This is a genomic window from Rhizobium sp. Root491, from assembly GCF_001427205.1.
Lineage (GTDB): Bacteria > Pseudomonadota > Alphaproteobacteria > Rhizobiales > Rhizobiaceae > Agrobacterium > Agrobacterium tumefaciens.
In genome coordinates this window covers 115,344-172,580 of sequence record NZ_LMFF01000003.1, presented here as the reverse complement: position 1 = coordinate 172,580, position 57,237 = coordinate 115,344, and the positions used below count along the sequence as shown (strand labels likewise).

Below are 57,237 nucleotides of genomic sequence, written 5' to 3'. Positions count from 1 at the left end.
CGCCTGCCCCGCGGCAGCGCTGATCCTTTGTTTTTCCGCAGCCGTCAGATCGTCCGAAATCACGTTGTTGGTGTTGGCCGGATCGACAAACCGCGCATTCGCAAATGTGTCGCGCAGATAGGTGAGGCACGCGACGATCCGATCGCTCAAAGTCGGGTAATTCGTATTGCTCAGCGCCACGATGACGGCCAGCTCAACGTAGAAGGACGGAAAATCCAGCCCTTTCTGGTCTCGCCACAGCTTGATGAGGCGCGACTCCTGCTGCCGGGCGCCCGCCCAGACAGTCGTGATATGCGTCTGGACGTTGGTTTTGGTCCAGGTGCTGGCCTTGCGCCGATAAAGGCTGTGATCGTTCGACAAGGCGTTCTGCCGCTTGGCCGGGACCAGGTCCACGTCGTAGCCGCCGACCCTGATGTTTATGGAAACGTTCTGTCGTTTCGGCGCGTGTCCCGCCCCTGCGAGCTTGGCGAACAGCTTGTCGTATATCTCCTGGAGCGTATCAGGCGTGTTCTCCGACAGCGAGATGAACAGGTCGATATCAGTGCCGCTGTGGTTGGCTGTTCCCTTGGAAAATGATCCACTCGGGCTAATCGAAATCAGGTTGCCGTTCGCCCACTCGCCAACCAGCGGCGCCAGAATCCCCTGAACACCCCGCACCGGCGAATATGGCCCGATATCGACGGCCTCGCGGGCCAATATTCCCTGCAAATAAGCGTCGCTCATGCGTGTGGGTCAGTTCCTTCAAGATGGGCGAGTGTAACGTCACATTTTACACACCATCTCGCAAGAAGCCTGTTCGCGGCCGGTTATAGATCAAGACAGTTGGACGATTCGAACCGACGCCCCAAAAGCCCGTCTGCGATCGATGAGTGCGCCGAATACATCCGCCCAGTGTTGCCGAATAAATTCTTCTGCCGCTGATATTACTGATGGTATGCAGGCCCACGATTCAGCTTCGTCCGTGACGCCAGGGCGGAGCTTTTCACGATTCCGGCGCTAGCCCGTCCAGATCGGCGTTGGTGCGGGCGAGCTAAAACTTTGCTAGAATAAACCGCATGAGTCATAATGAATATTTGGACGTTTTTATAGGCGACCCAATCGCGCACCGCTCAGAAGTAGAGCTTCTCCGAGCTTTGAGTAAATTCTCCGACGAACACAAACAGCCACTTCTGGTGTTCGCCAATTTTGAGCTTTCCGGGCGGCAGTTCGACTTCGTAGTCATCACAGCTACCCGCGTTGTCGTCGCCGAGGTCAAGTCAAGTTCCTTTCCTGTGCGCGGCTGTATCGAGGGCATGTGGGAGTACGCGACGGCCGATGGCGGTTGGACAACCGTCGCCAATGGCTACAAGCAGGCTCTCCGGCAGAAGAACATCCTTCGCGACGCCATGGGGCGCTTGCCGAAGGAATTTCATCCCGAGGCACACGTTGTTTTCAGCGAGGATATTCCTGAAGGCTCCAATCTCACGCCTGGAAACTTCAAGGTGCATGTTGGCGGTTTGGCGGACTTTCTTACAGCCCTTTCTCGGGAGGATGGTAACCCTTGGTCTCTTGAGGAGTGGAGGCAATGGGCTGAACGTCAGCGCCTCAGGCGAGTGCCAATGATCGAGGCATTCGACAATGCGCCGGCCGAGCTCATGGGGCGGTATCGTGAAGCTCTTGTTAGGGACTATCAGCCGCAGGCAGATGGCTGGATCGCCGCCAGCGATGAGCAACGTGATGCCATTGGGTTCGCGCTGGTTGGGGGAAATGCGGGAGCATTCGTGACAGGCCCTTCGGGATGCGGAAAAACCCTGATGGCGAAGGCCGCGTCTGTACATCTCTCGCGGGATGGTGCGGTAGTCTTGTTTGTGCAGGCGAAAGACATTTCGGAATCGCTTGCCGATGCCCTGAAAACCGAAATTGCACTCGTTGCCGATATCCCTCTGGCCTCGTTGCTGAAAGCTGTCCGGCAGACGTCCGCGCGTGCGTGCATCTTTCTTGACGGCTTAAACGAGCTGCCCGGTACCGTCGTTGAAAAGACGCTTCGCGGATTGAAAATCCTTGCCAGGAGATACGGAGCACAGTTGGTCGTCACCAGCCAGGGCAAAAGACCGACCATTCTCGAAGGATTGGCACTCATCGCGGTGAGTGAACCGGATGATGCCCTGAAAAATAGAATTGCGACATCCGCAGCGGCATCCTCTCTCTCTGCTGAGGCGAAGAAGGTTCTCACAGGGGTGCGAAGCGGCCTCGAGGCGAGAATGGTGGCCGAACTTCAAGGAGAGCTTGGTCTTGATGCGACAAGAAGCACTCTTGTTGATCAGATCATCCGCAAACGCTTGGGAGAGAAAGCGAGAACCTGCTACGCCGGTCTGAGATCCTTTGCCCTTCAGCTCTTTGGGCAGTTCTCTTATTCGATGACCGAGACGGCATTCGACGACATTATGATCGCGAATGGTCTTGGCGATGAACAGTGCGAGACAATGCTCTCATCTGGCCTGCTTGAACGCCGCGCCGGCCGCATCTCTTTCTTTCACGAGATGTTCCTGTTTGGCTGCGCTGCGCAGGCCTACGCTCAGCTTGCCCGTTCGGGAACAGGTGCAGTGTCCCAAGCGCTAAACACCGCCTTTGCCGAAGCCCTTGCACCGGATGTTTTGGCGGCAGTCGACGACGAGACAACAGCCTGTGAAATCCTGGGCTCCCTGACGAGCGCTGATATTTTAGCGAAATGCGCTATGGGCGAGTCCGGCCCAGTCGCCAGGTCGGCATCCCAAAAAATTCTAGCCCAAGCGGCATCCCAGATACTTTTCGATATCGAAAACCTGCGATTGGCGCTTCGTGTGACCGAGGACAAGGTCAGTGTCGAGTGGGAGCAACTGCCGGACTACAGCAAAGAAGAGATCGCCCAGTTTTGCGGTTTGGGCGTTGCCGCAAAGTTCGGCGTTATGGTCGAGGAGTACCTGAGGCTATGCCGAGCAATGGACGCTCGGCTCCTGTGGGATCGAAAGCGGTTAGATGATGATGCCCGGCGGTACAATGTCGGGCTTCGAAGTGTCAGCTTTGGGCTTGCGTATCTCGGCCTGTATTCCGGCTGGAAATCGAGTTTCCGGCTCATGGTTGGAGCGGCGCAATCGTTTTGGGAGGACGTTGGACCAAGCGATGTGATGCGCTCCAAACATTTGATGGATTTGACATCAGGCGAACTGCATTTCGTCGTTGAACATAGGCAGTCTTTGTATGCCGGACATGAATCGTCGTTCTGCGAGGAACTCGCAGAGGTGATTACGGCGAGGTTTCGGCGCGAGCCGTATCATGTACAGCTTGCCATCCTGCATGCCGCCGGTTTTGTGCGCCGCGCTTCAGACGAGGCGCTTGCCACTCTCACCGAAGCGATACAGCAACTTGAGCCGAATGATTTTCACATCTTTATCAGCACCGGCATTATCGAGGCATTGAAGCTTCTGGGTGCTCTCGATGAGGAAGCGGAAGAGGCACGAGAAGGGATAAAAGACCAGCTACGCGCGGCGCTGGACGGCGAGGATGAAGAAGATATCTTTGAGCAGGCACTGTCGGTCTACATCGCCCAGTTCGATCATCCGTTCGACGGCATTTATTGCGAAGAGATCAACGGCCTTTCGGATATCGAGAAGAAGCGACTGGTAACCCGCGCTTTTCAGGCCGATAGCGTTCGCCGCTCCATGTCGTTGAAATGGCTTGCGACCGCAGTGGCAGATGAAGATGACCCTTCGAGTGCGCCACTTTTCATTCGCTATGCGCGCTATCCGGAAATTAATCCGCACTGGCAGGACGAAATCGCGGTTTTTGTTCTAGCGACGAGGTTCCTGGCGAGACATGGAGTCGAATTGCCTGAAACGCCCACGGATGACGATCGCCAGCGATGTTTCGTACGCCTCCGTGACATCGTAAGGTATGTTGAAATTCGTTCGGAGGCTGCCTTATCTGGTGCAGCTGCTGCCTGGGAAGCGTTGCTGCTTATACCTGCTCCGATCGTTATTAGTTGTCTACATGACGTCATTCTGGAGGGGCTTGAGCAGCGCTCGCCGATGTCTGAGTCAAGAAGCTATGGTTCGGTCGAAATTTCTCGACTTTTTCAGCCGGAATTGCTGAAAATTGCACGGCAGTTCCTGCCTCAGGGCACACCTGCTTTAGACAGCCACGGCGGCAAAGATGAGCGCGCCACAGCATGGGCAGTCAGCCTCGTCGGGCAGCTGGGCGACAGGAGCGATTTGGGAATGCTGCGAATTCTCCTTACTCAACCGGACTTCGCGCGATCGGCGACTGCTGCTATTCGCCAGATCGAAATGCGCTGCTAGACTTCTGGCCTTACCACTCGGTGCATTACGCTGTCCGTGACACGCGCGACGCGTGCAACAACACTATGGGCGGTTCCTTCCGCAAGTTAAGGCGCCACTTGGCTGCGCGCACTTTCGACCAAATCAGGAAGGGGTGTGAAAGCCGTTCAGGCCTAGAAGATCCCCCACGCCCGAAACCTCCCCCTCCCCGTCATCTCCCGCAGGCCCAGCTCCAAAACAATCCGCCGCGCCGCCTGCGGCGTGACCTCGAGCGTCGTTGCGACCATCTTAGCCGACACCAATGGCTTCGCCATCACCAGCTCGATCAGTTCCGGCAATTTTGAAGACGTCCGCCGCCCCTCCAGTTTACGGTCCATCATCGTTTTCGCGAGCGTCAATCGGTCATGTTCCTTCAGCCCGATCTCGGCGGCCGCCAAAAGCCCGTGCGCTATCGCGAGCAGTCGGGTCTCCCGTTCGCGATGCCGGCGCCGATCGACGGGAATGGTTTTGAGGCCGAGATTGATCGCCGCCAGATGCGCCCCGCTGGTGATGCCGGCCTGGCGCAGGATCGACGCGGCCAGCAGCCGGCCGAGCCAGGGCGCGTGCTGCAGCACCGACAATTCGTTCCAGGCATCGAGGGCGACGATCGCCTGCAGCACCGCCGGCAGACTTTCGATCTGGCGCAACACAGCGCGCCATTCGTCGAGCCGGGCATCCTCGTCCCAGTCGAGATCATAGACCAGCGGATCGGCCGGAGCCCGGCCGGGCTTTCTTGCCTGCTCGATGGCCGCCTCCGAACGGGCGAGCAGCGCATCAATGGCGGCATAGTCGACGCCGGGAAGCCCTTCAGCTTCATTGATGTCTTTCCCCTCACCTTCTAAATCGTCCCTGACCGCGGGCCGAACGACGACGGCCGGCTCCACTGCATCAGGGTCGACCGGATTGATGTCCGACGTCTGTCGCAGCGTCCGAATACCGTCGGCCGACAGCGCCCAGTCCGGTGACTGGGCAGCGACGCGTCGGCGGGTCCGCAGGACGTCGCGAGCGATTGTCAGCTCATGGGTCGGTGTGCGAATATCCCGGGTGGCGTCATGGAGGACCAGGTCTTCGAGATGGACGAGTTCGCCGTCGATCCACAGCGAGGCGCAGGCATCGGTAAATTGGGTGCGTTCGAGGAAGCCCTGGCCGACCGGCGAACGGGCGATACGCTCGTCGAGACGGGTGAGCGCGATTGCCGCGTCGAAAGCCGGTCGCATCAGAGCTGTCATGCTGATTTTCGCGAGATCGTAAGCCATTGAAATCATGGTAAATGATTTGTTAAAGGAACTCTATAATAATATTACAGTTCCTCACACGGTATAATTGATAGTTGGTGCTCTAACCATCGATAAGTACCTCTTATCGATGGTAGTTGATTTCGCGGCGCAAATCGAGGAAAATCGGGGCAAATCACGGTGCCAGCGGCTGCCGAAACCCGCGATTCTGGAGCCTATCGTGCCTAAAGCGAAGACATCACACACGTCCGTCGAGCGCCGCGCCGAGGAGCTCGATACCATCGCGTCCGTTTTGCCGCTCGAACGCCGCGACGAGCTTGCCGAGCTGTTGACCGATGATGACATCGAGACGCTGCGGCATCTTGTTAATCAGGGAATGGGCGACAATACGCTGAGGGCCCTGACGTCTGATCTTGCCTACCTGCAGGCCTGGGGTCTCGCTGCCACCGGACAGTCCCTGCCCTGGCCGGCGCCCGAGGCGTTGCTGCTCAAATTCGTAGCCCATCATCTGTGGGATCCAGAAAAGCGCGCAAGTGACCCCAACCACGGCATGCCCGATGATGTCGACAAAAATCTAAGGCGTCAGGGTTTCCTGAAATCCGTCGGCCCGCACGCGCCTGACACGGTGCGGCGCCGGCTGGCCAGCTGGTCGACATTGAGTAAGTGGCGCGGCCTTTCGGGTGCCTTCGCCTCCCCTGCTCTTAAGTCAGCCATTCGTCTGGCAGTGCGCGCCGTTCCGCGAACCCGTGCGCGCAAGAGCGCAAAGGCCGTCACTGGCGACGTTCTGGCAAAGCTGCTGGCGACGTGCGAGTCAGACAGCCTGCGCGATCTACGCGACAAAGCAATCCTGATGGTCGCCTTTGCTTCCGGCGGCCGTCGACGCAGCGAGATCGCCAGGCTACGCGTCGAGCAGCTGACAGTCGAGCCACCGATCGAGGTGAACGACGGTCCTCCCCTCCCCTCACTTGCCATCCATCTTGGTCGAACCAAAACGACGACAGGCGAGCAGGACGATGTCGTCTATCTCACAGGCCGACCTATCGAGGCGCTGAACGCCTGGCTGGCGGCCGCAAAGATCGAAAAGGGCAGCGTGTTTCGGGGAATTGGGCGATGGGGCACCGTTTCACGGCGTGCGCTCGATCCGCAGTCGGTCAATGCGATCCTGAAGCAGCGGGCACAGATGGCCGGGCTAGACAGTGGGGAGTTTTCGGCGCACGGGTTACGATCGGGATATTTGACGGAGGCCGCCAATCGCGGAATTCCCCTTCTCGAGGCGATGGAGCAGTCCAGACACCGGTCGATGCAGCAGGCTTCCAGCTACTATAACAACGCCACACGGCGAAGCGGACGTGCGGCATGCATTCTGTAATGGCGCTCATGTGTAGCATCAGACGCCCCGGCTTTTGGGAACTGGTTGCACAGTCAATCGGTCTCGTTGACGACATAGGCAGGGTCGGAAAACCTGCTTCTCTGACGTTCTCCAAAGGCTGGCATGGCCTCCTCTGCCTCAGTCGATGATCGATACGTGCAGAAGCAAGGCAGCCTTCACCAGAGACGATCAAAGAGAGTGCGCCCAGTTGGCGCCTCAGACGATTACCCGCAAGGGAAAACCGAGCTTGGTTGTTGTTTCTGCAGAAGAGCGGCTGACGAAAACTACTCACAGGGGATCGCTTGAGGAATTTCTGTCGGCATCACCCCTATGCGGCGCCGACTTGGATACCGAGAGACAAGACGACGAGCCCCGTGACCTGTCCTTGAGAGACTTCTGCTCGATACGAATGTTCTGTCGGAAGTTACAGAGCCTCGCCCTGATGAAGGGTGTCTGAAGCGCCTTCAGAGGCTGGACGTGGATCGAACCTTAATCAGCATCGTCTCTATTGCTGAAATTCGCCGCGGTGTCGCGCTGATGGATAACGGGAGGCGCCTTGGACGAATGGCTCACGAATAATCTGCCTCAACGCTTAAGAAAACAGGATTATTCCGGTGGCAGGTCATGTCGCCTTCGCCTGGGGCGATCTGATGACGCTCGCCAAGCGAAATGGTCGCGATGGCTTGATCGCTGCTACAGCCTTCGCTCACCCATTGACCCTTGCGACGCGAAACATCAAGGATTTAGAAGGCTTCGGAATACAAATCAGTGATCAGTGGGTGGACTGATCTGGCCGTTGCTTTTCGATTGAAAGGGCTGGACTGAATGCTCTCCTACAAAATGCTCAGGAATCACGCCGTAATTGCTGACCACACGCCCCTTATCTGGCTGTATGAAGTCATCCATCACGTGAATGAGCACTCGCGAATTGTGAAAGGCAAGCAAGGCTCGTTCCTTGGGTTGGCCCACGATGTATGCCGAGCATAAGAGCGGCAGCGTGAAATTATTCAGCCGCCTAAACATTTTTGAAGAAATCGGCGTCCGATATGGCGTTCGGATCCTCTGGCCTGTCCTTTGGCTGCAGCATAGGCTGTTGGGGCGATCTCTCGCGTTTCTCGACGATAGAGCTAAGAGCCAAACTATCACTTATGCGTTGGATGCCGTCATCGATGATGCGTTGCGCGAGGATCTTGGTACGCAGGCAGGTATATCATCGATCTCCGACAGCACCTTAGTCCAGCACAGCCTGCAGTATTTGAGATGATCGACCCAAGGGGATATTTTCTTCGTGGACGAAAGGGCAACGGAAGGCCGGCTTTGCGCTGCTCATTTCGAGTTTCGATCAGATCTGTGACCGCTTCTACCCAATTCCATTTAAGAACAGCGAAAAGAACCTGCTATCTTCAGGAAAATTTGCAGTCTGGAAAAAATCAGGAGCGGGATCCGACAAACGGTCTCTACCCTCGTGACCGCCCTCCTCTGCCGACAGGCAGAAATCTCTCTGCTGTCCCTCCAGATAAGCACGCTTTCTGAAGTTCTCCCCATTCCAATTTTAGTAGGTATTTCCGCTGCAGATGCCCCGCTACCAAGGGGAATATTTCGAGAGCAAATAATGGGCGCAGCGAGGATTCGATCGTTCTGGTGGTTCTGGTAGTCAAATTCCTCACTTGCCATGTGCTTGGGATATTCTGATGAGCTCCCTTGGCTGGCCAATAAGTCTTTCAAACGGCACAGATCGTCGAAGCGCGGCGTCCTTTTTCGGTCCATCGGCAATCCGATCGATACGTTCGCTAAACAAGTCTGTTTTTTGACCGTTCTTTTGCGCCGTCGTGTAGTTGGCGCCAAAGCTGATTATTGAGCGCACGCAAGTCGCTTTCTTGGCGGCAAAGGCTGCATCAACCTGACAAAAATGCAGCCTTTTCAAGAGAAGCGCCAGGAGCCAATCAACGCGGTGTAGACGGCTCCGGAAAAGGCTAGACTTCGTCGGACGTTTTCCTCGGCTAAACCCCGGTGCCCGGCCTCTAACAATTTTGCCCGGGTCAAAACTGGTTTAATACCATGCTAGGCTCGCTCCCTGGGGCCGGGACGGGCGACAAAGGCTTTCATGCGCCCTGAACCGCAAAGCCGGCTCGAAGCCGCAGCCAGCAGGACTGATCCGACAAGAGGCGACTTTTTGTCCGCTGATATCTGTGAACGGGCAGAATTGATCCGTACGGTACAAGCAGCGAAGGCGTGAGCGCATCATCGATGGTTTAGCGAGAGTTGACGTCCCAGGACCAATCGGAAAACCTTGTCAGCTGACAAGGTTTTTAAGACGCGGCTCTGGAAACTGATCGGCTCATCTCTTGAGGAAGCCCAGATACCAGATCATCAGTTGCCGCGACCGCTAAAGTTCGCCCAGCTACCAGCGTCAGCGGTTTACGACGCTCGCTATCGAAAACCTTGTCAGCTGACAAGGTTTGCAGTCCTGCATCAACTTCAAAGGTCAACAGTCATACCGACACCGGGGCAGGGGGCAGGGGGCAGGGGGCAGGGGGCAGGGGGCAGGGGGCNACAAGGTTTGCAGTCCTGCAGCAACTTCAAAGGTCAACAGTCATACCGACACCGGGGCAGGGGGCAGGGGGCAGGGGGCGGGGGGCAGGGGGCAGGGGGCAGGTTGATCTCATGCAAAACCGTCACCGCAACCCCGACGACCTACACCAAGCGACAATATCCACTTGAGCAGGGTAGGGACGTGGACAACCGGCATTCCTGATGCATTTACATCCGAGCCCGTAAGCTGCTGCAACAGACGGATTGGACTATGCTGTAACAGAATGTGCACTTCAGTGTGAGGATAACTTCTGCTGCTCGATCCCTCGACCCAAGGCCACCAACAGCGCGCGTGGGGGCGGAAACTATGAAATCTGACCGCCGAGGTAAAATGGACATGAATACGGGGAGGGGGCGAGGGGGCGAACAGGCTGCGACCACCATATTCTTCTAGGCCACTAACCTGATTTCGTAATTCGTTTAGCCTCCCGCCTAATGGCCGCCAAGTTCGATTGCCCAAACCCTGAACCAAAGCAAGGACTGGTGAACTGTCGTGGCGATCGGACGGCGAGCCATAGGGCGCCGCTGAGCGGGGCAGGGGGAGCCCGACAAAGGCTTCTTTAAAACTGTTCGGCTACCCGCTGAAGAATTTTCCGGGACTTCATATTGAGCGTTGTCAGATGAACCAGCGGATCGATGTCGCCAACCAATGGAACCTCTACCGATATCGTGGCATGGCCAGCAACTTTGTTTAGCAATTGGCTCAACCCCAATATGCCATCACCTGGCGCCAACCGTCCTGCCCGGGCCTCGGTCATCATGTTTTCTGGACGCTTGGGTGCCGGCCCCACTACGTCACAGAGTTGCACGTGCCGTACGATATCGGTTTTGATCTCGTCAATGTTTCCGCCATTTCGAAAAAAGTGAATGGCGTCGACCAAGACACCTGCATTGTCTTGGCCGGACGCCGTGACCAGCGCACCAGCCTTGCTGTAGGTGTTGATAGTGCGCCAACCCATGTTCTCAACGTCGACAGCCAGCCCATATCGTGCGGCAAGCTGGCAGAACTCCGTCAAATTGCCGATTAGCCGTTGCAGGTCGCCATCGTCGCCGCATGCGGACAGGCGCTTGGCTCCAATATCCGCGGCGGCGGCAACGATGTGTTCGACGAGGGCAGCGCTGAAATCCGGGCCAATAATGAAAAACTCGATATCAAAAACGTTAATGCCTTCGCTGTCGAGTAGAGTCGAAACTCCATTGCATCCCTGCTGCCCTGCGGTAGCTTGTAATAGGGTGCCCCAGGGAAAGCGGGATGCAGCCGAAGTCCTACGGAATTGAAGCCTGCGACTGCAGCATGCCTGACGAACTGCTGGGGCGGCAGTTGGATCGCAGAGAAATGGGCGATGCCGACGGGCGACTCTTTCACCGCATCGGTCATCGCACAACTCCGGTACGAGCCAAATGATCAAGCAGGTTAGCGCCGGTGCGATGGATGTGCTGACGAAGCTTGTCAGTCGCGTAATCGCTGTCTCTCGCCACAGCGCCCTGAGCGATTTCACTATGCTCCTGGCTGACATTTCGATCGCCTGAAGTCTGGGTCAGGAATTTTCTGCGATATCGATCATTTAGATTGAGTAGGGTCCTGCAGAACTGCAGGAGAAGCGGCTTTCCGCAGCCCGAAATAAGGGTTAGATGGAAGTCGCGATGCGCCATCTCCCAATATTCGAGAGTTTCCGGCTTGTTCGCATCGCGGTCGGCACGGTTGAGCTTGTGAAGCGCGCGCATGACATTGCTTTCCCACTCCGCGTCACCGAGCCTAATCGACTCTTTCAACGCGAAAACCTCCAACTCCTCGCGAAGGCTCGTAATCTCTTCCAGATTTGCCAGTGATACTGGCGCGACCCGGTAGCCGCGATTGTCTTCAAACTCTACCAGCCCGTCGGAAATCAAGCGCGCAAGCCCTTCGCGCAAGGGGCTGAGGCTCACATTGAATGACTGTCGCGCCTTGTCGAGATTGATCTTGCTGCCAGCCTCCAGCCCTCCCGAAATAATTGCTTCCCGCAGCCGGAATGCCAGTTGGCTTCCAATCGTATTCTTGCCGTCATCGGCAAAGTCACCATTTCCAGCTTGCTCGCTGGGTGCGTCGGGTGAGGCACTTTGTCGCTTCATAAAACCTCCCACGCGAATGTCGCGCTTGGTTGATGGGCGATATTATAAACGATTATTATTGTCAATGAATTTGGAGTTCTCCACCATAGTTTGACAGGACAATTCAGCATATAAGCGTCGATATCAGCTATTTATCTCACAATCTTGAAATTACAAAGAATCCTGACGCTGGGGGCGTTGATGAGCGCTTGACAGATAATCGATTATTTACGTATCACTCGAGCGTTGGGAGGTAACGATGGTGATTAAATCTGAAAGAGACTTAACGCCCGCCGTGATTGCGGCCATGGGCCAGACCTCTGATCCAAGGATGCGGGACATCCTGATGGCGCTGGTGAAACATCTCCATGCTTTCGTTCGCGAAGTGCGGCTGACCGAGGTGGAATTCCGTGAAGCGACTGCTATTCTCAACGAGATCGGCCAAATGCAAACCGACAGTCATAACGAATTTGTCCTCATGTCCGGCTCACTTGGCGTTTCGTCCCTTGTCTGCCTGCTCAATAACGGTGACAAGGGGCAAACAGAGACTTCACAGTCGCTTCTTGGACCATTTTGGCGCCTGAATTCTCCGAGAGTTGAAAACGGCGGCACGATCATCCGGTCCTACACGCCTGGTACCCCGCTTTTCGTCCATGCTCGTGTAATCGATCGCGAAGGCAATCCGATATCAGGTGCCGAAGTCGACGTCTGGCACGCATCCCCTGTCGGTCTTTATGAGAACCAGGATCCGGATCAGACGGAGATGAACTTGCGCGGCAAATTCACGACGGACGGGGAGGGACGTTTCTGGTTCCAGACAGTCAAGATGGTTGGTTATCCCATCCCCGTCGATGGAGTCGTCGGACGCATGCTCAAGGCTCAGGGCCGTCATCCTTATCGACCAGCACATTTGCACGCGCTGATCTTCAAGCGGGGTTACAAGACGCTGATTTCGCAGGTTTTCGATCCGAGCGATCCGAATATCGAATCCGACACTCAGTTTGGCGTGACTGCGGCACTCACCGGCGATTTCATTCGCCACGACGAACCGCATCCAACCAACCGAGACATTCAGGCGCCGTGGTTCTCGCTCGACTACACTTATGTCATGGAAGCAGGCGAGGCTCTTTTGCCGCGCCCGCCAATCAAGTAACGTTATTTGGAGCCGGATAATGATTACCGAGGAACAACGCCAGTCGGCAGCCAGGGCCATCCTGGAGGCCGAAACCACGCGGACTCCCATTGTCCAACCCAGCAAAACTTATCCCGAGCTCGAAATTGAGGATGCGTATCGCATTCAGGCGCTTTGGGCCGAGTTGCGTGTGTCGCGCGGCGCGCGGATTGTCGGCCACAAAATAGGTCTAACGTCTCGCGCCATGCAAATGGCATCCAAGATGACCGAGCCGGATTATGGGGTGATTCTGGATGATGCGCTCTACAATGATGGCGCGCAAATTAATGCGGATTTGTTCATCAAGCCACGCCTGGAAGTCGAGTTGGCGTTCGTAATGGGTGAAGACCTGGAAGGAGCGGGCACCCGTATCTATGACGTCATGCGCGCGACAGAGTTCATTCTGCCTGCGCTCGAGATCATCGATTACAGAACCGAAGTTCCGCGTGCGATTACCGACACAATCGCCGACAATGCAGCCTTCGGAGCAATCGTCGTGGGTGGGCGGGTGATCCGCCCGTTTGATATCGACATACGCTGGGTCGGAGCAACTCTGTCGAAAAACGGCATTATCGAAGAGTCCGGGGTTTCAGCCGCGATCATGGGTCATCCGGCCGCCGGCGTTGCATGGCTGGTCAACAAACTTCATGCCGTCGGCGGCGGCTTGAAAAAAGGTCAGATCGTCCTTGCGGGCTCATTTACGAGACCGGTCGACATCATAAAGGGCGATGTCATTCAGGCTGATTATGGGCCAGTTGGCTCAATCGGCGTCTCTTTTACGTGAGGTTGAGATGGATCTTCCAGTCAATAAATTTAAATCAAAACTGCAGGCCGGGCAAAGCCAGATAGGACTTTGGTGCGGGCTTCCAGGGAGCTACGCTGCCGAAATCGTGGCGCCAGCCGGGTTCGATTGGCTGTTGTTTGATACCGAACATTCCCCCAGCGACGTGCTGACCGTGCTGCCACAATTGCAGGCGATCGCCGCTTACGATGTCGCCCCGGTGGTGCGCCCAGCTGTCAACGATCCAGTGCTGATCAAGCGATTCCTAGATATTGGTGTACAATCTCTTCTAATCCCCTTTGTTCAAAATGCAGACGAAGCGAAATCCGCGGTGGAAGCAACCCGCTATCCACCGAAAGGAATTCGAGGCGTTTCGGCCCTTACGCGTGCCACACGTTTCGGCAGGGTAAAGAATTATGCCCAGCAGGCGGAGGGGGAGATTTGTGTTCTCGTTCAAGTCGAAACGCGGGAAGCTATTACTCATATCGAGGCCATGGCATCGGTCGAAGGGGTGGACGGGATATTTATCGGCCCGGCGGATCTCGCAGCCAGTTTCGGCTATCCGGGACAACCAGGCCACCCGGAAGTGGTCGAGGCGATTGAAAATACGATCGCATTACTCAAACGGCTCGGAAAGCCGGCAGGAATACTCACGCCTGACGAGAAATTCGCGGCACGTTGCATGGAATTGGGAACGCTGTTCACTGCCGTCGGTGTCGATGTCGCATTGCTGGCGCGCGGATCAGAAGCACTGGCGGCCAGGTTCTCGAAAAAGTTGTAGACATGCGAGCTTCCGGGCACGTCGTCACCGAACTTGCGCCTATGGGCGTGAACCGATTGGCATGTGAGAGCGATGCGGCCATCCGATCCAAACGCGTGCCAACTCGCATTCGAGGCCGAGACCGGTCCGACCGTATCGGTGTCAACAGTCTTTCCATCCGGCCTGATAGCCAGCATGCACCTGCGCGCGGCGGCGTGTCGCTCCTGATTGAGGAGCCCTGTATCACGTTAGCAGCCGGCACAAAGGAGGCGAGGCTGCGTCAAAAAGACCATGCCTGTCGATCTTGTAATTGAGTTGTTAAAGGAGCATTTCGGGTGTGTCCTATGCAAAAGCATAGACAATTCCAAGCAACAGACTGGAAGTACTCGAAATGGCTGACCTGGAATGGGTAGACTTTTTCCCAATAGTTTTCTTGCCGTTCAAAATTATCGTACTGGGCATTGGCATGTACTACGCCATCAAGTGGCATCACGATCAGGCTAAGAAAGATAACGAGGCCAAAGGAAACTGAGCGCCGACAGGTGTCAACTTGCTTCAATCCACATTGGTTTGGAAGCAGAATGGACTTTCTTCAAACCCGCCTCGACGAAACGTAAGGGGCGATTTGCGTAGCAGGAGATCGAGCATAGACCTCGCCTCACGCACCTGGCCCAATAGATTATCCGCAAGCCCTTATCAATGCATTTGTTTGACCAGCCCCGCCCGTAACAAGGTGGGGCTGAACTAATTTCTCTCGACCGGGCATCTCTGACGGTAAAGTCGAGGCACAGTTTGAGAAACGTAGCGGGTAAGCGCGGCTTAAAGCAGTGGCACGCAAGTCGTGAAGCTTACTTGCTCAGCGACTGCGCGATAAGATCGAGACGCCATCTTCGCACTTATTGAATCGGATAATCCGTCAGCTGCCATCATGGCCGACGAACGGATCGTTTTTGCAGCTCTTCGCTTGAGCGCCCGTTAACAAAATATGTTTAGGGAAAGTGGTTAGCTGTCGATCGCTGCCTCTTGTATGGAGAGCTGCAGATTGTGGTGCTGAGCGATAGACGGGCTTGCAATAGCTCATTTATGGCAATAATTATGAGTTATAGAGAGGGATTCTATAACTCATGGAATGGAACTGGCAAAACACTGATTGGCCAAACTTCAGGTGCAACACCGCAAGCCTGGTACCGCTGGAGCAGAAATTCCTGCAATCAGCCGGAGAGGTTATCGGTGCTGTCCGGCATTTCAACGAGGACGACAGCAACCAACTTCGCATTGAGTTGCTGAGCGACGAAGCGGTCAAGACCTCAGAGATTGAGGGGGAATTTCTGGACCGCGTGAGTGTCCAGTCGTCACTCCGCCGACAGTTCGGGCTAAACACTGATGATAGACAGATCCGCCCCCAAGAGCGGGGGATCGCCGAGATGATGGCAGATGTCTATCGAAGTTGGCATGGGCCGCTGCGTCATGAGGGACTGTTCCACTGGCATTCAATGCTGATGGCGGGAAACCAATATATTGAAACGGTTGGGGCTTACCGCACGCATGAAGACGCCATGCAGATCGTGTCAGGTCGATTGGACAAGCCCACCATCCACTACTTCGAGGCTCCCCCGTCGCGCCGAGTTGCCGCTGAGATGGAGACCTTCATCACATGGTTCAATCAATCAGGGCCAAATGGCCAATGCTCGCTTCAAGCTTTGACGCGTGCCGCAGTAGGCCATCTTTACTTTGAAAGCATACATCCGTTTGAGGATGGCAACGGCCGAATTGGACGCGCGCTCGCCGAGAAATCCCTGGCGCAAAACATAGGGCAGCCAAGCCTCATTTCACTCGCCTTCACAATCGAGAAACACCGGAAGGCCTATTACTCAGAGCTTGAGCGGCATCAGCGCACGCTCGATATCACCGACTGGGTCATTTTCTTTTCAGAAACTATCCTGGATGCTCAACGGGCGACGCTTGAGCGCATAGATTTCTTCATTCAGAAAGCAAAGTTCTATGATCGTTTTCGGGGCCAGCTAAACGATCGGCAGGAAAAAGTAGTCGCGCGCATCTTCAAGGAAGGCACGGCAGGCTTCAAGGGGGGGCTAAGTGCCGAAAACTACATTTCGATCACAGACACCTCCCGCGCTACAGCAACACGCGACCTTCAGCAGCTCGTGGAGATTGGCGCACTGACGCGTACGGGTGAACGCAGGCATACCCGGTACTCGCTGTCATTGCAGAAATAAATTGCCGCTAGTCCAGTGAACTCAACCAAAGTCATTATCTAGGTAACCGATTGTTCGATTCCGCTCTCATCAGGTTTTTCGGAAGGACGCCGGCCGGTAATATCCTTCTCACCGGAGATGCGCGGGGCGATCACATTCTCAACGGCCTCGAAAAGAGCGGTGCTGTCGCGACAGGTGCCGCCCACCACCTTCGCCTTCTCAAGGTCCAGCACTACGGCAGCGATAGAAACGTCACGAAAAACTACTTCGAACGCCTGCCTGCTGACATCTATCTGCTCTCGGCGAACGGCAAACATGGGAATCCGGACCAAGAGGTCCTGGCGGTGATCGTTGATGTCGCAAAGGCTGATCAACGCGAACCGCTCATAGTGGTCACTAACGAGGCGCCTTCGCTCGAATGGCTACGCGAGAATCGCTCTCCTTCGCAATTCGGTTATGAATTGGTCGTTCGAAAGCCAGCCAACCACGCTGTCGTGATCGATCTAGTTGCAGGTAGCGTAGCCTGACGTGCCGCCTTAGAAATGGTCAGCGGCGACTGCCAGATATCGGTCATGGCTCATAATCGGGCTCAGATGCAGAGAATAGCAAGCGTAATCTCCGCATCGCTACCGCACACTCATATTGACCGATAACGCGAGTTACATTTGATGTTTCGTTCCCGTGCCTAGAAATTTTGTGGCGATGAGAAAATAAAAACAAAGGCGTCCATGGTTCCTATCCTTTCAAGAGCTGCGGGAAGTGAGCATCATCTGGCGTCGCCGCTCCAGTGCTCCGCCAAGTCGTTAGCCGTCATACCCAGAGAGGCGTCAGGCGGCAGAGTAATGGTTCCTCCACCGCCCGGTCCACTGCCTAAAGGTCAGATAATACCCGCAGCGCGTGCCAATTCGACTGCATCTGGACCGGCAGGGAAGCGAAGCTGACCAGCGGTGTCCGCGACCGCGGCCCAGACCGCCTCGGCGACGTCGGTTTCCTTCGTTGTCAGTGCGGGCTTTGCGAAGGAGGCAAAGATTGGAGCTGCAAAATCGGCATAGGCTGGCGGGATCATGTCCTCGATGCGCACCGACGTGTTTTCGGTAAACCGCGTTGTGGGAGCGTAGCCTGGCTCGACCAGCTTGGTGCGAATACCAAAATAGCCGAGCTCGTGTGCCAACGATCCGGTGAATCCTTCAATCGCCTGCTTGCTGGCCTTGTAGGCAGCTGCAAGAGGCATGTCAGCCAAGGTGACGCTGGACGTCACGTTAATGATCGCGCCGGAACGGCGTTCGCGCATCTGCGGGATCACCGCTTGGGTCATGGCCATCAGGCCGAAGGTGTTGGTATCGAAGATCTTGCGAATATGCGACATGGACGTTGCTTCGAAAGCGCCGACAACGCCAATTCCGGCATTGTTGACCAGAACGTCGATCGGGCCGGCGGTCGCAACCGCGGCTGCGATGCTGTCAACGCTCGTGACATCCAGTGGCAGGATGCGAAGCGACGTCGAGCGCGGTAGGACATCCTCATGCGGCGTACGCATCGTGGCGATGACGTTCCAACCGTTTGCGAGGAAGTGACGAGCAGTCTCCAGGCCGTAGCCAGAGGAGCAGCCCGTAATTAGAATGGTTTTCATTGGAACCTCCAATTTGTTTTTAGGATGGTTCCTTTTAAATCTGAAAACCAAGACGAACCATAATCGATCGTCCTTTATGCGTTTTGTATCGTCCTAATCGCGCTGTTTGTTGGCTCTTCATTTCTTCTCTGAATTGGCGATGACCAAATTGATCTAGGTCGCACCTGCCATCCGCGCAAATTCGCTCGGTGGACACCCGACCCTCTGACTGAACGCAGTGCTGAAGGCGCTGGCAGATTGGTAGCCCACCTTTTCGGCGACTTCCTCTAACGATCTCCGGCTATGTCGCAATGTGTCCTTGGCGATGGCCATCCGCCATCTGAGAAGGTACTCAACGGGTGCGAGGCCAACAGCCGCAGAGAATTTCCGGGCAAAGGCCGAACGCGACATTCCGGCTCGTTGTGCTAGCTCGGCGATCGTCCAGCCGCGGCGGACGTCTGAATGAATGTCGCTGATGGCCCGAGCAAGCTGGGGATCGGAAAGGCCACGCAACATTCCGGGGTTTGGAAGTGTCGAGGCTTCGCGCCGCAACGTTTCGATAAGCAGGACCTCCAAAAGCCGCGACAAAATGAGGTCACTTCCAGCCCGGGAGTTGGCCGCTTCATCACGTATGTAAGCGATGAGGTTGCCGAGACGGGCTCCGATTCCCTCTTCAGCGCGGACATGGACAAGCGTGGGCAGCAGCTCTGATAACAAGTCGGCATTCGTCGGATCGCAGAGTATGCACCCGCCAATAATACGCGTCGGAGTTTCCGACCCAACCTGGCCGACCCTAATTTCTCCGTCGACCGTGTTGAGCGCCTTGAACTCTTCATCGGAGAATACGATCTCTTGGTCAGGCCGGCTGAAGAATGTGTCGGCTGTGGGATTTCCCGACAGGATAAAATCGCCAGTCTCCAACGACGTCGTTTCGCCATGGCTGGCGCTAAACTGCGCCGAGCCTTCCATAATAAAATATAACATTGGACCAGATTGCGGCGGAACCTGAACTCCCCAATCTCCATATGCCACCATGCTGCCCATGAGGACTGTCTTAGGTCTTAGCAGTTGCACTACGTCGGTCAAAGCATCCATTCTGTACGATCCATAATGTAGAATACGATTTCATTATCAAATGGACTTTCTTGGTTGTCCATGGCCTAAGACAGCGGTGTTGTTAGAATGCCAGAAATCACCCACCATGGTGACGCGGTTTTCGACGGCAGTGCCAGTCCGAATAAGGCGGTACGGCGGAGGCATAGATTTCAAATGCGGGCCCGCTAGCCCCGGGCTGTCGGTCTCGGTTTCCGGCTTTGCTGTCGCCATGCTCAAACCTTCTGCGTCAACCCTTTTTACCGGTCTTGCGGGAGGCGAACGGCTTTCGCGCTGCTCGGTACAGCTGGTATGCCCATCTCCTGTTTGGGCGCTTGTAACAACCAAAATCAGGCAGATCTTGAAGCGGTTCTGGATGAAAGGTCGGCGAAGGCTGGCTGCTTCGGTATTGAAACTGCGGGGACGAGCGCAGTCGGCTCCGCAGTTGGTTCTGCCCTTCGACTATGTAAAGCTGACGCCTTGCTGCTTCCGGGACCGATCTAGCGGATCGTTTTCGCAAGCTCATCGTTTAGGCGATCGGCAGCCATCGGCACACAATAAACCGGCCTGCCGCGCTCGAACCGCCATCCCTCGGCAAGAAGGCCTGCATCCACTGCATCGAAGCCGAACTGGTCATAGAGCCTTGCGACGACCGCCTTGTCGGTAGAATTGTCGCCAGCCAGAGGGAGACCTCGACGTCCCGACGATCCAGCCGGCTGTCCATCCTTTTCAAGATCGTCCATGATGATGGCATTGAATGCCTTGACGATCCGCGATCGCGGCAGGTGGCGCGCGAGAATTTCGCTTGTCGTCGTCTCGCCTGAGTCCAGTTCTGGAATGTGGCCGTCTCGTTCGAAGTAGTAATTGTTCGTGTCGATCACCAGTTTGCCCTCAAGTGGCTCAACTGGAATAGACCGATAAGCTGCAAGTGGAATCGCGATGACGACGAGTTCGCCAAAAGCGGCGGCCTCCTCGACCGTTCCTACTTGGCACCCAATGCTCCGGCTCAAGCTGAACAGGGTCTGAGGGCCGCGAGAGTTGCTCAGCATGACGGAATGGCCCAAAGCAACAGCGAGCTTGCCGATGGCACGGCCAACCATGCCTGCCCCAATAATTCCAATTTTCATGATGTCTCTCCGATTAATTTCACAAACATGGGTTTAATTGAGTGCCACATTGAGATAAATCGCCAATTCAAGCAGACATTCCCAACTGTAGGGGGGTAATCTTGGACAAACTTTCGAGCATGGCTGTTTTTGTCAAAGCCTCCGACCTGGGCTCTTTTGCCGCCACAGCTAAGGCCATGGGAATGTCACCCCAAATGGTCGCCAAACATGTTGTGTTCCTGGAGGACCGACTTGGGACGGCGTTGCTTCACCGTACGACGCGGCGACAAAGTCTGACCGACGTGGGAAGGGTCTTCTATGACCGCTGCAAGCAGCTGCTTTCAGACGTCGAGGCGGCTGAATCCGTTGCACTTGATATGCGTTCCCAGCCAAAAGGCGTGCTGCGGGTCAATGCTCCGGTGACCTTCGGTGCCTTTAGTCTGGCGCCGTTCGTGACGCGCTATCTCGATCGCTATCCGGACATGCGAATAGACCTTACTCTCAACGACCGTTTCGTTGATCCGTTGGAGGAGGGGTTCGAGGTGATGGTAAGGATCGGCGAGGTCGAAGACCCGTCGCTGATCGCGCTTCCTCTCGCTCCCTATCGGCTGATTGCATGTGCGTCTCCGGACTATCTTATCCGGCGCGGCACCCCTCGAATTCCACTGGATCTGGAGCAGCATGATTGCCTTGCCTATGGCGACGGGCCGTCCTCGACTCCCTGCCGCTGGCAGTTCACTCGCAGCGGCAAAAGCGAGGAGGTGCGCATCAGCGGTAGAATCCGTAGCAACGACTGGAAGGCCTTGTTGCATGCCTCGATCGCAGGCTATGGCATCACGTTGGGGCCGGAAAGTGTGCTGAACGCAGAAATCACTGCCGGGCGACTCGTGCAGGTGCTGCCCGACCACGAGGGTCCGTCTCGTCCAATGCACGTGATTTACCCCGTCGGGCGCCGGCCTACCGCCAAGGTACGAAGCTTCGTCGAAGCGCTGATCGATGAATTTGGGACGGACGTGCCCAAATAGGCGACGCAGGAGTTCTAACCAAGCGGAGAGAGTTCCGCGGAGGAAGCGTGAAAGACTCGCGGCGATCGAAGCCGATCAGCGCCGCATCGACGAGATCTCGGAAGGCCAGTGCGTTACAGGCTCACCGGATTTCGACACGATCGATGATCCATCGGGCTCACGCGACAGAATGATCAGCGCATCATTCGGAAGCGGACGGACAAGATGTTTTACCTCGTCCCACGGCGCCCGCATCCAGATGTCCGTGTCCTCTTTCTTCAGCAACAGAACCGGCATGGCTTTCTCATGGATCGGTTTCACGAGATCGTTGGGATCTGTGGTCAGAAAACCATAGAGATCGTCGGTCGTGAGGCCGTCCCTGACCTTCCGCACACTTTGCCACCGCGGCACATGGATTCCCGCAAAAAACATCAGCGATTTCTCGTCATCGCGGGCAAACCAGGCATTGGGCACATTGCCGCCTTCCTGTTTGCTGGCCGGATCCGGCTCGGCAAAACTGGTGACAGGGACGAGGCAACGCTGCTTCATAGACGCCTTCGAGTTAAAGAAGGTCGGCGCGATTGACACCTGCCGCCATAACCTTCACCTGAAGGTCGTTGGGACGCACTTCAGGCATGGGTGCTTCGGCACGCCGTAGAACATCCGAGCTTCCGAATTCATCAAAGACGATCGCTTTCATCGCATGTTCCTCCCTTACTTCGAAAGCGCGCGCCGGGCGATGCTGGCAGCGAACAGTGGCGTTTCGCGGCTGTTGTGGTCACCACCTGCAGCCTGACGGGCGGCTGCAGCATCTTCGTAAGCGACCCCATGGTCTTCGATGAACTTCATGAACGAATCGGTTGGATGCGCTGTGACCTTGTTGGTGTAGCGCGTCCTGCCGTCATCGATTTTCTCAGCGATCAGTTCCCAGACGACATTGACCTGAGTTCTGCCACTGGCGGTGAAGACATCCGAGATCGAGTTCATCCGGCAATAGGTTGGTTCGGCGGCTTCGGCCACATAGTGCTGTACCACTAGGCCTGAGCCGATCTGCTCGACATTGATCGACATCCGACGGCCGTCGTCAGTCCAGGTGACGCCTGCGGCAATATGGTCAGGCGGGCAACAGCGAAGATATTCCGCTTCGGGTAGGTTGAAGAGCCAATCGGCAATGTCGATCCTTTCGAGCGGAATGTCGATCTCTGCGGAATAGGCGGATTGTGAGAGAATTGTATCAAGGATCTTGACCATAGGTGTGTTCCTTCTGTTTGGTGAGCAAAATTGCCCGTTGACGAGAAGGAATGTGCTCCTGATGACCTTGGATGATAACCAACTGAATGGTCGGAACGGTTTTGCGTCGTAGGCAAAGATGAGGGATCCACGCTTCGCTGAACATCTGGCGGTATACGTTGACGTCGTCCGCGCCGGCAGCTTTTCAGCTGCGTCCAGGCGTCGGGCTGTCACTCCCTCGGCTGTTGTGCGGCAGATCGATGCGCTCGAGCAGGATCTGGGGGTGCCTCTCCTTGTCCGCTCAACACGGGCACTGTCATTAACGGACGCGGGCCGTCACCTCTTCGAGCGTGCGCAGCGCCTGCTCGACGATCTGGCCGATACGCATGCCGAGGTGACGGCATTCGATAGTGAGGTCAGTGGCACTTTGCGTATCGCCTGCTTCCCGACCTTCGGAAAGCGGTATGTCATTCCTGTCTTGGCATCGCTTGCATGGCAATATCCAGGCTTGCATGTTGAGCTGGACTTGACCGAACGACTGGCCGACCCGGTCGCGGAGCGACTTGATCTGGTGGTGAGAATGGGGGAACTGCCCGACAGCACGTTGATCGCAACCAAACTGGCACCCCTCGATCGGATACTCGTGGCAAGCCCGGCCTATGTTGAGCATCACGGCGTGCCGGAAAGCGAAGACGAGCTTCGCAATCATCGCCTTCTCGACAAGCTCCATGGCAACGATCTTCTTGAGTGGTCTAGCATTCTTGGCGCGCCGACCGGGGAAGCGTGTGAGCGCGTTGTATTCCGGTCCGATGATTTTGAAGCGCTGAACGGGGCTGCACTAGCGGGGATGGGTGTGGCGTTCCTGCCGAGCTGGGTATCGGGACCTTCGGTGAAGGTGGGTGATCTTGTACGCCTACCGTTATCGGGCGAAAGATGGAATGAAGCGGCCACCGGAATTTATCTTCTACGCGCGCTTCAGGTGCCATCTGCCAAGGTCAAGGCATTCACACTAGCGCTGAAAGATCACATTGGGACGCCACCGCGCTGGAGCTGAGAGGCGTACAGGCGAGAAACGCTAATTCGCAGAGGTTTTTAGCCGACGCCGCGACCAATAACGGCAAGTCGTTGCGTGCAAATCTGCTCAAGGCGATGGGAGGCCCGAAAGCGGCCTCCCATCGGAAGAAGTTTAACCAGACGAGCGTCGTCATTAGTCAACGGCGAAGTCGGTCGAGACCGAGACGGCGCGCCATTCGGAAAGGATGACGTTGTCCTGTGCATGCTTCTTTTCGATCGCTGCGACGGTATCACTACCGAGCGGGAGGCGGACCGGCGGATTGGGGGCGTCAGCGAAGGAGATCAGGACCTCTGCCAGCTTTTGGGGGTCGCCGGGTTGGTTATGGCTGAGACCGGCTGCTATCGTGCGCACCTTGCCGACAGTTTCTGCGTAATCGCCGATGATATTGCCGCTGACCGACAAGGACGAGCTGTCGAGGAAGTCGGTCCGGAAATAACCCGGCTCGATGACGGTGACATGGATGCCAAGCGGCGCCAGTTCGTCATGCAGGGCTTCGCTCAGCCCCTCGACGGCAAATTTCGTCGAGGAGTAGACCCCGAAACCTGCTGCGCCGCGANGGATGCCAAGCGGCGCCAGTTCGTCATGCAGGGCTTCGCTCAGCCCCTCGACGGCAAATTTCGTCGAGGAGTAGACCCCGAAACCTGCTGCGCCGCGATAGCCGCCGATCGACGAGATATTCAGGATGCGGCCGGAACGRGCCCGGCGCATRAAGGGCAGGACGGCGCGGGTCACGTTGAGGAGACCAAAGACGTTGGTGCGGTATACAGCCTCGACCTCAGCCACGGTTGCTTCTTCGACGGCACCCATCAATCCGAACCCAGCATTGTTGAGCAGGATATCGATGCGGCCGAAGCGCTCGATCGCTGCCTTCACGGCTGCGCTCGCCTGTTTGTCGTCGGTCACGTCGAGGACGACCGGAAGCAGGTTGGGGTGTTCGCCGAACCGCTCGGTGATCGCCTTCGGATTACGGGCGGTGGCGACGACGGCGTCGCCCTGTGCAAGAGCGCGTGTGGTGACGAGGGCGCCAAAGCCGCGCGAGGCGCCAGTGATGAACCAGATTTTCATGAGGGTGTTCCTTGATGCTGGATTGATGGGGAAAGCTTCCATSTCGCGGGCCAGCAGSTCCGGAAAGCGCGCCATGACGGCTTTGGTGTAGGGCTGCTCAAAATGCGCATCGAGATCAGCGCGCGATCGCCAGTTCTCATAGAGAATCCAGAYGCTGGGATCATGGTTGTCGCGGTGCAGGTGATAGTCGATCGATCCCCCCTCGGCGCGGGTCGGTAAGACCAGAGCCTGCAACGCTTCGCCAAGCGTCGCGGCACAGYCCGGCTTGGCCGTCAGCCTGGCAATCAAAGTCAAYGTTTCGGTCATGTCAGTCTCCCTTGAAGGCGTCTGCGGGGTAAACGGCTTCCCACCCTGCGGTCGGGTCCGTCGCCAGCGTCCAGATTGTGTCGGCTGCCTCTCTCGCCTCTGTCGATCCGGGGCCGACGAGTGTGGCGATTGTCGCCACCGCGATGCGGATGCCGCGTTCGGCGAGAGGGCCGGCCAGACCTTCGACGACATTTCTAAGGGCCGCCTTGCCAAGGCCGAGACTGGCATAGCCGGCATGGGGTGAGACGGCGAGGCCGCCACCTGTAACCAGAATCGTACCGCCGCGGGCACCGAACAACTCAACGGATGCCCGGATCGTGTGAAGGCCGGCAGCGACATTGGTGGCGAGGTCGTCCGTGACCTCATCGTCGCGCATGCTGAACAGATCCTGTTCACGCACGAACGCGGCATTGAAAAGGACCGCCGTCAGCCCGCCGGACATGCGGTCGCCCTCGGCGACCGCCTTGCGCAGTGCGATCGGGTCGGTCGCATCAGCTTGCAAAGTCGAGACGTGGAGACCTTGCCCGGAAAGGGTTCTGGACAGACCGGTGAGACGATCGGCATTGCGAGCGGTGAGCACGACATGCCAGCCTTCCCGCCCGAATTTCTCCGCAACAGCCTGCCCGATGCCGGGGCCGGCGCCGATAATCATGATGGAGTTCGTCATGGGATATTCTCCTGATGTGCTGGCCATCGCGATGCCGTGACGGCCAGCCGGGTGAGAAAGGGTCACGGCAGGACTTCCGCCAGCTCGATCAGATTGCCGAAGGGATCGCAGAAGAAGGCGAGGCGGCGGCTGATTGCCAAAAGCTCGAACGGCTCGGTCACGATGGTGACGCCGCGCGCCCGCAATTCCTCGACAGTGGCGTCGACGCTTGCGACATTCAGGCAGAAATGGTGGTAGCCGGCATATTTGAGGCTATCGCCGAGATCGGTATAAGGGCGGACCTCCGCCGGCGCCGGATCGCCGCCACCCAGGATTTCCACATAGAAATGGTCGTCAGTCGCGGGTGCGAGATAGGCCAATTGTTCGTCGGCGTAGTCCCATTCGGCAACGACACGGAAGTCGAGTTTCTCGACATACCAGCGCTTTGCGGTTTCGAGGTCCGGCGTGCGGACGGCAACGTGATGACCGCGCATGTCGGCAAAGGGTGATGCAGTGTTGTGGGCGGGAGGAATGAAGTCGGCCATTGTCCTATCTCCTGTGTGGTCCGGCACAAGCGCCGGTTTGCGAGGAGAAATCTGGACCTTTTCAACGATCAGGATTAGAGAGATAATCTTCCTCTCAATGATGAGTGAGATTTGACAATGCGCAGTACGGATCTCTCTGAACTCGCGGCCTTCGATGCGGTCGCCCGTCACCGCAACTTTCGCCGTGCCGGTGAAGAGCGCGGGGTGACGGCCTCGGCGATCAGCCATGCGGTNCTCTGAACTCGCGGCCTTCGATGCGGTCGCCCGTCACCGCAACTTTCGCCGTGCCGGTGAAGAGCGCGGGGTGACGGCCTCGGCGATCAGCCATGCGGTGGGTAATCTCGAGGCACGCGTCGGCATTCGTCTGCTCAATCGAACGACCCGCAGCGTGTCGCTGACTGATGCCGGGGCAATGTTGCTTGCGCAACTGTCGCCCGCCTTCGGCGAGATCGGCTCGGCGCTCGATGCCCTCAACCAGTTTCGCGATACGCCTTTTGGCAAGGTTCGCATCAATGCGCCCAATTCGGTCGCACCGTTCGTATTCCGGTCAGTCATCGGTCCTCTGATTGCAGAAAATCCCGGGCTTCAGCTGGAAATCGTCGCTACCGACCGGCTTGTCGACATTGTGGAGGAGGGGTTCGATGCCGGCATCCGTCTTGGAGAAAGTCTGCGCGATGGCATGACGGCTGTGAAGATCAAACCGCGGCTTCGGTTTGCCGTCGTGGGCTCAACAAGCTATTTCGAACGTTATCCGCTTCCTAAAACCCCGGATGATCTGCGTGGCCATGTCTGCATCCGCAATATTTATCCAAGCGGCAAACCCTACCCTTGGGAGTTCAGCCGCGCTGGCAAGATCATCGAATTCGAGCCGACCGGATCTCTGTCGCTCGATGACCATGAACTGATGGTCGAGGCGGCACTTTCGGGCGTGGGGCTGGCTTACGTCTGGGAAGAGCGCGCGCGTTCCTATGTCCAGAGCGGCAGCCTGGTCGAATGCCTGGCATCCTGGAGTGCGCCCGAGGACTGGCTCTATCTCTATTACCCGACGCGGAAATACCTGTCGGCCGGCCTGCGCGCCGTCATTGATGCGCTGCGTGTGTGAAGGGACTGCAGCCCGACGGTTCGATTTCTATGAAGGCGCTAAACCTCGTCGAGCGAACTAAGGCGAGATTGGTGGCCACTCGTGAAGTGGGGAATGTTAATTCGGCACTTCTGAGGAAGCTTCGCTCGACATTGACAGGTTTTTCGCTGATGGCACGCTTGCGATCAAGACGGGTACCAGCGTTCATGAGGGACAAGGTTTCTTGGGTGCCCAATGGCTTTACGTGATGCAAGAGCAACGCGAGAAAGTCATGCAGGAAACTGGCATCTGTGTTTAAGGTTGGGGTAGCTGCGAGGCTTTCAGTTGGCTGCCACACAGATGACCGGACAGGTGATGACATGACAGAGCTGATGCTTAGGTTTGGCGTCGCTATCGCCATAGGGCTGCTGGTCGGGTTGGAACGGGGCTGGCGTGAACGCGACGAACTGGAAGGCAAGCGTGTTGCCGGCATAAGAACGTTCTCAATCACGGGACTGCTCGGCGCTGTGATCGCAGCTCTCTCCCAACTGTCTGGGGCTCCCTGGATGCTTGTTATTGGATTTTCAGTGTTGGGTGCATTAGTCGGCTGGTTCCAGTTTTGGAAGGCGAGTCAGGACGAAGATTTCAGCGTCACGGTCGTAATTGCGGCGCTGTGTGTCTTCGCATTGGGTGCACTCGCTGTTGTCGGTGATTACAAAGTGGCCGCCGCTGGTGGAGCAGCTTTGGCAGGGCTTCTGGCCAGCAGGGAAATCCTCCATTCTCTGCTGAAGCGGTTGACATGGCCTGAAGTCAGGTCGGCGGTCCTCCTGGCTGGGATGACCACAATCGTACTGCCGCTGCTGCCGAACCGGACCATTGATCCGTGGGGTGGATTAAATCCACACGAGGTTTGGCTGTTCACCGTCCTGACGGCCGCACTGTCCTATCTCGGCTACATTGCTGTCCGCATGCTTGGACCGACGAAGGGTACCCTTATCACTGGACTGTCGGGCGGCATTATCTCATCGACATCGGTCACCGTCGCCTTGGCGAAAAGCGCACATGGTGTAATGAATGCCTTTCCACTGGCGGGCGGGGCTTCGCTTGCAGCAATGGTCTCGATTATCCGTGTCTGCATCGTAGTCGCTCTGCTGAAACCTGATTTGCTAAAGATAATTGCGCCATCGGCGATTGCTGCAGCGTTGGCATTTGGCCTGTGCGGTTTGCTATTGCTTTCGTTCGGGCACGCGCAGAAGGCCGACGAGAGCTCGCTCCCCCGCAATCCTTTTGACCTTATGCAGTTGCTGATATTTGCTGCAGGTTTCGCGGTTGTTTCAACGCTCAGCGCGGCCTTGGTCGAGCGATTTGGGTCAGTCAGTGTTCTTGCGAGTTCTGCTCTGTCTGGCGTGTTCGATGTCGATGTTGCCGTGCTGAGTGCAATCCGCCTCGATGGTGCTATCATTTCGACAGGTCAGGTAGGAGAGGCTATCCTCATGGCAATAGTCGCAAACGGGGCTGGACGCCTTTCACTGGCAATGGTCGCCGGACCCAGTCGATTTTGGCTTCCCCTTTCCGGAGCGACGTTGCTTGCAGCGGGAATTGGCGCGGCCGTCTTCTTTGTCACCGATTTCTCGTGATCCTGCAAACTAGGGATGTTGAGTCAGTCATAGGAAGGGACACTGATTCATTGCCGGGTGTTAGAAAGATGACTGGTCCTGGATAGTCCAAGCCTGTGCTTGAGGAGATTTGTGGAAGCCTCCGGGTGCACAAGAGAATTCTTCTGATATGACTTCTGAGTTTGGTGCGGACATGTGTTCCGCTTCTTTCGCGGCAGAACATAACCGCCAGCCAGTATGGAATACGTAGGCTCGGTCTACTTCACGCTTGTGTGCTCATGACCGAAGCCCGTTAAACGCATTCTCACCGATATTTGGTCGGTAAGTTAAACCGCTTGCGCCACCATCCTCATATTACTGTCCATTCCTGACAACGTGGCCTGTCAGGATTGGATCGTTGAACAGCTTATGAAGCTCCCGCTCAAGCTGATCCTGCGTATAAGGCTTGCCGAGCCGGGAAACGTCAAGATCAACTCCAGGCGGCAGTTCTGCATAGCCCGAGGCGATGAGTATCGGAAGCTTTGGGACAATATGGCGCACTGCAATTGCCAGATCTCCGCCGGTCATACCAGGCATTGAATAGTCGGTGATCAGGAGGTCAAAGCCGGTTCCGTCTCCCAGCTGTTCCAGTGCCTCTTTCCCCGAATGCGCTTCAACGACATCGTGACCGAGGTCCATCAGCATATCGGCTGAGCTCATCGCTATGAGAGGGTCGTCATCCACCAGCAGTATTCGTTTCGGTCCTGATGCGCTCGCGGTCGGGCCAGCCGAGACCTCAATCGCTGCGGAGTCATTTGTGATTTCGGATGTCGAGATTGGGATCCACAGTTCCGCCCTTGTGCCCTTACCCAGTTCGCTTGTCAGCTTGAGGTCGCCTTTCAACTGGGACGCCAGGCCATGGATCATGGAAAGACCAAGTCCGGTGCCTTTTCCAAGTTCCTTGGTCGAAAAAAACGGCTCGATAGCCTTTTGCAGTGTGTCACGATCCATTCCGTGGCCCTGGTCGACGACCGAGAGGGCGACGTAATTGCCTGCCGCAAGCTCACCGGCCTGGACGTTCTGATGGACATGGTCCAGCCCGATAACGATCTCGCCTCCGTCAGGCATGGCATCACGGGCATTGACAACGAGATTGAGGAGCGCGAGCTCGACCTGGTTGGCGTCGGCCGAGACCAGAGGAAGGTGATCTGGCACGTCAGTTTTGATCACCACGGTCGAGCCGACGGACCTTTTCAGAAGGTCTTCCATTCCGGTAACCAGCGCTCGCATATCGACCGGGTCAATGCGTAGGTCCTGCCTGCGCGAGAAAGCGAGAAGCCGTTGGGTGAGGGAAGCGCCACGTTTTGCGCCCTGTTGGGCACCCTCGATGAGGCGGATTGCCCTTGCGTCATTGCCAACGCACTTTCGCAGCAACTCAAGATTACCGAGGACGGCCATCAGGAGGTTGTTGAAATCGTGCGCCACGCCGCCGGTGAGTTGGCCGATCGCTTCCATCTTCTGGGACTGGCGCAACTGTTGCTCAGCTCGTTCTCGTTGGCTTACCTCTTCCATGACAGTAGCATATGCTTCTTCCAGTTCACGCGTTCGCTCCGCGACGCGCTCTTCCAGAACCTCATTCAACTGCCGTTGATGCTCTTCCGCTTTCAGACGTGAGGTTATGTCGGCCGATACGCCAACAAGCTTGATGGCCTTGCCAGTGCGGTCCCTGTAGAGCTGGGCACGGATCTCCACCCAGTGGGTAGACCCGTCATTCCAGACCGTTCGGTATTCTATCGCGTAGTCGGCACCCGTTTCGATCGTTGCACGAACAGCCAACTGCATGCGCTCGAAGTCATCAGGATGGACCGATGCTAAGAGGTCCGCATAGGAAAACTCTTCGTCGGGACCGCGGCCAAAAATTAATCGACATGTTGCCGAAGTGGTCAGTTCATTGGTTGCAAGATCGAGCTCCCACGCGCCAAGTCGGCCCGCGGCAAGGGCCGTCTGGAGGCGACGCTCGCCTTCATCGAGTGCTTCCATTCTGGCCCGGGCATCGAACTGCCGCCGGCGACCGCGCATGGCCGACCGGGCAACACTTATGAAAGTCGTCGCATGAAAAGGTCGCTCGACAAAGCTCACATTTCCCAGAACCTCAGAGAGCCTCGCCGCAGTCGGGTTGCGTTCAGGTCCTCCGCCGCGGTTTGTCAGGACAATGAATGGCAAATCAGACCAACTGGGCTGCGCAGCGATCCAAGCAAAAATCCCTTTCAGGTCCGCTGAACGAAATGCCTCCTCGGTCACCACAGCAAAGGCGATGTCGTCCCCCAGACCTGCGACAAACGACGCAATATCAGCCACGGCGATGGAAGATACACCAGCTTCCTTCAGGAGTGACGCTGCAATTTGCGCATCGCGGCCGATCGGAGCATAGACAAGTGCGCGTGTGTCGCCGTTAGGAATTCTTGCTACCCTCCCCGTTGAGAGGAAGAAGCGGGTGTTGATCGCCGACAAAGTTTGGAACGCCGCGAAGGATGCCCTGGAAGTCGGAAAGTGGTTCTCCGAGGGTCAGTCCGTTGCCGGATATTCTGAACTCACGGATCGTGTCTTCGTGAGGGCCTGTGCGCTTCTTGATCACTGATACGGCGCGACGCACTTTTCCGAGCGCCTCGAAATATCTCAGAAGGATGACGCTATCTGCCAGATAAGTGACATCGACGGGCGATTTCATGTCCCCGACGAGGCCATGCTGGGCGACCGTCAGGAATGTGTTGGCTCCCTGCCTGTTGAGGTACTGTAGCAGTTCGTGCATGTGCAAGATGAGAGCATTCTCTTCCGGCATGGAAGCCTGGTAGCCATTGATGCTGTCGATCACCACTGTCTTGGCATCGAAAGTTGATACCCGGTCGCGCACACGCTGTGCAAATTCCCCCGGTGATAGTTCGGCGGCATCGAGTTGCTCGATGTGGACGTGCCCATCTGCCTGCAGCTTCTCCAAGTCGATACCCATTGATCTGGTGCGTGCGTAAAGGAGACCAAGTTCCTCATCGAAAATGAAGACCGCAGCCTTTTCCCCACGCTCGACTGCGGCGTTGACGAACTGCAGAGCAAACAGGCTCTTTCCGGTTCCAGCAGGGCCGATGAGGAGAGTGCTTGATCCACGCTCCACGCCCCCACCGAGAAGGCCGTCGAATTGGGAAAGACCGCTCGACAGGGTCGTTCGTTCGAATTCGGTTCTGTGCTCAATCGCGCGAAGGCGCGGAAAAACTGCAACGCCACCAGTCTTGATAGTGAAATCATGATAGCCGCCGCGAAACGACTGACCGCGATACTTGATCACTCTCAACCGCCGCCGCTCGGAGCCGTAATCGGGAGCAAGCTGTTCGAGATGAATGACACCGTGGACTACGCTATGGACCGTCTTGTCAAAATTTTCCGACGTCATGTCATCAAGCAGCAGCACCGTTGCATCGGAGCGAGCGAAGAAGTGTTTCAATGCGAGGATTTGTCTGCGGTATCGCAACGAACTCTGCGCTAGAAGGCGAATTTCAGAGAGGCTATCAATTACGACGCGCTGGGGTTTGATCCGCTCAAAGGCTTGGAAAATCAGTTTTGTCGTTTCACCCAACTCGAGATCTGAGGAGTAGAGCAGGCTTTGCTGTTGCTCGGCGTCGAGAAGGCTTTCCGGGGGGACGAGTTCAAATATCTCGATCCCGCTACCAATCTCCATGCCATGCGATCTGGCGCAATCGCGCAATTCTTCGTCCGTTTCCGACAGGCTGATGTAAAGGCAGCGCTCGCCGCGTATTTCTCCTTCAATAAGGAACTGCAAAGCAATCGTTGTTTTGCCCGTCCCTGGAGAGCCCTCAAGTAAAAAGACATGCCTGCGCGTAAAGCCACCGGAAAGAACATCATCCAGTCCCTTGACGCCAGTTTCTGCTTTTTGACTTAAAACCTGATGCATGTTTCCTCCGGACTTTCTAAAACATCTAGGGCGCGACCTCAGGAGAATCAAGGGCGTAGCGGCGGGAGTGTCTGAGCCCGGACTGCCGATGGCGCCCGCCTCAGCGCCGCAGCGCGCAGCGTTTGGCGACGGTTGGCACCGTAATTTGCACAGGCCGGAAGCTGACTTCGCCGGGTACGCGTGGCTCTTTCGGGAGTAATCTGCGGAGGTCAGGTCACAAACAGCATGATCTCGATTGCGTCCCCGGGGAAGAAGGTTCTTCTTCCGAAGACTGGATCAACCTTAAGCACTGAAGCAAACCCTCCTCAGTTGCGTGTTTTCAATGGCACGCGCTTTGTGTCCACTCGGACGCCACGGTCTTCGTGATCCGCACCAGCGATCGCTATGAAGATTGGGATGGTAGCGACGATTAGCCAGAACTGCTCTTCCGTTCATCGAGGGTGGCCACGGAAGGCGCTGGCGATGGTGCCGACCTAGTGGTGCCCTTTGCTATGCATAAAAACACCATCGGTGGGTGACACCGAAACGTTGGAAGAGACTTGGCGCGAGAAAGCCCCTGGTTCACGTTTGCGCCGCTCGAAGAACGACTTCAGCGGCCCCGTTTCTGGTTGCCGCTGAACATGCCGCCACGATATACCTGGACGTCAGTATCGAACGAGAACAAGACGATATCGGTCTCGGTCAATGCCGTTGGATGTTGTTCGAACGAGGTCACGAACACGCTCTCTCCGTCGGAGACCGTCTCGTTTCCAAATCGAATTTTCCCCTTGAAGACAAAGAGCAGGCAAGCCAACCCGGAGTTATCAGGGGTTGGCAATCTCAGCGTCGTGCCTGCGCTGAGGCGCACGTCAAAGACCCAGACATCGGATCTTACCGTCAATGGCGCTTTTCGTGGCCCTGCAATCAGTCTCCAGCTATCGTCACTGAATTCATCGACGAAATCATGAAACTGCACCATTGGCTCAAGATTTTGAGCGTTAGGACGCAGGAAAATCTGTAGGGCCCGGACGGGTGTTTCCCCAAGCATAAGCTCTTCATGCTGGAAGTGATGGCCGGCGTTCATCATCATGAAACGTGTCTTGTCGAGCTTTTTCTCGTTTCCGACGGTGTCTCGGTGCAGCATCTCGCCGCCGCGCATGTAGGTCAGTATTTTCGTCGTCCTTGTGCGGATGCATGCCTATGAGATGACCCGGCTGAACCTGGGCGCGGTCAATCCTGCCGATGGGACCGATCCCGCTGTCGTCGGTTGTCAGTGACAGCCCCGGATACATGATCTCGACGCCGAAGCCCTGGCCTATATTGCCGCGCATACGTCCTGCAGGGATTTTGGTGATGGTCATTGGACTGTTTCCTTCGATCTCGGGCGCGGGCGACAATCGCCCGCGCCGAACGCAGCGACTTGCGCTGTCAGTGGTAGTTCAGGATACCGACGAGCTTCTGGCCGAGCGGGCTCGTCCAGTCGACGGCGAGTTCCGAGATGATCTGGTCGACAGTGGTGATAATTGCGCCTGCCTTTTCCATGCGCCTCAGGGCGATATCGTCGCCGTATTTGGTGTAAGAGGCGGATGCGTCCGCCGAGACCTGCACCTCGTAACCTTCGTCAAGCATCTGGAGGACCGGAAAGGTGACGCAGATTTCCGTGGTCACGCCTGCGACGAACAGCTTGTTGCGGCCGATCGCCTTGACGGCCTGGTTGAAGCCGTCGTGGTGCATGGCGTTGACGATACCCGGGCGCTTGATGCGGGCTTCGAACGCCTCGGGCAGGATTTCCTTGAGTTCCGGAATCAGCGGCCCCTGGATTTGTTCTTCCATGCTGGACGTCAGGATGGTCGGGATGTTGGCGGCTTTGGCGATCCGGGCGAGCTTGAGTGCGTTCTGCTTGACTAGGTTGATGTCGTGGGAGTGGGTCCAGGCCATCGTGCCGATCTGATGGTCGATCAGCAGCATGGCGGAATTCTCGGGAGTAAAGACGTCCTTATGCATTGTCGTATTCCTTTTTGCGTTGTCGGCGGCTGTCGGGTTGGATTTAGGTCCGCTCGATGAGTGGAATTTAGCGTTGCGATAGACGGCACGGTAGCTCTAGGATGAGCCACTCTGTGGAACGGAAAATGGAACGCAATAATGGTCAGCTTCGAAGATATGCAGACTTTCGTTGAGGTCGCCGATGGCGGCGGGATCACGGTTGCGGCGCGACGTCTCGGATTGCCGAAATCCATCGTCAGCCGTCGCCTCGTTCGTCTAGAGAGCGAGCTGGGCGTCCAGCTCCTCGCCCGGACCACACGAGGTGCATCGCTGACGGAGGCTGGAGCGTCGTTTCGCGAGCATGCCGCGCGCATGTGCCTGGAAATGGAGGTTGCGCGCGAGGAGATTGCGCCGACCGGGGAGCTTCGGGGACGGCTGCGCGTCGCCGTTCCGTCATCCTTCGGTCCGCGGCATTTTGCGCCAGCGCTCGCCGAACTGGCCCGCCAGCATCCGCTCTTGCAGCTCCATGCGCACTACAGCGACCGTTACGTCGATCTGGTGGCGGAAGGCTTTGATTGCGGGATACGTGTCGGTTATCTGCAGGACTCGAACCTGACGGCGAGGAAGATCGGTGCATTCGCGGCTGGATTGTTTGCCAACCCCGAATACCTCCGGAAGCATGGCGTCCCGCGAAAGCCTTCCGATCTGCTTGACCATCAGGCGATCCTGCAGGGCACCGAGAGCTGGAAGGTGTCCGATGGCAGCCGAACCATCGTCATCAATGCGCAGGGAAGGTTCAAGGCGGATAGTGCCCTTGGCATTGCCGAAGGGACGGCAGCCGGACTGGGCATCGCTGCACTGCCGGTTGTGATCGCGGAAAGCTATGTTGCCGCAGGGACCCTTGTGCCGATTATGTCGGACTACGGCCTGCCGGAGATCGGCGTTTACATCGTGCGTCCGCCAGGATCGCACGTGTCCCGGAAGGTCAGAGTGCTAATCGACTTCTTCGTGCAGCGCTTCGCGGCAAAGCCCGGTCCCTGACGCGGACGACCGGTCATGCCTTCGTGGATTGACAGCGACCTTGGAAGGAAACTCCCCAGTCGCGCATCGCCATCAGCACGGGGGCCAGCGTTTTTCCGAATTCGGTGAGGGAATATTCGACGCGCGGAGGGACCTCGGCGAAGACCTCGCGGCTCACGATCCCGTCGGCCTCGAGTTCGCGGAGCTGCATCGTGAGCGAGCGCTGGCTCGGATCGCCGACCAGGCGGCGCAGCTCTCCAAACCGGTACGGACCGTCGAGTAGACGATAGATGATCATCGGCTTCCACTTGCCGCCCGTGACATCGACGGTAACTTCTACCGGGCATTTTGGGCCAACAGCCATTCAGTTCTCCATTAGTGTACTTTTTATTCCTATAGGCAAAACTGTTGCCTACTTGCAAGTTTGCCTGTGTCACGCCCAGATGGAAGCCACATTTAGGAGAGGTGTGTTATGCGAGCTGCGTTCTACGAACGGCAAGGAACTGCGAGAGAAGTATTGACCGTTGGAGAGCTTCCCGATCCCCAGCCCGGGGCGGGGGAAGTCCGGGTCAGGATCGTGGTCTCGGGCATCAATCCTTCGGACATCAAGACGCGTGTCGGCTTCGGCGGTAAGGCCATGCCATTTCCCAGAATCGTTCCGCATCAGGACGGGTCGGGCGTCATCGACAGTGTCGGCCCCGGCGTGTCGCAGGAACGTATAGGCGAGCGGGTGTGGGTCTACATGGCCCAGACGGGGAGGGCGTTCGGGACGGCTGCGGAATTCGTCGTGGTGCCGTCGAGGCAGGCAGTCAGGCTGGCCGACAACGTCCCCTTCGGGGTCGGTGCGTCGTTCGGCGTCCCCGCGATGACGGCGCATCGATGCCTGTTTGCCGATACAAACCTGCGAGGTAAGCGGGTTCTCGTGCACGGTGGCGCCGGTGCGGTCGGTAACGCCGCCATTCTTCTTGCAAAGTGGGCAGGGGCGTGGGTGGCGGCAACGGTGAGCCGCGACGAACAGGCAGACGTTGCCCGCGCAGCCGGAGCCGATCTCGTCGTCAACAGGCATGCCGGTGATGTTGCTGTGAAAATAAGGTCGGCGACCGATGGTCACGGCGTCGACCGTATTGTCGACGTGGACATCTCCGCCAACATCGACACGGCAATCGCCTGCCTTGCGCGTGACGGGGGCGTGTCGGCTTACTCCACGGGATCGCCGCAAGCCAGGCTCTCGATCCCGTTCTTTCCGGCGCTCGTTGGTGGCTTTTCTTTCCGTTTCGTCTACGTCTATACGATGCCGGAAACAGCGATGCGCGATGCTGTCGAGGAAGTCTCGGCCTGCGCGGCTTCGGGAGCCTACGTTCCCAAGATCGCCGTAACGCTCGGGCTTGATCAGATTGCCGAGGCCCATGAACTGCAGGAAAGCGGCAAGGCCATTGGCAAGATTCTGATTGGTTTTTGATCTGCCCGCTGCGCCCGGATCAGTTCAGGAGACGGTTCTCACGCAGGCGGGCAACTGCCATGTCAACGAAAGCCCGCACCTTTGCGGGTGCATTCCGACCCTCTGGATGCATGATGTGGATAGGCAGGGGCGGCTCTTCAAACTCGCTGAGCACGATCTGAAGGTCGCCCGCCATAAGGTCAGGGCCTATCTGGTAGTTCAGCACGCGCGTCAGTCCCCAGCCCTCGCGTGCGGAGGTTATGGCCGCTTCGTTGGTGTTGCACTGAAGAGCAGCGTCTATCGTCACGCGGAAATCGTCGGAAAAGCGCCATTCAGGGGAGGCCCAGGCGCTGGTGGACGCCGCGATGCGATGATCCCTGAGGTCGGATGGCGTTGTCGGAATGCCATGTCGGTCAAAGTATGCCGGTGAACCACACACGACACGCCTGACGCTCCCGACCTTTATGGCGGAGAGGCCGGAGTCGGGGAGGTGACCAATGCGGACAGCGACATCGATGCCTTCATCGACAATATTGACAGGCCGGTCGATAAACAGGGTTCGCGCCTTCATGGTTGGAAATGCGTCCAGAAAGCCCGTCACGACGGGCAGCACATACATCTGCCCGAACATGACCGAAGCAGTTACGGACAGGGTGCCTGTCGGTGTAGCGTAGGAGCCTCCCGCTGCCGCCTCTGCTTCAGCAATGTCTGACAAAATCTTGCGGCAGTCCTCGAAATACCGGGCACCCGCCTCGGTCATTTTTACCGAACGGGTCGTTCGCACGAACAGGCGTGCTCCGATGATATCTTCCAGGGCTGCAACAGACCGTGTGACGGCAGGAGCACTCATGTGCATCTGGCGGGCGGTATCTGCGAAACTTTCGGTCTCCGCTACTTTCACGAAAATCCGCATTGCCTGCCAACGATCCATCCGGTCCCCCATGCCCTCGATACGGTGTCCATAGTAGAATCCTGGACGACAAGACCGCAAGCCGTCCGCGGCATGGATTAGCTGCCAGCGACCTGTCGGTTGGCAGCAGCAAGGTGCTCGATTTCGACGCAGCTTCGCTCACAAAGGCCAGCGGCGCTTGCACGTGCACGTGTGTGCTCATTGACCGCGAGCGCAAACGCTATGGCCCGCGCTATTTTCAGATCGAAGCTCAGGCCACGGCGTGCCAGATCGATTTCCGCACCCGTCAGCCCAAGCGCACGGCTATCGTCTTCCTGCTTGCGCTTCCGCGACAGGTCGCCGCTCGATGCGGTAAGAGCGAGTTCAACGGACACTCGAACTCGCTCGTTGAGTTTGAACGACGGCATTGACGAGGCCAACGGACCGACGCCCGGCTCAAAAGCCGAAGTCGCTGAGACCGGGATGGTCGTCAGGCCTTCGGCCGAGCGGCCAGTGAAACCTGCGGTCGGCTTCAGCGATCGGGTGTTCGTTGATGCTGGCGTGACGCGCCCGCATCAGGCCGTCTTCGGCAAACTCCCAATTCTCGTTCCCGTAGGCCCGGAACCACTGGCCGCTGTCATCATGATATTCGTAGGCGTAGCGCACCGCGATCCTGTTGCCCGTGAATGCCCAGAGTTCCTTGATCAGGCGGTAGTCGAGTTCCCTGTTCCACTTGCGGCCCAGAAAGGCCTCGGCTTCATCGCGGCTCGTTACGAATTCGGCACGGTTGCGCCAGCGAGTATCCACCGTGTAGGCGAGCGCTACCCTGGCAGGATCGCGGCTGTTCCAGCCATCTTCCGCAAGGCGGACCTTTTCGATGGCGCTCTGTTCAGTGAAAGGGGGAAGCGGGGGACGGGACATTGTGATGGCTCCAGGTTTCGTAAGGGGGAGGGAAGGATGACGGCTCTCGTGTCACCCCGTCCTGAATGTCATGCCGCAAGACGATCGATACGCGGGAAATCGATCTCGGTATCGAGGGCTTCGTTGACGTAGTTTGTAAAGGTATTGAGCGCGACATGCGCAATGATCTCGACGATTTCCGCGTCGCTGTAGCCGGCGTCCCGAACTTTTACGATTTCCCCTGGTGCCACCGAGCCACGCGCGGTCGTCAGGGCGCGGGCGAATTCGACGGCTGCCGCAGCCTTGGCGTCGTTCGATGTTCCGCGGCGGTTCGAAGCGATCTCCGCTTCATCGAGCTTGGCGAACTTCGCTCCGGTGAAGGTGTGCGCCGAAAGGCAGTAGTCACAACCGTTGGCTTCGGCCATAGCCAGGGCGATCCTTTCCCGAGTGGCGGGTGCAAGCTTGCCCTTGCCGAGCGCACCCTGCAACGAGGCGAGGCCGCTGAGGGCCGCTGGGCTGTTGGAGACGAGGCGGAAGATATTCGGCACCGAGCCGATCTGCTTCTGGATCGTCTCCAGGATCGGCCGTGAGGCTTCGGGCGCCTCCTCAATCGTGGCGGGGGTAGGAATGCGTGACATGGTATTCTCCTTTAATGGTTTTGAGAGACGTCGCTCTCTGATCCTCAAGATGATTGGTAACCGGTTGTTGTTGAACGTCGAAAAGCAGGAAGGGACTGTTGCGTCAGGCGTAGAAATGTTGGTTTAGACGGCGATCTGGATGCCGCCTTCCTGGCTCGCTGGAACGGCACAGCAAAGGAGGATCTCGTCATCGTCAACCTTCGCTGTCGGCTCCTTCAGGTACGTCACAGCGCCTTTGACGAGTTTTGTTTTGCACGTACCGCAATTGCCTTCACGGCAACTGAACTCGGGCTGAAGACCGCGTGCTTCTGCAAGTTCCAGCAGCGTTCCGGAGCCGGGTGCCCAGCGGGCCTCCTTCAGCGAGTTCGTGAATATGACAGGCACCGGCTTGTCGGACGGCAGCGCACGCAAAGGGGTGGCCCTGGCATCTTTGGCGTCTACAGACCGAACCAGCGACGAGGGCCCGAACGCTTCCGCGTGGATACGATCGTCTGCAATGTTGTAGCCGCGTAAACCGTCATAGAGCGCCTGCGTAAACTGCGGCGGACCACACAGATAGAAGTCGTAGTCGTTGAACGGCAGATGCTTGGTGAGCATAGCCATGTCGATACGGCCGGCAGTATCGTAGTCGGAGCCCTCTGTGGCATCGCCGATGTCGCTGAGAACTCGCACTAACCGGACCACGCCCTTGGCCGCAGCCACGAGTTCGGCAATCTCCTTGTCGAAAGGTCGCTCGGCTTTCGTGCGGGCAGCGTGGAACAACGTGATCGGCCGGATTCGCTGTTTGCGAATTCCCTCGTAGACGACATGACGGAGCATGGCGAGCAGCGGCGTGATGCCGACACCACCGGCAAGGAGCACTGCAGGGCGCGTGGCACGGGCGTCAACACCGAACTCCCCTGCGGGGGGCCGCGCCTCAATCACGTCGCCAACGGAGATGCTGTCGTGCAGAAACTGCGACACGAGCCCATCGCGTTTGACACTGATGCGGTAGATGCCATCGGACGGTGCGACAGACAGGGTGTAGGTCCTGACAACAGGCCGCTCGCTTCCCGGCAGCACCAGCCGGATCGGGAGGTGCTGCCCGGCAGCATGCGGCAGCAACCCCGCGCCGTCGCTTGGCTGGAGATGGATCGAGCGGATCGTCGTGCTTTCCTCGACGATCCTGGTGACCGTCATCGACCGCCATGTGTCTGAAAGTCCGGTGGCACGCATCCGGTCTGCTGCCTGCGCCCAGTTCCCGGTCATCAGAGAATTCGGCGACCATCCATCCTTCTGGAATGCCCAGCGGAGTGCGAGTGCATTCGGTCTCCGGACGATCCGGGTTGGCCTGAACGTCCAGAGCCGTTCCGCGCCCTGGAAGGCCGCAATCTCGGGTGATTCCAGGATGACGTCGGCTTCGCCTGTCATCTGCAGCACATCGCCCGTCGCGAAGTCTACGAAGAGCAGACCTGCTTTCTTGTTCAGCAGAATATTCCCCAGTGTCGAGAAGAAAAGGTTTCCGTCGAAATCGGGAATTGTGAGAACGTCATCATCGCCAAGGCGGACGAAGCCGGCATTCCCGCCGCGATGCGAAACGTCAACCTGGCGCCTGTCTTCGCGGTCGACATAGGAGGCAACGAAGAACGCGTCCGCAGTCTTGATCGTGGAGCGAGCAAGGTCGTCAAGCTCGGACGGGTCTTCACGCTGGTTCTGGCTTGGTTGGCCGGGTGCCCTCTCGAATTGGAAATCCCGCAATTGTATGTAGCGCGGGCAGTTGCCGAAGCTCTGATCCACATCGATCCGATAACCGTTCGCTGCGGTGGAGACAAAGCCGTTCATGCGATTGCGGCGACGCGTGTGCATCTCGATGCCGAGCAGGCCGATCGGTTTGCCGTCCGCCATTCCTTCGCTGGCGGGGTCGCTTGGCTCCAAGGTAGAGCGGATATCGAGCGTGGTCGGCGTAGGAGAGGACATGAAGCCGGGTCGGCCCTCGACAAAAGTGGCCCATGCGTCATCGTGGCCATCCACACTGCCAAGGACGATGAACGGGAGCTGGGCATAGAAGTCCCGATGCTGATCCGGCATGAAATCGCGAACGACCCGCTGGCCGACGACCTCCATACGCTCGGCGACACCGACTTTTTCCTGGATGAACTTCTCGCCTTCGTGCCATGTCGGCAGTTTTGTCAAAGTGTCGGTCATGTCAGCTCTCCTAAGAAGGGATCGGGCACGCTTCGGCGCGCACCCGAATGCGGATCAGGCGGCAAGGCCAACCGGAGTCCCGATAAAGTCCACGAAGCCCGGAAGCGCTTCGATACGACGAAGCAGCCTGTTGACCGCAGGATAAGTGGAGAGATCCACGTTGCCTTCAGGGGCGCGGGCCACGTAGCTGTAGATTGCGACGTCAGCGATCGTCGGGCGTTCGCCAACCAGCCATTCTCGGTCGGAAAGCTGAGTTTCGAGTTTTCCAAGGACCGCATGGGCGCGACCAATGACTTCGTCCGGATTGAACTTGGCACCAAAGACGGTGACCAGGCGGGCCGCCGCCGGACCATAAGCGATCTCGCCGGCAGCTACCGACAGCCAGCGTTGGACCGCTGCGGCGCTCTTCAGGTCATCGGGCAGCCAGTCCGTGCGTCCGGCTTTCTTGGCAAGGTAGACCAGGATCGCGTTAGAATCCGATACGTATTCGCCGTCGTCGTCGAGAACCGGAACCTGGCCAAACGGGTTCATCTTGAGGAAATCGGGCGTCTTGTGCGCGCCGGACATGAGGTCCACCTCAACCAGCTCATGCGGCAGGTTGATCAGTGAAAGGAACAGACGGGCCCGATGCGAGTGGCCCGACAAAGGATGATGATAGAGTTTCATTGTGCGCTCCTGCGAGTATCGTTCGGGTCAATTCCCGATCCGCACCTGCAGATTGCTATTATTACGTTCTGATGAGAACGATCGCGCTTCACACTTCATCATTACGCCAGGTGCAACAATGGCCGCCCAACAGGGTTCGCTCGACGGTATGTGGCATCAGGCCACGCAGCTAAAAAGTTGCGTGGCCTTTAAATGTCACGACAGTACGGCACGGGGTTCGAGAAAGGCCTCGAGCCCAAAGACGCCGAATTCCCGCCCGAAGCCGGATTGCTTGAATCCGCCGAATGGTACCATTGGGTCATGCGGCGCATCGTTGATGAACACGCGGCCTGCCTCGATCTGGTTTGCGACGCGTTTTGCCCGCGCGACGTCGGAAGAAAAGACGTGCGCCTGCAGGCCGTAATCGGTGTCGTTCGCGATCGTGATGGCGTCTTCCTCGTCGCGGTAGGAGATCAGCGATAGCACGGGGCCGAATATCTCCTCGCGCGCGATGCGCATGTCGTTGCGGACGCCGGTAAAGATGGTGGGCTTGACGAACCAGCCGCGCTGCAGCCCTTCCGGACGACCTTCGCCGCCTGCCAGCAGTCTGGCGCCTTCCTCCTGTCCCAGGCGAATATAGCTTTGCACGCGATCCCACTGCTTCTGGCTGACCATCGGACCAACCTGAACCTGTTCGTCGGCCGGTTCTCCCGACCTGAAGTCTTTGATGGTGTGGCTGAGCCGTTCCTCGATTTCACCGAACCTGCTTTCTGGAGCAAGAATGCGGGTTCCGGCAATGCAGGCCTGACCGCTGTTGCGGAACCCTGCCACCAGCACCTGCGGGATGGCGACCTCAAGATCGGCATCGTCCAGAATGATGCTGGGGCTTTTGCCGCCAAGTTCCATTGTGACGCGCTTCATAGTGGCCGCGGCCGCCTGAACAATGCCGCGACCTGTGGCAGTGGAACCGGTGAAGGTGATCTTGGACACGTCGCGGTGAGCCGTCAGTGCCGCACCAACGACGCCTCCATACCCGGTGACGATATTGAAAATGCCATCGGGAAGACCGGCCGCGTGCAGACATTCAGTGATCACCTGCGTCTGCAGGGCGCTCATCTCCGAAGGTTTGATCACCATCGTTGCTCCGGCTGCAATGGCGGCGGAGAGCTTGCCGCAGATAAAACTGTAATTGCTGTTCCAGGGCGTGATCGCCACGGCAACACCCGACGGTCGCATCTCGACATCGGCGCTGCCCATGCGGCGTTGGAACTCGTAGTCCTTCAGCGTTCTTGCCATGTCGAGAAAGACGCTACCTGCGCGTGACGCTGAAAAGCCGATGAAGCCCGATGGCGCACCGTATTCTTCACGCATGGCGGACGCCAGATCGTCGGTTCGGGCGGACACCGCGGCATGCAGCCGGTTCAGCATGTCGATCCGCTCTTTTCTGGTCGTATTCGAAAAGGCTGGGAAAGCGCGTTTGGCGGCAGCAACTGCGCGGTCGGCGTCCCGCTCATCTGCGAGCCGCACGCTGCCGATCTGGTCCTCGGTTGCCGGATTGAAAAGCGGCGCCCATTGATCGCCGTGCGGCGTGACAAACGCCCCGTTGATATAGATCCGATCGATGATGTGCATGTTTCTTCTCCTGTGATGGCTTCACAGCAAAAATGGCATGCGGTAAGTGTTGCGTGTAGTAGGACAAAATCGGACAGCCTGATGAACTGGATTGCGCAATGAGGGCAAGCCTGATCGAGCTTGAAGCGGTTGCCGGCGTCGCGCGTCACGGTGGATTCCGGGCTGCCGCGCGCGAACTCGGTATGTCGTCATCGGCTTTGAGCCATGCGATCGCCGCACTTGAGGAGCGCCTTGCCGTCAGGCTTTTCAACCGCACCACGCGTAGCGTGTCCTTGTCTGCAGCCGGTGAGCAATTCCTATCTGAAATCGCACCTGCCCTGCAGACGCTCGAGAAGGCGATCGAAAATGTCGGTGAACATTCAGATCGGCCCTCCGGGAGACTCCGGCTGAATATGGCGCCGGGCGCGGCGCGCATTCTGCTGCAGCCGCTCATCCTCGAGTACAGCCGTCGATACCCGGATGTCGACATCGAGATCGTGACCGAAAATGCGCTCGTGGATGTGATCGGCAAAGGTTTCGATGCGGGCATTCGTCTCGCCGAGGCTATCTCGCCCGACATGGTGGCCGTACCGATCATTCCGAAAATGCGGTCTTTCGTCGTCGGCTCGCCGCGCTACTTCGACGGCCGTTCAAAGCTTGTCGTCCCAGCCGATCTCGCCCGGCACGTCTGTATCCAGATGCGCATGACAAGCGGGAGACTCTATCGCTGGGAGTTTGAGAAGTACGGGGAAACACACTTGATCGATGTCAGCGGCCATCTGACATTTGATGGGTCTGACCTTATTCTGGAGGCCGCGGCGATCTCATTCCTGTTTTGGAAGACTGGTCTCCCGAATATCCGGGACTTAGCCTTTATTTCTCGCAACGGCGACACATGCCAGCCAAACTGCGTGCCTTCATCGAGCTGATCCGAGAGCGTTCGACTGGCGACAATTGATAACGAGGATGCCTATCTTTGTCGTAAGCCTGGTCGTTGGTGCATATTTTGTCGATACCGGTCTTCTTGCAAACTTGCGAGAAGGCAGTCTGAACAGTCTTCGACGCGACAAGATTCGGCGTGGTGCGCCACTGGAGAGGCGCGATGTTTCCAGCGAGCTCTTTTTTGGTATCGGCGCGCCGATCCTCCAGCCTCGGCGTCCCCTGTATTGTAGGGCGAACAGAGACCGACTTCACGTTTTGAAATGAACGGTCACCGAAAATGAGTTCCCATTCCGTGCCAATGCGGTCATGTCTTTGCAAAACTTGCACGAGCCAGTGTTCGATGACAAACTTTAAAGAGTTGACAGCATGGAAAATCCGGTTGCATTGAATCGCCTTTCTGAAAACACGGTCTTCCGTAAAGGCGACGTTTTCGTACTCTTCGGCGAACTGTTCGGCCGCGGATACGCCACCGGCTTGCTCGACGAAGCGAGACGGGCTGGAATGGAGATTGTGGGGATCACCGTCGGGCGGCGTGACGAGAACAACACGCTGCGGCCGCTCGACGCCGATGAACTGTCTTCGGCGGAGGCCCAGCTGGGCGGCAGGATCATCAACATACCTCTTATGGCGGGTTTCGATCGCGATGCGCCCGCAGACGGGCCGACTCCCACCGATCTCCTGGCAAAAATGACGCTTGAGAGCTGGGAGCACGACAAGCTCGACTGGGACTATGTCAGGCAATGCCGCGACATTGCCAATGCGCGTTTTACGGAATCGCTTTCGAAAGTCATGACCGTTCTCGACGGTATGATCGCCGATGGCCGCAATGTTTTCTTCGCCCACACAATGGCAGGCGGCATCCCGAAGGCGAAGGTGTTCCTGGTTATCGCTAATCGGATCTACAAGGGAACCGGAACCCGCCACATGTCCTCGCAGACCCTGCTCGACAGTGACATGGGAAAACTCATCCTGCAGAATTTTGACGACGTCTCCGCAAACACCTTTCGCCATCTCATCGATTTCAGTGCGGCGATCCGCGAGCGCGTTGAAGCTTCAGGCGGTCAAGTGCGATATACGGCCTATGGTTATCACGGATCGGCGGTCCTCATCGACGGAAGTTATCGTTGGCAGACCTACACCAACTACACCCAGGGTTACGCGAAGATGCGGCTCGAAGGCATTGCAGAGGAAGCCTGGGCTAAAGGGATCAAGGCAACAGTTTATAATTGCCCCGAAATCCGGACCAATTCGTCCGACGTGTTCACCGGTATCGAGCTGCCCCTGATACCGCTGCTGCTTGCCTTGAAGAAAGAAAACGGCGGCCAATGGGCAGATGACCAGTGGCAGGCCTGCCAGCAGCTGCTGGTAGATGGCCTAACGATGGAAGACGTCTTCGGCAAGATCGCCGCCATGCAGGCCAGCGATGTCATGCGTCCGTTCTATGACTTTTCGGCATGGCCCATGGCAAACAGCCAGGCGCAGGCTGATCTCACCATCGGCACGTCCAACGAAATCACCCAGATGCATCGGGATAGCAAGGTGATGATCAGCGATCTGTTGAGCAGTCTCGTTGTGACGGCAACAGGGCAGCTAATCTTCGGTGAATCTTCCGAACCCTCCGGTCCAGTTCTGTGGCTCAACCATGACATTGTGGCTCGGCGACTTAACGCTTCCCACCCGCATTCGAAGTCTTCCGCGCCGCTAATGGGATCCGCGCAGCCTGAGATGGCGTGAAGGCTTCCCAGCCTGGCCTGGAGACCGGGTGCTTTAGCCATGAACGATCCAGAACCAGATGGGAGGACTGGTCCCTGGTGGTAAGAAACAACTACCCCGATGCCGAGCTTTATGTTGATCGTCTCTCCCGGGCCTTGGTCGGATCGTCGCTGATCGCGGCGAGATGCGTTGGCAAGTTGCAGGCTAGGGCTTGCAGGACTAACGTATACGCCAGGTCTGAAGGGTATAGCAGCGCAAAAAAATCGGGCTTGCTATAAGACAACTTAGGCTCACACCGGGAGACAGCGGTGCGAGCCTGCGTTAACAGGGGATTGAGACATGCCATATCATTTCCTTGAAGTCGCCGTGACGCCAAGCGTCAGAGCCGCTCAGTCTGCCATGGGCGTGGACCAGATCTGGTTGGGTAATGATAGCCGTCCCTCCGATACCCTCACAGAAGACGAGATCGCTTTCATCGCCGCACGTGACAGCTTCTATATGGCATCAGTCTCTGAAACGGGCTGGCCCTACGTTCAACATCGTGGAGGCAAAGCCGGTTTTCTCAAAGTCGTTGATCAACGAACTCTGGCCTTTGCCGATTATCGCGGCAACCGACAGTACATCAGCACCGGCAATCTGGCTGCCAACGACCGGGCCTGTCTTTTTCTGATGGATTACGCGCGAAGGGCGAGGCTTAAAATCTATGTTCATGTAGATCGGCTGACACTTGATGCCGACCCGACGCTCAACGATCTGGTATCCGACTCCACATATAAAGGCCGCGCGGAGGGGATTTTCAGGCTTCGGCTTGAAGCGTACGACTGGAACTGTCCCCAGCATATTACTCCGCGCTACACCCAACAGCAGGTCGAGCAGGCAGTCGCTCCCCTTCGTGAAAAACTGCTGCAATTAGAAACCGAAAACGCAGCCTTGCGAGCACAGTTGGGAGGACTTCAAACATGAATGAAGTTCTACGACCACTATGTCCCCCGTTCAGCGTGGTGGAGAAAGTGCTGCTTGCCGTTTGTTAGGATATCTGGCAGGCGCGTTCTTGGCCGCTCCTTTGAGCGCGCGCAACACCTGCAGTGATCAGCCGCATGGGGTACTAACGGTCTACCGGAAATAATTGTCAGCTTTCGGGCTTCCAGTTTGCGGTGAGGCCGTGACAACGCTTCCGACCGCCTTGTGTCGATTGCGGTAATTGTGGAAGAACGGCCAAGAATGTTGGCCGAGCCGCTGCCTTGAGGCTTGTGCCAATGCGTATCGGAGCAAGCCATCAGGCAAGCACAAAAAGTGAGAGAAAATGTTCCGTTTTTCAGTGATAGTGGCTGCGTGCTTGAGTATCAGCGGATGCGGACTAACCAAGGTACCTGATTTTGTGCATGATCGCGACGTGAGCAAGCTGGATGCGGTAGGTGTCAGCCTGGAAGCCGCAAGAGCGATGGCGACGCGAAACGGCTTCCGATGCAACCAAAGCCTTGATCGAAACCGCACAGTCGTGGCCAAAGACAACGTCCAACGCAAGACCGATATCCTTGAGTGCCATAAAACCTCCTTTGATCTGGTCTGCCCGCAGCGACGATACGTGGTTTTCAATGCCGATCCGCAGAGCGGCATAGTTTACAGCGTGGGCCGGCGTATAACCCAACATTCCTGTTTCTAAACCGATGAACTTAAAATGCTCCGGCGTTGAACCTGCCGACGAATGTTCTTTCACGGCAAAGATCGCCGCTGGAACATTGACCCTGCCGATGAAATGTCAGGCCAAGTGCTGTGATCGCGCGTGATACCAAGAGTGCTGGCATAAGTGCTTAACGAAGCAGTCCGTCCACGTCGAACTCCTCCCAGCCGCCGAGCTTCGAGGCCGGATCATCGGAAGACGTCGTTGGCCGCTTCGCAACCTTCTTCTTGAGCGACCGCGTCAGCTTCGCCTGATATGCCGCGCGCCGCCTCTTTTCGGCTTTCGCCTCTGCATCCTCCACCCGCCATTCGTCCACAACGCCACGGTCGAGAAGGTCTTCGACCACCTTGGGGTCAAAGACATGGAACGTGATCTGACGGGCGCGGCCATTCAGTCTGACCGTTCGCGTCCCCGCGCTCGGCAGGCGACCGTCGGCAAGCCAACGATGCCGCTCGCTCGTCTTGATAGTCAGGATGTCCTCGATTTCGCGCGGGATTACCGGCAGTGCAGCGGCCTCCGTCACCACTTTTGTGACGATGGTCGCTGCTGCATTGAAGGCGGTCTTTTCACTGGCCGTCATCGCCAGGGTGAGGTCGACTCCTTCGAGCGAGATCAACTTTTTTGCATGAGCGGGCAGCCTTGCCTGTATTTCTTGAAGGACGCCTTTGGCGCGAACGGCCGACCCCATTGTCACGGTAGCCGGCAGGGTCCATGTTCTGATCAGTTCGATGTGATGTTTTTCATGCTTCGGCATGTCGCACAGATGGTGTTTGAGCGCGTTCAAGTCAAACAGCTAATTGATGGCACTCGTTCACTCGGCCAACTCGCTACGAGGCATGGAAGACACGTCTGATGAACATCAGCCGATCTTTCCTCTCCCTTCGTATTGCTGAAATCTTCCATCAGGATACGCAGGAATGGTGTAGCAGCAGGGGCGTTTCTGCCGGCTTTCTGGCCGGACTGCGGTGATGTTCGCCCTGGTGGGGCGAAAGATATCGCTGAGCTCTCTCTCCCGAGGCTTATTTGGGAGCCCTCGTTGTCGGTTTGTCTCAAGCCCAGGGTGAAGGCTGATCTGCAATAACTGAGTTGAAGTCGCCTATGGCAGCGTAGCGCGCGGCTCGCACCTTTCTGAATTTGCTGCTGTCCACCACCAGATGCTTTTGAACCGAGCGTTGCATAACCATCTGCTTGATCGGCACTTCATGAAAATGTGAGCAGGTGACGCCATGCTGTTCGTCCACGCCACCGGCAGACAAAAATGCCTTGTTGATATTGATGCGCTTCAGCACCTCGATACCCTCATCACCCGAAAACGAAGCCGCTTCCGGATGATAGACCCCCCCGAGCATGATCAGGCGGACATCGGTTCTGCTCGCCAGCTCCTCTGCAACATTGAGGGAATAGCAGATGACCGTGACATGGGCGTTTGCCGGAATTTGCCGCGCCAGATGCGGCATCGTCGTTCCGCAATCGATGAATACAGTGTCATATGGTTCGATTAGAGCTGCCGCCTGCGTGCAGGCGCGCGCCTTGGCAGTTGCATGGCTGTCCTTCTCCTGCTCGAGCACATAGTCGCTGCTGATGGCGCCATCCTGAACCGGAATGATGTAGCCGCCAAGACAGCTAAGCCGCTGACCGTCGGCGGCAATGTCGCGGCGAATGGTAATTTCGGATACGCCAAGCCGGGACGCTGCGTCCCGCAGCCTCAGGACACCCGTTTCCTGAACCAGCCCGGCCAGTGCGTCCAACCTGGCATTGTGTGCACTTATTCTGCTCACCTTATCTCCGCTTTCGGTTTGTCCCTGCGCTTCATATTTCGGTGTTAGTTTCCTTGCAATCGCCCCTCTCTACGCTTGACAGAAGAACAACAAACATGAAACGATCGAAACATAATGATCGGATTGTATCATAATAGTTCGCATTATCGGGAGAGGAAGACAACAGGTTTCTGGGTCACATCGTGGTCCATCTACCGGGGCGTGGGAAGCCTTTTCCGGGAGAATGAGGAGGCGTCGGACGCGTGAGGAGCGGATACCGGCGTTAGGGATCGACCATTGTCGGGTGCTGCGACTGGAATAGGTCCGGCACAGTGCAGTTTCAAAGGGAGGAGTTATCCGTGAACAAGATTTTCGCAACCATCGCGCTTGCTGCCACGCTTTCGGCGTCGGCTGTCTTTGCGCAGAGCGCCGTCGATACATCGAAGGTCAATAAGGAATTGATCACCGCGGCGAGTGGCAAGAAATACACCATTGCGACCGTCGTGAAGGTGGATGGCATCGCGTGGTTTGACCGCATGCGCGATGGCGTCGAGCAGTTCAAGGGCGATACCGGAAACGATGTCTGGATGGTTGGCCCAAGTCAGGCCGATGCCGCCGCCCAGGTACAGATTGTTGAAAATCTCATCGCGCAGGGCGTTGACGCCATCGCCATCGTGCCGTTCTCGGTGGAAGCGGTGGAACCGGTGCTCAAGAAAGCCCGCGATCGCGGCATTGTCGTCATCAGCCATGAGGCTTCCAATATCCAGAACGTCGATTTCGACATCGAAGCCTTCGACAACAAGGCCTATGGCGCGAACCTGATGAAGGAGCTCGGCAAATCCATGGGCGGCAAGGGCAAATATGTCGCCACCGTTGGCAGTCTGACGTCCAAGTCGCAGATGGAATGGATAGATGGCGCCGTCGAGTACCAGAAGGCCAACTTCCCGGAAATGTCGCAGGCGACCGAGCGGCTGGAAACCTATGACGACGCCAATACCGACTATACCAAACTCAAGGAAGCGATGACCGCCTATCCTGATATCACCGGTATTCTCGGCGCGCCGATGCCGACATCGGCAGGCGCGGGTCGCCTGATCGCCGAAGGCGGTCTGTCGGGCAAGGTCTTCTTCTCGGGCACGGGCCTGGTTTCCGTTGCCGGCGAATACATCAAGAACGATAACATCCAGTACATTCAGTTCTGGGATCCGGCCGTTGCCGGTTATGCCATGAACATGCTGGCTGTCGCGGTTCTCGAGAAGAAGAACGAGCAGATCAAGGCCGGCCTGAATATGGGCCTGCCCGGTTACGAAAGCCTGCTGGTTCCTGACGCCTCCAAGCCACATCTGCTCTATGGCGCAGGTTGGGTCGGCGTGACCAAAGAAACCATGGACAAGTACGACTTCTGATCCGAACCACGGAGGGAGGGGCAACCCTCTCTCCTTACACCCCGTGTTTTCCAGCCTTGCACGAGGCCATTATGACTGAAAATCTGATCGAGCTGCGCCATATCGGCAAGCGGTTTGGCGGCGTGAAGGCGCTCGACGACGTGTCGCTGAGCATTCGCCCGGGAGAAATCCATTGCCTTGCCGGTGAAAACGGTTCCGGTAAATCCACCGTCATCAAAATCATGTCCGGGGTTTACACGCCCGAGGACGGCGAGATTCTGATCGACGGGAAGCCTGTTGGCAAACTCGATCCGGTAAAATCCGTTCACCACGGTATTCAGGTGATCTATCAGGATTTTTCGCTGTTCGGTAACCTGACGGTCGCCGAAAACCTGGCGATCAATACATTCTTGATGGAAGGCCGCAAGACGGTCGACTGGCGACAGGTTCGTCAGCTGGCTCAAAAGGCGTTGGACCGCCTCGGCGTGAGCATCGATCTTGATGCGGATGTCGAAAGCCTGCCCACGTCGGGCAAGCAGATCGTGGCGATCGCCCGCGCTCTCATGGCCGATGCGCGCCTGATCATCATGGATGAGCCGACGACGGCGCTAACGCGCCACGAGGTCGATGCCCTGTTCAAGATCGTGCGCGATATTCAGGCGCAGGGCATTGCCGTTCTCTTTGTCAGCCACAAGATGCGCGAGATGCTCGAAATCAGCGAGCGCCTGACCGTTTTCCGCAACGGCAAGAAGGTTGCCGAAGGACCGATTGCCGAATTCGACGAGCCGGCAATCACACGCGCGATGACGGGGCAGGAACTGACCGCCCACAGCTACCAGTGGGCTCCTCGGGAGGGCGCCGACATGCCGGTGCTGGAAGTGCGCAATCTCTCGGTTCCGGGTTCGGTGGAAAATGCCGACCTGACGCTGAGGCCGGGCGAAATCGTCGGTATTTCGGGCTTGATCGGTTCGGGTCGCACCGAACTTGCACTGGCGCTGTTTGGCATGCGCCCTGACTTTACAGGTTCAGTGCGCCTTGCAGGCCGCGAGGTTCACCCGAGGACCGTTCAGGAAGGTATTGCCTGCGGTGTCGCCTATGTGCCGGAGGACCGCCTGACCGAGGGGCTATTCCTGACACAATCGATCGAGCGCAATATCATTGTCACGTCGATTGAGAAATTCGTCCGCGGTCTTTTCATCAATCGTAAAAAGGCCGACGAAACGACCCGCGATATGTTCTCGGCCATGCAGATCGTGGCGCCGGGACCGCACACGCCGGTCAACCATCTGTCCGGCGGCAACGCACAGCGCGTGGTTCTGGCCCGCTGGCTGCTGACGGGCGCCAAAGTGCTGATCCTGAACGGCCCGACCGTCGGTGTCGATGTTGGTTCCAAAGCACAGATTCATAACATCATCCGCAAACTGGCCGAAAAGGAAGGCCTGTCCGTGCTGATGATTTCCGACGATGTCCCGGAACTGGTGCAGAACTGCAATCGCGTGGTGGTTATGCACCGCGGCCGTTTCGTTGATGAATTGTCCGGAGAAGGCATGACCGAAGACGCCGTTAATGACCGGCTCAAGACGCTGAATTGAGGGGCCGCAAAACATGAAATTCTTCAGAAGCACAGAATTTATTATCGCGGGCGTCTTGCTGGCGGCCATGGTCATTATTGGTACTATCAACCCGGCATTCTGGTCGCTGGACAACATTTTCGGGCTGCTGCGTTCCAATGTCGTGATCGGCATTATGGCGCTCGGCGTCCTGCTGGTGATGATTTCCGGCGGTATCGATGTTTCGTTCACGGCCTTTGCCATTGCAGCGATGTATCTGACTGTGCGCGCCATGGTCTATCTGGGTTATGACGGCGTGCTCGTTCCCTTCGTTGCGGCAACGCTGATTGGGCTGGCTCTTGGTGCGTTCAACGGTTTCATTATCCACCGTTTTAGGATGATCCCGCTGATCGTGACGCTTGGAACCGGATCGATCGTGCGTGGTCTGGTTCTCGGCCTCGTCGGCACCAGCATCGTCAACATCAACAAGATGCCAAAGGAACTGATCGGGTTCGGCAAAACCGACGTCATCTCGCTGACGTCGGCCACGGGATCGACTTTCGGCCTGACCGCGATGTTTGTGGTCTATATGGGTCTGGCATTGGTTATCCACCTCGTCCTCACCTACACCATGATCGGGCGCAGTGTTTATGCCTATGGCGGCTCGCCCGAAGCGGCCAAGCGCGTTGGCTTCAATACGGGCGCGACGATCTTCTTTGTCTATTGCGTTGCCGGTGCGCTGGCAGGTTTCTCAGGGCTGCTGCACTCATCGATGATCTGGCTTGCCAACCCGCGTGACTTTGTCGGTCTCGAACTCGACGTGATAGCGGCCGTGGTTCTGGGCGGGGCATCGATCTTTGGCGGACGCGGCACGGTTCTCGGCACGTTGATGGGCGTGTTCATGCTGGTGATGGTCAAAAACTCACTGATCATCATGAAGGTGGACACCACCTGGCAGCGCGTCGTTGTCGGCCTGATCATCATCGTCGCCACCGCCATCACCGCATGGCGCGATCGCAAAAGCATAGCGTAACGGGAGAGCGCATCATGAAAAATTCGTTCGATATGCGCCGGCTTCTCGGCAACGACAACAACATCCTTCAGCTCCTTGTGATCACCGTCATCGTCTTCGCGCTGATGACCTGGATGAACCCCGGCAAGTTCCTGAATTATTACAACTTCGAGTCCATCAGCTATATCATGCCCGAACTGGGGATCCTCTCCATCGCCATGATGATCGCCATGCTGACCGGCGGCATCGATCTTTCCGTGGTGGGGATTGCCAATCTGGCGGGTATCATCGCAGGCGTCTATTTCCATTCCACCATGGTTCAGGCAGGGCAATCCTCTACGTCGGGCATGGTGTTATACACCGGTCTTGGCATCCTGCTCGCCATGGCAGTCGGCTTGCTGGCCGGTTTGGTCAACGGCCTGCTGGTCGCGAAACTGCGCATTACGCCAATCCTTGCGACGCTTGGCACAGGCCAGGTCTTGATGGGACTGGCACTGGTGATGACCGGCGGGCCGGCGATCGTCGGTTTTCCCGATGCATGGAACTGGATCGGTAACGGTAAAATCTTCGGCATCGCGACTCCGTTCCTGCTGTTCGTCGCCGTGTGCATCATCGTGGCTATCCTGCTGACGCGCTCGACGCTTGGCATCAACCTGATGCTGATCGGGACCAATCCGCGGGCCGCAGTGTTTGCCGGCATCCGCAAAGATCGCATGATGCTGTATTCCTACATGCTGACCGGCGTTCTGGCGTCACTGGCGGGGATCATTCTGTCCGGCCGAACCAATGCAGCGAAATCCGACTACGGTGCGTCCTATCTGTTGCAGGCGGTGCTGATCGCGGTACTCGGCGGCACCAATCCCGCAGGCGGAAAGGGGCGGGTTCTTGGCATCGCCATCGCACTGATCGCCCTCATGCTGCTTTCCTCCGGCTTCCAGATGATGCGGTTCTCCAACCACCTTATCGACTTCATCTGGGGGGCATTCCTCATTCTCGTCATCGCCATCAATGCGTGGCGCAACCCCGGCAGGTGATCTCATGCAGGCGACGGAATTTCATCTCCGCAGGCAGGACTTTACAGACGTCCCGCATCTTCTGGCCGCAACCGATGGGCTGAAGGTCACCGCCTTCCGCTATGCCACCGGCATTGAGGCACTGCAATTGGACAACCGCCTCGGCCGGATCGTCATATTGCCTTTCATGGGGCAGATGATCTGGAGCGTGGCGTTCAACGGCGTCGACCTGACCATGGGAAGCCGCTTTGCCATACCACGACCGGCAGGTTCAATCGTCGAGACCTATGGGTGTTTTGCATTCCACAGTGGCATGCTGCGCAATGGTTGCCCGTCGCCGCAGGACAATCACCCCCTGCACGGTGAAATGCCCTGTGCCGCCATGGACAAGGCCGGTTTTGTCGTCGCCCACGACGCGCGCGGCGCCTATGTTCGGGTAACAGGCGAAGTTGAATATGTCATGGGCTTCGGCGCCAATTATCTCGCCCGCCCCAGCGTGACTTTGCACGCTGAAGACACGCTTTTTGACATGGTCATGGATATCCAGAACCTGTCATCAGCGCCCATGGACCTCATGTATATGTGCCATGTGAACTTTGCTTATGCCGAGGGTGCACGCATCGTTCAGCCCGTGCCGTATACGCCGGAGCAGGTGAAGGTGCGCACGGCCGTGCCCGGCCATGTGACGCCAAACCCCGATTATCTTTCCCTGCTGGAGACGCTGGCAAAGCAGCCTTCAGCCATGGAAGTGCTTAACGAGCCGCAACGTTACGACCCCGAACAGGTGTTTTACATTAACGGCCTGCCGACGGACGGCGAGGGGCTTACGCATCTGATGATGCAGCGGCGTGAGGGCGATGGCTTTGCCATCTCCTATCCGCTTGCCGCCTTCCCGAAGACGGTGCGCTGGATCCTGGTCAATGGGGATTCGCAAGTTGCCGCATTTGCCCTGCCGTCGACCTGCGAGCCGGAGGGCTATCTGGCGGAGAAGGCCAAGAACAACGTGCAGAGCCTGGCACCGGGCGAACGCAGGGCGTTTCCGGTACGGCTCGGCTATCTCGATTGCGCTGCCGCCGATCAGTTCGGCGCCAGGATCAGCGCCCTTTGAAACAGGATATCCAGGGAATTTCGGCATGAGCAAGAAAATCGGGGTCGTAGGCTCCAACATGGTCGACCTTATCACCTATGTGAACCGTATGCCCGGACCGGGCGAGACGCTCGAAGCTCCCGCCTTCGAAATGGGTTGCGGCGGCAAGGGCGCCAATCAGGCGGTGGCTGCGGCGCGTCTTGGCGCTGACGTCATGATGGTCACCCGGGTCGGTGAAGATGTCTTCGCCGACAATACCATTCGCAATCTCGAGAGCTTCGGCGTGGATACGCGTCACGTGGTGAAGGTTGCCGGCAAGTCCAGTGGCGTCGCGCCGATTTTCGTCGAGCAGTCTGGCGAGAATTCGATCCTCATCGTCAAGGGCGCCAATGCCGATCTTCTGCCGGCAGAGGTCGACAAGGCGGCCGCCGATCTGAAACAGTGCGGTCTGATCCTCATGCAGATGGAAGTGCCGGTTGAGACAGTCTATCACACCATCGAACTTGCGGCCCAAAACGGTATCGAGACGATCCTCAATCCTGCGCCCGCCGCTGCCAATCTCGATCCGGAGCGTATTCGCCAGGTAACGTTCCTCGTTCCGAACGAGAGCGAGCTGGCATTACTGTCCGGCTTGCCGACCGAGACCGACGAAGCAATCATCACTGCCGCCCGTTCCCTGATCGCACGCGGTATCCGTACCGTCATCGTGACGCTGGGCGGACGTGGCGCGCGCATGATTACGTCAGATGAGATCGTCAATATCGAGCCCGTCAAGGTAACGCCGAAAGACACCACCGGCGCTGGCGACGCCTTTATTGGCTCCTTTGCCCGCTTTTATGCCGAAACGGGAGAGGTCGTGTCCTCACTGAAGAAGGCATCTCTCTATGCGGCGCATTCCATCACCCGTCCCGGAACACAGAAGGCTTATGCCAGCATCGAAGAGTTCGAGGCATTCTGCCGCGAACATGACCATGCC

51 protein-coding genes and 8 pseudogenes (2 of these 59 running past the window's edge) are annotated in these 57,237 nt (G+C 57.4%); 27 read left to right on the top strand and 32 right to left on the bottom strand.

Annotation, left to right across the window (positions count from 1 at the left end; translation table 11 throughout):
- Positions 1-723 carry the 5' portion of a hypothetical protein gene (locus ASD46_RS08385; RefSeq protein WP_060641996.1) on the bottom strand. It extends 33 nt beyond the left edge of the window, so the window shows 723 of its 756 coding nt (coding positions 1-723); the start codon lies at positions 721-723; its stop codon lies off the left edge, out of view.
- Positions 724-1,055: 332 nt separating this feature from the next.
- Between ASD46_RS08385 and ASD46_RS08380 the strand changes: the two genes are divergently transcribed.
- Positions 1,056-4,313 (top strand): NERD domain-containing protein, encoded by a 3,258-nt coding sequence (locus tag ASD46_RS08380; RefSeq protein ID WP_060641995.1) that lies wholly within the window; start codon positions 1,056-1,058, stop codon positions 4,311-4,313.
- A gap of 152 nt (positions 4,314-4,465) precedes the next feature.
- On the opposite strand, the gene ASD46_RS08375 is transcribed toward ASD46_RS08380, so the two are convergent.
- Positions 4,466-5,596: an RHE_PE00001 family protein gene (locus ASD46_RS08375; protein WP_060641994.1), complete on the bottom strand. Its 1,131-nt coding sequence runs from the start codon at positions 5,594-5,596 to the stop codon at positions 4,466-4,468.
- Between the two features lie 190 nt (positions 5,597-5,786).
- Here ASD46_RS08375 and ASD46_RS08370 point away from each other — a divergent pair, with 190 nt between their 5' ends.
- The 4 genes and pseudogenes from ASD46_RS08370 (at position 5,787) to ASD46_RS26975 (ending at position 8,199) form a co-directional block, all read left to right on the top strand.
- Positions 5,787-6,935, top strand: a complete 1,149-nt coding sequence (locus ASD46_RS08370; RefSeq protein ID WP_060642086.1) for a site-specific integrase — start codon at positions 5,787-5,789, stop codon at positions 6,933-6,935.
- Positions 6,936-7,080: 145 nt separating this feature from the next.
- Positions 7,081-7,323, top strand: a pseudogene (locus ASD46_RS27685) (prevent-host-death protein); the annotation flags it as partial.
- A gap of 8 nt (positions 7,324-7,331) precedes the next feature.
- A pseudogene (locus ASD46_RS26350) lies at positions 7,332-7,723 on the top strand (PIN domain-containing protein).
- Between the two features lie 182 nt (positions 7,724-7,905).
- Entirely contained in the window at positions 7,906-8,199 is a 294-nt protein-coding gene (locus ASD46_RS26975; RefSeq protein WP_060641993.1) for a hypothetical protein, read from the top strand.
- 399 nt (positions 8,200-8,598) lie between these two features.
- On the opposite strand, the gene ASD46_RS26340 is transcribed toward ASD46_RS26975, so the two are convergent.
- From ASD46_RS26340 to ASD46_RS08350, 3 genes and pseudogenes are all read right to left on the bottom strand, one after another.
- A complete protein-coding gene (locus ASD46_RS26340) occupies positions 8,599-8,859 on the bottom strand; it encodes a hypothetical protein (protein ID WP_323455097.1) in 261 nt (86 codons plus the stop codon).
- A 1,228-nt stretch (positions 8,860-10,087) separates the two neighbouring features.
- Positions 10,088-10,905, bottom strand: a pseudogene (locus ASD46_RS08355) (sugar phosphate isomerase/epimerase family protein).
- A complete protein-coding gene (locus ASD46_RS08350; protein WP_025591811.1) occupies positions 10,902-11,636 on the bottom strand; it encodes a GntR family transcriptional regulator in 735 nt (244 codons plus the stop codon). The pseudogene ASD46_RS08355 and the gene ASD46_RS08350 overlap by 4 nt, the downstream one beginning before the upstream one ends.
- Positions 11,637-11,874: 238 nt before the next feature.
- Here ASD46_RS08350 and ASD46_RS08345 point away from each other — a divergent pair, with 238 nt between their 5' ends.
- The 6 genes from ASD46_RS08345 (at position 11,875) to ASD46_RS26965 (ending at position 17,067) form a co-directional block, all read left to right on the top strand.
- Positions 11,875-12,768 carry an intradiol ring-cleavage dioxygenase gene (locus ASD46_RS08345; RefSeq protein ID WP_060641992.1) on the top strand — a complete coding sequence of 298 codons (894 nt, stop codon included), beginning with the start codon at positions 11,875-11,877 and terminating at the stop codon, positions 12,766-12,768.
- Between the two features lie 19 nt (positions 12,769-12,787).
- Complete coding sequence (gene hpaH / locus ASD46_RS08340; protein WP_013637040.1) at positions 12,788-13,570, top strand: 2-oxo-hept-4-ene-1,7-dioate hydratase; 783 nt, start codon at positions 12,788-12,790, stop codon at positions 13,568-13,570.
- A gap of 7 nt (positions 13,571-13,577) precedes the next feature.
- Positions 13,578-14,348 (top strand): 4-hydroxy-2-oxoheptanedioate aldolase, encoded by a 771-nt coding sequence (gene hpaI / locus ASD46_RS08335; RefSeq protein ID WP_060641991.1) that lies wholly within the window; start codon positions 13,578-13,580, stop codon positions 14,346-14,348.
- A 370-nt stretch (positions 14,349-14,718) separates the two neighbouring features.
- Complete coding sequence (locus ASD46_RS27445; RefSeq protein ID WP_003518781.1) at positions 14,719-14,859, top strand: hypothetical protein; 141 nt, start codon at positions 14,719-14,721, stop codon at positions 14,857-14,859.
- Positions 14,860-15,451: 592 nt separating this feature from the next.
- Positions 15,452-16,561 carry a Fic family protein gene (locus tag ASD46_RS08330; protein ID WP_060641990.1) on the top strand — a complete coding sequence of 370 codons (1,110 nt, stop codon included), beginning with the start codon at positions 15,452-15,454 and terminating at the stop codon, positions 16,559-16,561.
- 50 nt (positions 16,562-16,611) lie between these two features.
- Positions 16,612-17,067, top strand: a complete 456-nt coding sequence (locus ASD46_RS26965) for a hypothetical protein (protein ID WP_060641989.1) — start codon at positions 16,612-16,614, stop codon at positions 17,065-17,067.
- 350 nt (positions 17,068-17,417) lie between these two features.
- Here the strand turns inward: ASD46_RS26965 and ASD46_RS08320 are convergent, their stop codons facing one another.
- The 3 genes from ASD46_RS08320 to ASD46_RS08310 form a co-directional block, all read right to left on the bottom strand.
- On the bottom strand, positions 17,418-18,170 hold the full coding sequence (locus ASD46_RS08320; RefSeq protein WP_060641988.1) for an SDR family oxidoreductase: 753 nt from the start codon (positions 18,168-18,170) through the stop codon (positions 17,418-17,420).
- A gap of 153 nt (positions 18,171-18,323) precedes the next feature.
- Positions 18,324-19,244, bottom strand: coding sequence for an AraC family transcriptional regulator (locus tag ASD46_RS08315; RefSeq protein ID WP_041694720.1), 921 nt, complete (start codon positions 19,242-19,244; stop codon positions 18,324-18,326).
- Between the two features lie 497 nt (positions 19,245-19,741).
- A complete protein-coding gene (locus ASD46_RS08310; RefSeq protein ID WP_060641987.1) occupies positions 19,742-20,368 on the bottom strand; it encodes an NADPH-dependent F420 reductase in 627 nt (208 codons plus the stop codon).
- Between the two features lie 101 nt (positions 20,369-20,469).
- Between ASD46_RS08310 and ASD46_RS08305 the strand changes: the two genes are divergently transcribed.
- Entirely contained in the window at positions 20,470-21,372 is a 903-nt protein-coding gene (locus ASD46_RS08305; protein WP_060641986.1) for a LysR family transcriptional regulator, read from the top strand.
- 75 nt (positions 21,373-21,447) lie between these two features.
- Here the strand turns inward: ASD46_RS08305 and ASD46_RS08300 are convergent.
- From ASD46_RS08300 to ASD46_RS08295, 3 genes and pseudogenes are all read right to left on the bottom strand, one after another.
- Positions 21,448-21,900 (bottom strand): annotated as a pseudogene (locus ASD46_RS08300) (SOS response-associated peptidase family protein); the annotation flags it as partial.
- Positions 21,901-21,913: 13 nt separating this feature from the next.
- Positions 21,914-22,051, bottom strand: a complete 138-nt coding sequence (locus ASD46_RS27925) for a hypothetical protein (protein ID WP_013637029.1) — start codon at positions 22,049-22,051, stop codon at positions 21,914-21,916.
- Positions 22,052-22,065: 14 nt separating this feature from the next.
- Positions 22,066-22,602, bottom strand: a complete 537-nt coding sequence (locus ASD46_RS08295) for a hypothetical protein (protein ID WP_060641985.1) — start codon at positions 22,600-22,602, stop codon at positions 22,066-22,068.
- A 118-nt stretch (positions 22,603-22,720) separates the two neighbouring features.
- Between ASD46_RS08295 and ASD46_RS08290 the strand changes: the two genes are divergently transcribed.
- The gene (locus ASD46_RS08290) at positions 22,721-23,635 is read left to right on the top strand and encodes a LysR family transcriptional regulator (protein WP_060641984.1); all 915 of its coding nucleotides are present in this window, start codon (positions 22,721-22,723) and stop codon (positions 23,633-23,635) included.
- Between the two features lie 153 nt (positions 23,636-23,788).
- Here ASD46_RS08290 and ASD46_RS27680 read toward each other — a convergent pair.
- The 5 genes and pseudogenes from ASD46_RS27680 to ASD46_RS08275 form a co-directional block, all read right to left on the bottom strand.
- Positions 23,789-24,212: pseudogene (locus ASD46_RS27680) on the bottom strand (SDR family NAD(P)-dependent oxidoreductase); the annotation flags it as partial.
- 1 nt (position 24,213) lies between these two features.
- The coding region (locus tag ASD46_RS27675; protein WP_323455104.1) for an SDR family oxidoreductase at positions 24,214-24,721 on the bottom strand (508 nt) is incomplete at its 3' end.
- An 81-nt stretch (positions 24,722-24,802) separates the two neighbouring features.
- A pseudogene (locus tag ASD46_RS27920) lies at positions 24,803-25,027 on the bottom strand (putative quinol monooxygenase); the annotation flags it as partial.
- 1 nt (position 25,028) lies between these two features.
- Complete coding sequence (locus ASD46_RS08280) at positions 25,029-25,760, bottom strand: SDR family NAD(P)-dependent oxidoreductase (RefSeq protein WP_236736224.1); 732 nt, start codon at positions 25,758-25,760, stop codon at positions 25,029-25,031.
- On the bottom strand, positions 25,757-26,218 hold the full coding sequence (locus ASD46_RS08275) for a VOC family protein (RefSeq protein WP_013637024.1): 462 nt from the start codon (positions 26,216-26,218) through the stop codon (positions 25,757-25,759). The genes ASD46_RS08280 and ASD46_RS08275 overlap by 4 nt, the downstream gene beginning before the upstream one ends.
- 117 nt (positions 26,219-26,335) lie before the next feature.
- Here ASD46_RS08275 and ASD46_RS27915 point away from each other — a divergent pair.
- The 3 genes and pseudogenes from ASD46_RS27915 to ASD46_RS08265 form a co-directional block, all read left to right on the top strand.
- A pseudogene (locus tag ASD46_RS27915) lies at positions 26,336-26,451 on the top strand (LysR family transcriptional regulator); the annotation flags it as partial.
- Position 26,452: 1 nt separating this feature from the next.
- On the top strand, positions 26,453-27,320 hold an 868-nt coding region (locus ASD46_RS08270; RefSeq protein ID WP_156390004.1), incomplete at its 5' end, for a LysR family transcriptional regulator.
- A gap of 338 nt (positions 27,321-27,658) precedes the next feature.
- A complete protein-coding gene (locus ASD46_RS08265) occupies positions 27,659-28,915 on the top strand; it encodes an MgtC/SapB family protein (protein ID WP_003517054.1) in 1,257 nt (418 codons plus the stop codon).
- A gap of 333 nt (positions 28,916-29,248) precedes the next feature.
- On the opposite strand, the gene ASD46_RS08260 is transcribed toward ASD46_RS08265, so the two are convergent.
- The 5 genes from ASD46_RS08260 to ASD46_RS08245 all read right to left on the bottom strand — a co-directional run bounded on the left by ASD46_RS08260 (position 29,249) and on the right by ASD46_RS08245 (position 34,817).
- A complete protein-coding gene (locus tag ASD46_RS08260; RefSeq protein ID WP_060641982.1) occupies positions 29,249-31,384 on the bottom strand; it encodes a hybrid sensor histidine kinase/response regulator in 2,136 nt (711 codons plus the stop codon).
- Positions 31,326-32,834: an ATPase domain-containing protein gene (locus ASD46_RS08255; protein WP_003517052.1), complete on the bottom strand. Its 1,509-nt coding sequence runs from the start codon at positions 32,832-32,834 to the stop codon at positions 31,326-31,328. The genes ASD46_RS08260 and ASD46_RS08255 overlap by 59 nt, the downstream gene beginning before the upstream one ends.
- Before the next feature lie 589 nt (positions 32,835-33,423).
- A complete protein-coding gene (locus ASD46_RS08250) occupies positions 33,424-33,957 on the bottom strand; it encodes a pimeloyl-CoA dehydrogenase (protein ID WP_323455103.1) in 534 nt (177 codons plus the stop codon).
- The gene (locus ASD46_RS27670; RefSeq protein WP_323455105.1) at positions 33,869-34,174 is read right to left on the bottom strand and encodes a hypothetical protein; all 306 of its coding nucleotides are present in this window, start codon (positions 34,172-34,174) and stop codon (positions 33,869-33,871) included. The genes ASD46_RS08250 and ASD46_RS27670 overlap by 89 nt, the downstream gene beginning before the upstream one ends.
- A gap of 67 nt (positions 34,175-34,241) precedes the next feature.
- Positions 34,242-34,817 carry an isochorismatase family protein gene (locus ASD46_RS08245; RefSeq protein ID WP_003517050.1) on the bottom strand — a complete coding sequence of 192 codons (576 nt, stop codon included), beginning with the start codon at positions 34,815-34,817 and terminating at the stop codon, positions 34,242-34,244.
- Between the two features lie 138 nt (positions 34,818-34,955).
- Between ASD46_RS08245 and ASD46_RS08240 the strand changes: the two genes are divergently transcribed.
- Entirely contained in the window at positions 34,956-35,837 is an 882-nt protein-coding gene (locus ASD46_RS08240; protein WP_013637529.1) for a LysR family transcriptional regulator, read from the top strand.
- A gap of 13 nt (positions 35,838-35,850) precedes the next feature.
- Here the strand turns inward: ASD46_RS08240 and ASD46_RS08235 are convergent, their stop codons facing one another.
- On the bottom strand, positions 35,851-36,180 hold the full coding sequence (locus tag ASD46_RS08235; RefSeq protein ID WP_003517048.1) for a winged helix-turn-helix transcriptional regulator: 330 nt from the start codon (positions 36,178-36,180) through the stop codon (positions 35,851-35,853).
- Positions 36,181-36,288: 108 nt separating this feature from the next.
- Here ASD46_RS08235 and ASD46_RS08230 point away from each other — a divergent pair, with 108 nt between their 5' ends.
- Positions 36,289-37,275, top strand: coding sequence for an NADPH:quinone reductase (locus ASD46_RS08230; protein WP_013637530.1), 987 nt, complete (start codon positions 36,289-36,291; stop codon positions 37,273-37,275).
- A 19-nt stretch (positions 37,276-37,294) separates the two neighbouring features.
- Here the strand turns inward: ASD46_RS08230 and ASD46_RS08225 are convergent, their stop codons facing one another.
- The 7 genes from ASD46_RS08225 to ASD46_RS08195 all read right to left on the bottom strand — a co-directional run bounded on the left by ASD46_RS08225 (position 37,295) and on the right by ASD46_RS08195 (position 44,142).
- On the bottom strand, positions 37,295-38,185 hold the full coding sequence (locus tag ASD46_RS08225) for a LysR family transcriptional regulator (protein ID WP_003517041.1): 891 nt from the start codon (positions 38,183-38,185) through the stop codon (positions 37,295-37,297).
- 77 nt (positions 38,186-38,262) lie between these two features.
- The gene (locus ASD46_RS08220) at positions 38,263-38,538 is read right to left on the bottom strand and encodes a hypothetical protein (RefSeq protein WP_003517039.1); all 276 of its coding nucleotides are present in this window, start codon (positions 38,536-38,538) and stop codon (positions 38,263-38,265) included.
- A gap of 61 nt (positions 38,539-38,599) precedes the next feature.
- Positions 38,600-39,064: a DUF1348 family protein gene (locus ASD46_RS08215; RefSeq protein WP_003517037.1), complete on the bottom strand. Its 465-nt coding sequence runs from the start codon at positions 39,062-39,064 to the stop codon at positions 38,600-38,602.
- A gap of 68 nt (positions 39,065-39,132) precedes the next feature.
- The gene (locus tag ASD46_RS08210; RefSeq protein WP_003517035.1) at positions 39,133-39,681 is read right to left on the bottom strand and encodes a carboxymuconolactone decarboxylase family protein; all 549 of its coding nucleotides are present in this window, start codon (positions 39,679-39,681) and stop codon (positions 39,133-39,135) included.
- Between the two features lie 123 nt (positions 39,682-39,804).
- Entirely contained in the window at positions 39,805-41,865 is a 2,061-nt protein-coding gene (locus tag ASD46_RS08205) for a pyridoxamine 5'-phosphate oxidase family protein (protein ID WP_060641981.1), read from the bottom strand.
- A gap of 54 nt (positions 41,866-41,919) precedes the next feature.
- The gene (locus ASD46_RS08200; protein WP_003517029.1) at positions 41,920-42,531 is read right to left on the bottom strand and encodes a glutathione S-transferase family protein; all 612 of its coding nucleotides are present in this window, start codon (positions 42,529-42,531) and stop codon (positions 41,920-41,922) included.
- 195 nt (positions 42,532-42,726) lie between these two features.
- Positions 42,727-44,142, bottom strand: coding sequence for an aldehyde dehydrogenase family protein (locus ASD46_RS08195; RefSeq protein ID WP_003517028.1), 1,416 nt, complete (start codon positions 44,140-44,142; stop codon positions 42,727-42,729).
- A 98-nt stretch (positions 44,143-44,240) separates the two neighbouring features.
- Here ASD46_RS08195 and ASD46_RS08190 point away from each other — a divergent pair.
- From ASD46_RS08190 to ASD46_RS08180, 3 genes and pseudogenes are all read left to right on the top strand, one after another.
- Positions 44,241-45,079: pseudogene (locus ASD46_RS08190) on the top strand (LysR family transcriptional regulator).
- 350 nt (positions 45,080-45,429) lie between these two features.
- On the top strand, positions 45,430-46,797 hold the full coding sequence (locus tag ASD46_RS08185) for an enoyl ACP reductase FabMG family protein (protein WP_060641980.1): 1,368 nt from the start codon (positions 45,430-45,432) through the stop codon (positions 46,795-46,797).
- A 318-nt stretch (positions 46,798-47,115) separates the two neighbouring features.
- Positions 47,116-47,739 (top strand): pyridoxamine 5'-phosphate oxidase family protein, encoded by a 624-nt coding sequence (locus ASD46_RS08180; RefSeq protein WP_025591660.1) that lies wholly within the window; start codon positions 47,116-47,118, stop codon positions 47,737-47,739.
- Between the two features lie 394 nt (positions 47,740-48,133).
- On the opposite strand, the gene ASD46_RS08175 is transcribed toward ASD46_RS08180, so the two are convergent.
- From ASD46_RS08175 to ASD46_RS08165, 3 genes are all read right to left on the bottom strand, one after another.
- Positions 48,134-48,493 carry a hypothetical protein gene (locus tag ASD46_RS08175; protein WP_013637537.1) on the bottom strand — a complete coding sequence of 120 codons (360 nt, stop codon included), beginning with the start codon at positions 48,491-48,493 and terminating at the stop codon, positions 48,134-48,136.
- A 94-nt stretch (positions 48,494-48,587) separates the two neighbouring features.
- Positions 48,588-49,211, bottom strand: a complete 624-nt coding sequence (locus ASD46_RS08170) for a hypothetical protein (protein ID WP_035200805.1) — start codon at positions 49,209-49,211, stop codon at positions 48,588-48,590.
- A gap of 295 nt (positions 49,212-49,506) precedes the next feature.
- Complete coding sequence (locus ASD46_RS08165; RefSeq protein ID WP_013637539.1) at positions 49,507-50,235, bottom strand: DeoR/GlpR family DNA-binding transcription regulator; 729 nt, start codon at positions 50,233-50,235, stop codon at positions 49,507-49,509.
- Positions 50,236-50,573: 338 nt separating this feature from the next.
- On the opposite strand from ASD46_RS08165, the gene ASD46_RS08160 reads away from it, so the two are divergent.
- The 6 genes from ASD46_RS08160 to rbsK form a co-directional block, all read left to right on the top strand.
- Positions 50,574-51,620: an autoinducer 2 ABC transporter substrate-binding protein gene (locus tag ASD46_RS08160; RefSeq protein ID WP_060641979.1), complete on the top strand. Its 1,047-nt coding sequence runs from the start codon at positions 50,574-50,576 to the stop codon at positions 51,618-51,620.
- Between the two features lie 71 nt (positions 51,621-51,691).
- Positions 51,692-53,191, top strand: a complete 1,500-nt coding sequence (locus ASD46_RS08155; RefSeq protein WP_003517010.1) for a sugar ABC transporter ATP-binding protein — start codon at positions 51,692-51,694, stop codon at positions 53,189-53,191.
- Positions 53,192-53,204: 13 nt separating this feature from the next.
- Positions 53,205-54,182 (top strand): ABC transporter permease, encoded by a 978-nt coding sequence (locus ASD46_RS08150; protein ID WP_003517007.1) that lies wholly within the window; start codon positions 53,205-53,207, stop codon positions 54,180-54,182.
- Positions 54,183-54,196: 14 nt separating this feature from the next.
- On the top strand, positions 54,197-55,195 hold the full coding sequence (locus ASD46_RS08145) for an ABC transporter permease (RefSeq protein ID WP_013637542.1): 999 nt from the start codon (positions 54,197-54,199) through the stop codon (positions 55,193-55,195).
- A gap of 4 nt (positions 55,196-55,199) precedes the next feature.
- A complete protein-coding gene (locus ASD46_RS08140; protein ID WP_013637543.1) occupies positions 55,200-56,282 on the top strand; it encodes an aldose 1-epimerase family protein in 1,083 nt (360 codons plus the stop codon).
- Positions 56,283-56,307: 25 nt separating this feature from the next.
- Positions 56,308-57,237: the 5' portion of a ribokinase gene (gene rbsK / locus ASD46_RS08135; protein WP_013637544.1), read on the top strand. Its footprint extends 9 nt past the window's final position; the window shows 930 of its 939 coding nt (coding positions 1-930); the start codon lies at positions 56,308-56,310; its stop codon lies off the right edge, out of view.

Bases quoted from the DNA above. Each gene is read 5' to 3' on its own strand.
- ASD46_RS08380 (WP_060641995.1), top strand. From the start codon at position 1,056: ATGAGTCATAATGAATATTTGGACGTTTTTATAGGCGACCCAATCGCG.
- ASD46_RS08375 (WP_060641994.1), bottom strand. From the start codon at position 5,596: ATGATTTCAATGGCTTACGATCTCGCGAAAATCAGCATGACAGCTCTG.
- ASD46_RS26975 (WP_060641993.1), top strand. From the start codon at position 7,906: ATGTATGCCGAGCATAAGAGCGGCAGCGTGAAATTATTCAGCCGCCTA.
- ASD46_RS08350 (WP_025591811.1), bottom strand. From the start codon at position 11,636: ATGAAGCGACAAAGTGCCTCACCCGACGCACCCAGCGAGCAAGCTGGA.
- ASD46_RS08345 (WP_060641992.1), top strand. From the start codon at position 11,875: ATGGTGATTAAATCTGAAAGAGACTTAACGCCCGCCGTGATTGCGGCC.
- hpaH (WP_013637040.1), top strand. From the start codon at position 12,788: ATGATTACCGAGGAACAACGCCAGTCGGCAGCCAGGGCCATCCTGGAG.
- hpaI (WP_060641991.1), top strand. From the start codon at position 13,578: ATGGATCTTCCAGTCAATAAATTTAAATCAAAACTGCAGGCCGGGCAA.
- ASD46_RS27445 (WP_003518781.1), top strand. From the start codon at position 14,719: ATGGCTGACCTGGAATGGGTAGACTTTTTCCCAATAGTTTTCTTGCCG.
- ASD46_RS08330 (WP_060641990.1), top strand. From the start codon at position 15,452: ATGGAATGGAACTGGCAAAACACTGATTGGCCAAACTTCAGGTGCAAC.
- ASD46_RS08320 (WP_060641988.1), bottom strand. From the start codon at position 18,170: ATGAAAACCATTCTAATTACGGGCTGCTCCTCTGGCTACGGCCTGGAG.
- ASD46_RS08315 (WP_041694720.1), bottom strand. From the start codon at position 19,244: ATGGATGCTTTGACCGACGTAGTGCAACTGCTAAGACCTAAGACAGTC.
- ASD46_RS08310 (WP_060641987.1), bottom strand. From the start codon at position 20,368: ATGAAAATTGGAATTATTGGGGCAGGCATGGTTGGCCGTGCCATCGGC.
- ASD46_RS27925 (WP_013637029.1), bottom strand. From the start codon at position 22,051: ATGAAAGCGATCGTCTTTGATGAATTCGGAAGCTCGGATGTTCTACGG.
- ASD46_RS08295 (WP_060641985.1), bottom strand. From the start codon at position 22,602: ATGGTCAAGATCCTTGATACAATTCTCTCACAATCCGCCTATTCCGCA.
- ASD46_RS08290 (WP_060641984.1), top strand. From the start codon at position 22,721: ATGAGGGATCCACGCTTCGCTGAACATCTGGCGGTATACGTTGACGTC.
- ASD46_RS08275 (WP_013637024.1), bottom strand. From the start codon at position 26,218: ATGGCCGACTTCATTCCTCCCGCCCACAACACTGCATCACCCTTTGCC.
- ASD46_RS08265 (WP_003517054.1), top strand. From the start codon at position 27,659: ATGACAGAGCTGATGCTTAGGTTTGGCGTCGCTATCGCCATAGGGCTG.
- ASD46_RS08255 (WP_003517052.1), bottom strand. From the start codon at position 32,834: ATGCATCAGGTTTTAAGTCAAAAAGCAGAAACTGGCGTCAAGGGACTG.
- ASD46_RS08250 (WP_323455103.1), bottom strand. From the start codon at position 33,957: ATGCTGCACCGAGACACCGTCGGAAACGAGAAAAAGCTCGACAAGACA.
- ASD46_RS27670 (WP_323455105.1), bottom strand. From the start codon at position 34,174: ATGACCATCACCAAAATCCCTGCAGGACGTATGCGCGGCAATATAGGC.
- ASD46_RS08245 (WP_003517050.1), bottom strand. From the start codon at position 34,817: ATGCATAAGGACGTCTTTACTCCCGAGAATTCCGCCATGCTGCTGATC.
- ASD46_RS08240 (WP_013637529.1), top strand. From the start codon at position 34,956: ATGGTCAGCTTCGAAGATATGCAGACTTTCGTTGAGGTCGCCGATGGC.
- ASD46_RS08235 (WP_003517048.1), bottom strand. From the start codon at position 36,180: ATGGCTGTTGGCCCAAAATGCCCGGTAGAAGTTACCGTCGATGTCACG.
- ASD46_RS08230 (WP_013637530.1), top strand. From the start codon at position 36,289: ATGCGAGCTGCGTTCTACGAACGGCAAGGAACTGCGAGAGAAGTATTG.
- ASD46_RS08225 (WP_003517041.1), bottom strand. From the start codon at position 38,185: ATGGATCGTTGGCAGGCAATGCGGATTTTCGTGAAAGTAGCGGAGACC.
- ASD46_RS08215 (WP_003517037.1), bottom strand. From the start codon at position 39,064: ATGTCCCGTCCCCCGCTTCCCCCTTTCACTGAACAGAGCGCCATCGAA.
- ASD46_RS08210 (WP_003517035.1), bottom strand. From the start codon at position 39,681: ATGTCACGCATTCCTACCCCCGCCACGATTGAGGAGGCGCCCGAAGCC.
- ASD46_RS08205 (WP_060641981.1), bottom strand. From the start codon at position 41,865: ATGACCGACACTTTGACAAAACTGCCGACATGGCACGAAGGCGAGAAG.
- ASD46_RS08200 (WP_003517029.1), bottom strand. From the start codon at position 42,531: ATGAAACTCTATCATCATCCTTTGTCGGGCCACTCGCATCGGGCCCGT.
- ASD46_RS08195 (WP_003517028.1), bottom strand. From the start codon at position 44,142: ATGCACATCATCGATCGGATCTATATCAACGGGGCGTTTGTCACGCCG.
- ASD46_RS08185 (WP_060641980.1), top strand. From the start codon at position 45,430: ATGGAAAATCCGGTTGCATTGAATCGCCTTTCTGAAAACACGGTCTTC.
- ASD46_RS08180 (WP_025591660.1), top strand. From the start codon at position 47,116: ATGCCATATCATTTCCTTGAAGTCGCCGTGACGCCAAGCGTCAGAGCC.
- ASD46_RS08170 (WP_035200805.1), bottom strand. From the start codon at position 49,211: ATGCCGAAGCATGAAAAACATCACATCGAACTGATCAGAACATGGACC.
- ASD46_RS08155 (WP_003517010.1), top strand. From the start codon at position 51,692: ATGACTGAAAATCTGATCGAGCTGCGCCATATCGGCAAGCGGTTTGGC.
- ASD46_RS08150 (WP_003517007.1), top strand. From the start codon at position 53,205: ATGAAATTCTTCAGAAGCACAGAATTTATTATCGCGGGCGTCTTGCTG.
- ASD46_RS08145 (WP_013637542.1), top strand. From the start codon at position 54,197: ATGAAAAATTCGTTCGATATGCGCCGGCTTCTCGGCAACGACAACAAC.
- ASD46_RS08140 (WP_013637543.1), top strand. From the start codon at position 55,200: ATGCAGGCGACGGAATTTCATCTCCGCAGGCAGGACTTTACAGACGTC.